Annotated in this window: 44 protein-coding genes, 1 tRNA gene and 2 pseudogenes (1 of these 47 cut by a window edge); 26 read left to right on the plus strand and 21 right to left on the minus strand. The window is 73.1% G+C overall.

The window, feature by feature from the left end; all coding sequences use genetic code 11:
* The 3 genes from ACGFZL_RS17875 to ACGFZL_RS17885 all read left to right on the plus strand — a co-directional run.
* Positions 1-127, plus strand: partial view of an alkaline phosphatase family protein gene (locus tag ACGFZL_RS17875; protein ID WP_393692714.1) — the 3' end only. The gene continues 1,271 nt to the left of window position 1, outside the view; only the last 127 of its 1,398 coding nucleotides appear in the window; its start codon lies off the left edge, out of view; the stop codon is at positions 125-127.
* A 112-nt stretch (positions 128-239) separates the two neighbouring features.
* Positions 240-1,439 carry a sugar phosphate isomerase/epimerase family protein gene (locus ACGFZL_RS17880; protein ID WP_393692957.1) on the plus strand — a complete coding sequence of 400 codons (1,200 nt, stop codon included), beginning with the start codon at positions 240-242 and terminating at the stop codon, positions 1,437-1,439.
* Positions 1,440-1,524: 85 nt separating this feature from the next.
* Positions 1,525-1,612 (plus strand) — tRNA-Leu (locus tag ACGFZL_RS17885).
* Between the two features lie 216 nt (positions 1,613-1,828).
* Here the strand turns inward: ACGFZL_RS17885 and ACGFZL_RS17890 are convergent.
* Together ACGFZL_RS17890 and ACGFZL_RS17895 are read right to left on the minus strand one after the other, a co-directional pair.
* Positions 1,829-5,785 (minus strand): SGNH/GDSL hydrolase family protein, encoded by a 3,957-nt coding sequence (locus tag ACGFZL_RS17890; protein WP_393692716.1) that lies wholly within the window; start codon positions 5,783-5,785, stop codon positions 1,829-1,831.
* Positions 5,786-6,275: 490 nt separating this feature from the next.
* A complete protein-coding gene (locus ACGFZL_RS17895; RefSeq protein WP_393692718.1) occupies positions 6,276-8,108 on the minus strand; it encodes a coagulation factor 5/8 type domain-containing protein in 1,833 nt (610 codons plus the stop codon).
* 262 nt (positions 8,109-8,370) lie between these two features.
* Between ACGFZL_RS17895 and ACGFZL_RS17900 the strand changes: the two genes are divergently transcribed.
* The 9 genes from ACGFZL_RS17900 to ACGFZL_RS17940 all read left to right on the plus strand — a co-directional run bounded on the left by ACGFZL_RS17900 (position 8,371) and on the right by ACGFZL_RS17940 (position 22,488).
* Positions 8,371-9,456 (plus strand): DUF1996 domain-containing protein, encoded by a 1,086-nt coding sequence (locus ACGFZL_RS17900; RefSeq protein WP_393692720.1) that lies wholly within the window; start codon positions 8,371-8,373, stop codon positions 9,454-9,456.
* A gap of 74 nt (positions 9,457-9,530) precedes the next feature.
* On the plus strand, positions 9,531-11,300 hold the full coding sequence (locus ACGFZL_RS17905) for a discoidin domain-containing protein (RefSeq protein ID WP_393692722.1): 1,770 nt from the start codon (positions 9,531-9,533) through the stop codon (positions 11,298-11,300).
* Positions 11,301-11,331: 31 nt separating this feature from the next.
* Entirely contained in the window at positions 11,332-13,785 is a 2,454-nt protein-coding gene (locus ACGFZL_RS17910; RefSeq protein ID WP_393692724.1) for a glycoside hydrolase family 3 C-terminal domain-containing protein, read from the plus strand.
* Positions 13,786-13,837: 52 nt separating this feature from the next.
* Positions 13,838-14,878 carry a LacI family DNA-binding transcriptional regulator gene (locus ACGFZL_RS17915; RefSeq protein WP_393692726.1) on the plus strand — a complete coding sequence of 347 codons (1,041 nt, stop codon included), beginning with the start codon at positions 13,838-13,840 and terminating at the stop codon, positions 14,876-14,878.
* A gap of 936 nt (positions 14,879-15,814) precedes the next feature.
* Positions 15,815-17,131 (plus strand): ABC transporter substrate-binding protein, encoded by a 1,317-nt coding sequence (locus tag ACGFZL_RS17920; RefSeq protein ID WP_393692728.1) that lies wholly within the window; start codon positions 15,815-15,817, stop codon positions 17,129-17,131.
* A 50-nt stretch (positions 17,132-17,181) separates the two neighbouring features.
* On the plus strand, positions 17,182-18,219 hold the full coding sequence (locus ACGFZL_RS17925; RefSeq protein WP_355170398.1) for a sugar ABC transporter permease: 1,038 nt from the start codon (positions 17,182-17,184) through the stop codon (positions 18,217-18,219).
* 10 nt (positions 18,220-18,229) lie between these two features.
* Positions 18,230-19,069: a carbohydrate ABC transporter permease gene (locus ACGFZL_RS17930; protein ID WP_355170584.1), complete on the plus strand. Its 840-nt coding sequence runs from the start codon at positions 18,230-18,232 to the stop codon at positions 19,067-19,069.
* Between the two features lie 47 nt (positions 19,070-19,116).
* Positions 19,117-20,481, plus strand: coding sequence for a GH1 family beta-glucosidase (locus tag ACGFZL_RS17935; RefSeq protein WP_393692731.1), 1,365 nt, complete (start codon positions 19,117-19,119; stop codon positions 20,479-20,481).
* Between the two features lie 126 nt (positions 20,482-20,607).
* Positions 20,608-22,488: a discoidin domain-containing protein gene (locus ACGFZL_RS17940; RefSeq protein ID WP_393692733.1), complete on the plus strand. Its 1,881-nt coding sequence runs from the start codon at positions 20,608-20,610 to the stop codon at positions 22,486-22,488.
* Positions 22,489-22,525: 37 nt separating this feature from the next.
* Here the strand turns inward: ACGFZL_RS17940 and ACGFZL_RS17945 are convergent.
* Positions 22,526-22,762, minus strand: a pseudogene (locus ACGFZL_RS17945) (MFS transporter); the annotation flags it as partial.
* Between the two features lie 66 nt (positions 22,763-22,828).
* Here ACGFZL_RS17945 and ACGFZL_RS17950 point away from each other — a divergent pair.
* Positions 22,829-23,632, plus strand: coding sequence for an NAD-dependent epimerase/dehydratase family protein (locus ACGFZL_RS17950; RefSeq protein WP_393692735.1), 804 nt, complete (start codon positions 22,829-22,831; stop codon positions 23,630-23,632).
* A gap of 4 nt (positions 23,633-23,636) precedes the next feature.
* Here the strand turns inward: ACGFZL_RS17950 and ACGFZL_RS17955 are convergent, their stop codons facing one another.
* Genes ACGFZL_RS17955 through ACGFZL_RS17980 form a run of 6 tightly spaced genes read right to left on the minus strand, consistent with a single transcriptional unit; the run spans position 23,637 to position 31,663 of the window.
* Positions 23,637-26,450, minus strand: coding sequence for a hypothetical protein (locus tag ACGFZL_RS17955; RefSeq protein WP_393692737.1), 2,814 nt, complete (start codon positions 26,448-26,450; stop codon positions 23,637-23,639).
* Complete coding sequence (locus ACGFZL_RS17960) at positions 26,447-27,568, minus strand: AAA family ATPase (RefSeq protein WP_355170408.1); 1,122 nt, start codon at positions 27,566-27,568, stop codon at positions 26,447-26,449. Before ACGFZL_RS17960 ends, ACGFZL_RS17955 begins: the two co-directional genes overlap by 4 nt.
* A gap of 14 nt (positions 27,569-27,582) precedes the next feature.
* Positions 27,583-28,962, minus strand: coding sequence for a VWA domain-containing protein (locus ACGFZL_RS17965; RefSeq protein ID WP_393692739.1), 1,380 nt, complete (start codon positions 28,960-28,962; stop codon positions 27,583-27,585).
* Positions 28,959-30,353, minus strand: coding sequence for a hypothetical protein (locus tag ACGFZL_RS17970; protein WP_393692741.1), 1,395 nt, complete (start codon positions 30,351-30,353; stop codon positions 28,959-28,961). The genes ACGFZL_RS17965 and ACGFZL_RS17970 overlap by 4 nt, the downstream gene beginning before the upstream one ends.
* Entirely contained in the window at positions 30,353-30,871 is a 519-nt protein-coding gene (locus tag ACGFZL_RS17975) for a hypothetical protein (RefSeq protein ID WP_355170414.1), read from the minus strand. Before ACGFZL_RS17975 ends, ACGFZL_RS17970 begins: the two co-directional genes overlap by 1 nt.
* 48 nt (positions 30,872-30,919) lie before the next feature.
* A complete protein-coding gene (locus ACGFZL_RS17980) occupies positions 30,920-31,663 on the minus strand; it encodes a CDP-alcohol phosphatidyltransferase family protein (protein WP_393692743.1) in 744 nt (247 codons plus the stop codon).
* 106 nt (positions 31,664-31,769) lie between these two features.
* Here ACGFZL_RS17980 and ACGFZL_RS17985 point away from each other — a divergent pair, with 106 nt between their 5' ends.
* The 5 genes and pseudogenes from ACGFZL_RS17985 to ACGFZL_RS18005 form a co-directional block, all read left to right on the plus strand.
* Positions 31,770-32,753 (plus strand): dehydrogenase, encoded by a 984-nt coding sequence (locus ACGFZL_RS17985; protein WP_393692745.1) that lies wholly within the window; start codon positions 31,770-31,772, stop codon positions 32,751-32,753.
* Between the two features lie 90 nt (positions 32,754-32,843).
* Positions 32,844-33,242: a 6-carboxytetrahydropterin synthase gene (locus ACGFZL_RS17990; RefSeq protein WP_355170420.1), complete on the plus strand. Its 399-nt coding sequence runs from the start codon at positions 32,844-32,846 to the stop codon at positions 33,240-33,242.
* Positions 33,243-33,307: 65 nt separating this feature from the next.
* Positions 33,308-34,414 carry a glycosyltransferase family 4 protein gene (locus ACGFZL_RS17995; RefSeq protein ID WP_393692959.1) on the plus strand — a complete coding sequence of 369 codons (1,107 nt, stop codon included), beginning with the start codon at positions 33,308-33,310 and terminating at the stop codon, positions 34,412-34,414.
* Complete coding sequence (locus tag ACGFZL_RS18000) at positions 34,333-35,241, plus strand: hypothetical protein (protein ID WP_393692961.1); 909 nt, start codon at positions 34,333-34,335, stop codon at positions 35,239-35,241. The genes ACGFZL_RS17995 and ACGFZL_RS18000 overlap by 82 nt, the downstream gene beginning before the upstream one ends.
* Positions 35,238-36,023, plus strand: a pseudogene (locus tag ACGFZL_RS18005) (lysylphosphatidylglycerol synthase transmembrane domain-containing protein); the annotation flags it as partial. The gene ACGFZL_RS18000 and the pseudogene ACGFZL_RS18005, both read left to right, overlap by 4 nt.
* 107 nt (positions 36,024-36,130) lie before the next feature.
* Here the strand turns inward: ACGFZL_RS18005 and ACGFZL_RS18010 are convergent.
* Positions 36,131-36,871: a creatininase family protein gene (locus ACGFZL_RS18010; protein WP_393692747.1), complete on the minus strand. Its 741-nt coding sequence runs from the start codon at positions 36,869-36,871 to the stop codon at positions 36,131-36,133.
* A 51-nt stretch (positions 36,872-36,922) separates the two neighbouring features.
* Here ACGFZL_RS18010 and ribA point away from each other — a divergent pair, with 51 nt between their 5' ends.
* Positions 36,923-37,579 carry a GTP cyclohydrolase II gene (gene ribA / locus ACGFZL_RS18015; protein WP_393692749.1) on the plus strand — a complete coding sequence of 219 codons (657 nt, stop codon included), beginning with the start codon at positions 36,923-36,925 and terminating at the stop codon, positions 37,577-37,579.
* Positions 37,580-37,581: 2 nt separating this feature from the next.
* On the opposite strand, the gene ACGFZL_RS18020 is transcribed toward ribA, so the two are convergent.
* The 6 genes from ACGFZL_RS18020 to ACGFZL_RS18045 all read right to left on the minus strand — a co-directional run bounded on the left by ACGFZL_RS18020 (position 37,582) and on the right by ACGFZL_RS18045 (position 44,877).
* Positions 37,582-39,045, minus strand: a complete 1,464-nt coding sequence (locus tag ACGFZL_RS18020) for a membrane-associated oxidoreductase (RefSeq protein WP_393692751.1) — start codon at positions 39,043-39,045, stop codon at positions 37,582-37,584.
* A gap of 90 nt (positions 39,046-39,135) precedes the next feature.
* A complete protein-coding gene (gene gnd / locus ACGFZL_RS18025) occupies positions 39,136-40,017 on the minus strand; it encodes a phosphogluconate dehydrogenase (NAD(+)-dependent, decarboxylating) (RefSeq protein ID WP_355170432.1) in 882 nt (293 codons plus the stop codon).
* Position 40,018: 1 nt separating this feature from the next.
* On the minus strand, positions 40,019-41,668 hold the full coding sequence (pgi, locus tag ACGFZL_RS18030) for a glucose-6-phosphate isomerase (RefSeq protein WP_393692753.1): 1,650 nt from the start codon (positions 41,666-41,668) through the stop codon (positions 40,019-40,021).
* The gene (gene opcA / locus ACGFZL_RS18035) at positions 41,661-42,596 is read right to left on the minus strand and encodes a glucose-6-phosphate dehydrogenase assembly protein OpcA (RefSeq protein WP_393692755.1); all 936 of its coding nucleotides are present in this window, start codon (positions 42,594-42,596) and stop codon (positions 41,661-41,663) included. Before opcA ends, pgi begins: the two co-directional genes overlap by 8 nt.
* Positions 42,593-44,380, minus strand: a complete 1,788-nt coding sequence (gene zwf / locus ACGFZL_RS18040) for a glucose-6-phosphate dehydrogenase (RefSeq protein WP_393692757.1) — start codon at positions 44,378-44,380, stop codon at positions 42,593-42,595. Before zwf ends, opcA begins: the two co-directional genes overlap by 4 nt.
* A complete protein-coding gene (locus ACGFZL_RS18045; RefSeq protein WP_393692759.1) occupies positions 44,377-44,877 on the minus strand; it encodes a transaldolase family protein in 501 nt (166 codons plus the stop codon). Before ACGFZL_RS18045 ends, zwf begins: the two co-directional genes overlap by 4 nt.
* Positions 44,878-45,036: 159 nt before the next feature.
* Between ACGFZL_RS18045 and ACGFZL_RS18050 the strand changes: the two genes are divergently transcribed.
* Positions 45,037-45,927, plus strand: coding sequence for a helix-turn-helix domain-containing protein (locus ACGFZL_RS18050; RefSeq protein ID WP_393692761.1), 891 nt, complete (start codon positions 45,037-45,039; stop codon positions 45,925-45,927).
* Between the two features lie 109 nt (positions 45,928-46,036).
* Here the strand turns inward: ACGFZL_RS18050 and ACGFZL_RS18055 are convergent, their stop codons facing one another.
* Positions 46,037-47,431 (minus strand): glycoside hydrolase family 16 protein, encoded by a 1,395-nt coding sequence (locus tag ACGFZL_RS18055; RefSeq protein ID WP_355170442.1) that lies wholly within the window; start codon positions 47,429-47,431, stop codon positions 46,037-46,039.
* 259 nt (positions 47,432-47,690) lie between these two features.
* Here ACGFZL_RS18055 and ACGFZL_RS18060 point away from each other — a divergent pair, with 259 nt between their 5' ends.
* The 3 genes from ACGFZL_RS18060 to ACGFZL_RS18070 all read left to right on the plus strand — a co-directional run bounded on the left by ACGFZL_RS18060 (position 47,691) and on the right by ACGFZL_RS18070 (position 50,652).
* Positions 47,691-49,028 (plus strand): 6-phospho-beta-glucosidase, encoded by a 1,338-nt coding sequence (locus ACGFZL_RS18060; RefSeq protein ID WP_393692763.1) that lies wholly within the window; start codon positions 47,691-47,693, stop codon positions 49,026-49,028.
* 86 nt (positions 49,029-49,114) lie between these two features.
* Entirely contained in the window at positions 49,115-49,975 is an 861-nt protein-coding gene (locus tag ACGFZL_RS18065) for a metallophosphoesterase (RefSeq protein WP_355170446.1), read from the plus strand.
* The gene (locus tag ACGFZL_RS18070) at positions 49,972-50,652 is read left to right on the plus strand and encodes a 4'-phosphopantetheinyl transferase (protein ID WP_393692765.1); all 681 of its coding nucleotides are present in this window, start codon (positions 49,972-49,974) and stop codon (positions 50,650-50,652) included. The genes ACGFZL_RS18065 and ACGFZL_RS18070 overlap by 4 nt, the downstream gene beginning before the upstream one ends.
* 21 nt (positions 50,653-50,673) lie before the next feature.
* On the opposite strand, the gene ACGFZL_RS18075 is transcribed toward ACGFZL_RS18070, so the two are convergent.
* A complete protein-coding gene (locus ACGFZL_RS18075) occupies positions 50,674-50,916 on the minus strand; it encodes a hypothetical protein (RefSeq protein WP_355170450.1) in 243 nt (80 codons plus the stop codon).
* Positions 50,917-51,033: 117 nt separating this feature from the next.
* Positions 51,034-51,687 carry a helix-turn-helix domain-containing protein gene (locus ACGFZL_RS18080; protein WP_393692768.1) on the minus strand — a complete coding sequence of 218 codons (654 nt, stop codon included), beginning with the start codon at positions 51,685-51,687 and terminating at the stop codon, positions 51,034-51,036.
* Positions 51,688-51,942: 255 nt separating this feature from the next.
* Between ACGFZL_RS18080 and ACGFZL_RS18085 the strand changes: the two genes are divergently transcribed.
* The 3 genes from ACGFZL_RS18085 to ACGFZL_RS18095 all read left to right on the plus strand — a co-directional run bounded on the left by ACGFZL_RS18085 (position 51,943) and on the right by ACGFZL_RS18095 (position 55,917).
* Entirely contained in the window at positions 51,943-52,581 is a 639-nt protein-coding gene (locus ACGFZL_RS18085; RefSeq protein WP_393692770.1) for a hypothetical protein, read from the plus strand.
* A 39-nt stretch (positions 52,582-52,620) separates the two neighbouring features.
* Positions 52,621-53,616, plus strand: coding sequence for a LacI family DNA-binding transcriptional regulator (locus tag ACGFZL_RS18090; protein WP_355170456.1), 996 nt, complete (start codon positions 52,621-52,623; stop codon positions 53,614-53,616).
* 249 nt (positions 53,617-53,865) lie between these two features.
* The gene (locus ACGFZL_RS18095; RefSeq protein WP_393692772.1) at positions 53,866-55,917 is read left to right on the plus strand and encodes a phosphocholine-specific phospholipase C; all 2,052 of its coding nucleotides are present in this window, start codon (positions 53,866-53,868) and stop codon (positions 55,915-55,917) included.
* Between the two features lie 5 nt (positions 55,918-55,922).
* On the opposite strand, the gene ACGFZL_RS18100 is transcribed toward ACGFZL_RS18095, so the two are convergent.
* Together ACGFZL_RS18100 and ACGFZL_RS18105 are read right to left on the minus strand one after the other, a co-directional pair.
* Positions 55,923-56,831, minus strand: a complete 909-nt coding sequence (locus ACGFZL_RS18100) for a hypothetical protein (RefSeq protein WP_393692774.1) — start codon at positions 56,829-56,831, stop codon at positions 55,923-55,925.
* Positions 56,828-57,643, minus strand: a complete 816-nt coding sequence (locus ACGFZL_RS18105; protein WP_393692776.1) for a phosphatase PAP2 family protein — start codon at positions 57,641-57,643, stop codon at positions 56,828-56,830. Before ACGFZL_RS18105 ends, ACGFZL_RS18100 begins: the two co-directional genes overlap by 4 nt.
* Between the last annotated feature and the right edge of the window lie 28 nt (positions 57,644-57,671).

Raw genomic sequence — 57,671 nt, forward strand, 5'->3', positions numbered from 1 at the left:
CGGCCGCCTCCCGGCGAGCGACGACGACGGTCCGCTCCTCATCTGCTCCACCCCCCGCGCTGTCGGCGACCGCGTAGCGGCCACCGACGTCAAGCAACTCCTGCTCGGACTGGCCGGACTCGGCTGACACGCTCCGCTGTTTCCCGACCACCGAAAGTGAACCACGCGGCACTGACAACGGCCCGCCCCGCCCGCATCGGCGCAGGCCACGACCCAGAAAGCAGGCACCCGTGACCCTGATGTCCCCCGACCCCGCCCGCACCCCCGCCGACGGCCCGGACGAGGCCCTGCGCCGCACCCTCGGCGTCGGCCGCCGCCGCTTCCTCAGCACCTGCACGGCGGTCGCGGCCGGCGCGATCGCCGCCCCCGTCCTCGGCGCGTCCCCGGCCCTGGCCGGCGACCACCACGGCGGCCACGACCACGACCACGATCACGACCACGACCACGGCCATGGCAACGATGTCCTGGTCCCGGCCCGCAAGCGCGGCATCATCCTCTACACCGTCCGCGACGCCACCGGCCGCGACCCCCTCTCCACCGACCTGCCCTCCGGCTTCCGCGAGGTCTTCAAGCAGCTCGCCCGCTACGGGTACCGCCAGGTGGAGTTCGCCGGCTACGGCCAGCACGCCAACGCCCCCGGCGGCGCGAACCTCGAGTCCGTCGAGGGCGCCAAGCTGCTGCGCCGCTGGCTGGACGAGTACGGCCTGCGCGCCCAGGGCAACCACGGCTTCATCCCGTCCTCCTGGCCGCTGACCACCCCTGACCTGGACACCTTCAAGAAGCACCTGGAGATCGCCAACATCCTCGGCATGGACCACATGGGCACCGGCGGCGACCCCACCGGCAGCTCCTACCGGGCCGACTGGGACGTGGCGGCCGACAAGTGGAACGTGCTGGGCCGCATCGCCCGCCGCGAGGGCATCAAGCTCTACACCCACAACCACGACGCCGCCTACGGCTTCCTGCTCGACGCCGGCCCCCTGGACGACCAGGGCCGCCCGACCCGCAGCTCCGGCATCCGCAAGCTGGAGTACTTCCTGAAGATCACCGACCCGGCGCTGGTCTGGCTGGAGATGGACATCTTCTGGGCGCACGTCGCGCAGTACAAGTTCCACACCTACACCGCCCCCGACGGCACCACCCGCGAGCAGGTCTTCGACCCGGCGGCCGTCGTCACCCGCTACAACCACCGCTACCCGCTCTTCCACGCCAAGGACGGCGTGGTGAGCACCACCAACGGCCAGGGCTACGAGATGGTCCCCTTCGGCACCGGCGTCATCGACTACCGCACCTTCTTCACCCGCGTCGGCAACACCGACTACCGCAACCCGATGATCGAGGACGACAACGCCCCGAGCGCCACCGACCTCGGACAGTCACTGCGCTACGCCAAGATCAGCTACGACAACCTGGCCGCCCTGCGCAGGCGCCGCCACTGACAAGAAACGCAGGTGAAGGGCGCTCCCAAAGCTTGGTATGGTTGTCGTGTCGCCCCGGGGACCACCCCACGGCGACAGACACCTGGTCCGGGTGGCGGAATGGCAGACGCGCTAGCTTGAGGTGCTAGTGCCCTTTATCGGGCGTGGGGGTTCAAGTCCCCCCTCGGACACCAGTGAGAAGAGAGAGCCCCGGCTTCGGCCGGGGCTCTCCTGTTTCTCGGATCTCACCAGGAGAAGGCGTCCGATCTCTGGAGGGAGATCAGAAACCAGGCGGCCAGGGGGACGAGAACGAGGAGGATCACGGCGGCCAGGGCCTTTGCCCACGGCGCCGAGTGGCCATGGTTCTCCACCGGCTCTCTCGGCCTCCCTCGGTTCTCAGGCATGGCGGCTCACAGCTTGTTCACGGCACGTGTGAAGGCGCGGGCGTAGGCGGTGGTGCCGACGCTGTTGGGATGGTAGCTCTCGCGGCTGATGCACCAGCTTCCCCCCAGCTCGCATCGGAAGTCCCCGTCTCCCGCGGGGGCCTTCACGATCTTGTTGATCCCTTCCGGATCGTCACAGGCGCGGCGGCCCTCGAAATCACTGTCGGGAGACTCGTAGGTGACGGGAAGACCTGCCTCGTGCAGGGATGTGACCAGTTGCTCCTGCTTGTCCGCCATGGTTCGAGCCATGAGGTTGACGCGGATCATGCCCGCCCCGCCGACGCCGCTCACGCAGGTGAGCGAGTCCTCGTTGAAGAGCTGCGGATACCCCATGAGGATGATCTTGGCATCGGGTGCCTGGGTGTGAATCTCCCGGAGCACCTTCTCGATCTTCGGGATGGTGTCGTCGATGTCGCCGCTGACGTCGTCCTCGGACGGGCACCCGGTGGTGGCGCACATCTGCATCACGCTCGGGAAGCCCGCGTCGTTCCCGCCCACGGTCAGGGCGACGAGGGTCGTGTCCCTGCTGAGGACACCGGATTTGATCTGTCCCATCTCGTGGAACTGGCCGTCCGTCCTGGCGTACTTGCTCCGGTCGTCCCACGACACGGGCCACGTGTCGTAGTCGTTGCCCTGATCATCGGTGCTCTTGCCGCGGACGTTCCATGTGAAGGCGCCGGAGCAGGCGACGTCGAGGAAGTCGACCGAGGACGCGTGCGCGTCGCTCAGTGCTCCGATGGTGGATGTGGCGCCGGGCAGTGTCGCTTTGCGGGCCCAGGAGTTGTCGCTGCGCCGGCAGGCGTTCCAGGTCTCCTCGTCGTGGTCCCGGTCGGACTCGGGCGAGTAGGTCCCGGCGCCCTCGCCGGAGGAGTAGGAATCGCCCATGACGACGACCATGTCCTTCGGCTTGCCGGGCAGTTCCTGGAAAGCGATGGAGGTGAAGGCGATGTCGTCGTCGGCGCTGCCGTCGTCCGTGGTGTTCGAAAGCTCCACGCGTGGTGTGCCGGTGAAGTGGTAGACGCCGAGCTCCACCCACGTGCTCTCGCCGTAGTGGGTGTTGACGTAGCGGTCACGATCGCCGCCGTCCACACCCTTGATCACATAGTGGGCCTGTTGGGTGTGGGCCCCGGTGTCGGGCAGGTGCACGAAGACGCGGGACCAGGCGAGACTCTGGCCGAGCGTCCAGGTTCCGGTGACGGTCAGGGGGCCGGCGACGCCGCCGAGATGCGCATCGTCACGGGCATGGGCATACCAGAAGTGGCCGCCGTAGCCACCACCGATCTGATGCAGGTCGGCTTTGGCCTCGTACTGGTTGTCGGAATCGGGGTTGAAGGCGAACTGGAAGCTGCCGGACGATGTGATCTGGCCGCAGTCGCTCCATGATTCGGTTCCGTTGGGGACGGGGGCGACGACGTGGGATCCGGCCGGGGCACCGGAGCAGACAGGTTCACCGTTCTTGAGTCGGTAGCCACGGCCCGGTTCGGATCTGAGCGTCTCGTACTTGATGTGTTCGTGGCCGCAGGTGGTGGCGCAGTCGTCCTTCCATGTCGCGTTGGGTGCGTGCCACCAGTACTGGGAGTAGCAAGCCTCGGTCGTGCAATCGGGCGGGATGACGGAGTCGCAGTCGTTGTAGCTGTTGCAGAAGACGGTCAGGTCCGGGGAGACCTGGCTGCGCTCGGTGTCGTTGATCCACCAGGCCGGGTAGAAGCCGGCCGAGGAGAATCCGGACTCGCCCTGCCAGTCCTGCCGGCCGTCGGTGCCGTAGGAGTAGCCGGTGTCGATGGACCAGGCGGACCAGCCCATCACTTTCTCCTCGTAGGGCCAGTCCTGCGGGTGCGCCGCATCGTGGTTCGCGTCGGGATCGAAGCTGGTGTCCATGAAGGGGTGGCCCCAGCTCTTCTTGTAGATAGGGTTGGCGGGGTTGTTGTACCAGCCGAGCCCCCACGGCCCGTTGCTGTGCGGGGTGGGAGGGTTGAATCCGAGGTTGTAGTTCCACACCGCGGTGAACCAGTTCTCCACCTTCGAGGGGTCGTCGTCGTTGACGGTGACCTCCTGCCCATCGGTGTGGACCTCGTTCCACTTGTCCGCGAGGATCTGGACAGAGGCGGCGATGTTGGTCGCGTAGTCGACCGCCACCGCTTTCTGCTTGGCCGCGGGCAGACTGGTCTCGCCCGGCTTCTCGTGCCCGGCCAGGCGCATGCCGTCGGTGATCTGGCCGACGCCGTAGCCGCAGTCCGAATCGTCCCAGCGGATCTTCCAGTAGTCGGCGGTCGAGCCGCCGGTCTGGTGGCCGTAGTAGCCGTCCACAGCCGCAAGCGGGCTGCCCGTCTGGCCGGGGATCGCGCCGGACTCCGCCTGCCACAGGTTCGATTCCTGCGCCAGCACACCCAGCAGAACGTTGGCGGGGATCCGGCCGCCGCCCTTCAGCGTCGGGACGGGGAAGAGCCCCTGCGGGTCGACTGTGCTCATCCCGGTCTGGTTGCGGTACCCGCCCTGTTTGAGCCAGCCGGCGGTCAGGTCGCCGCGCACGGCCATGTCGACCGCCCACTCGACCTGGTTGGGGGTCGGCTGCAACGCCTGCGCGTTCACGTCGTTGCGCGAGATCGAGCACCAGCGGTCGGTGTCGACCGGGGTCGTGGACGCGCTGCTCGCCGCCGCGGTCCGCGTCGGCTGGGCCGCTGCCTCGGTGGTGGCGGCGGCGGTGAGCGCGGGCGACATCGCGGACGCGGGGGCGCCGGAGTCGGCAGGCTGGACGCGCTGCGTCAGCTCCATGCCGGTGGTGGTCGCCGTCGAGGTCACTGTCGTCGGCTCGGACGACGCCTGCTGCTGGGGCGACTGCGCGGCACGCTGCTGACCGGTGGCGCTCTCCTTGCTGAAACCGCGGCCCGCGTCCTTGACCCTCGCCAGACCTGCCTGCACACCGGGAGTGAGGACCGCCACGACTGCCAAGCGGCCATGGCTCGATATGTCCGTGTCGGCGGGCGCCTCGATCCTGGTGACGCCGGTTGCCTCGGTGCGCACGCCGCCGGTGGGATGGCCGGTGAGGAACACTCGACCTGCCGCGCCCGACATCAGGTCGAGGTCACCGAGCCTGCCGGACGCGAGGACGGCGGGCTCACCGTTTCCCGTGAACAGCTTGGCCCGCGCCGTCGAGGCGCCCTTGCGGTCGGCGAAAGCGATCTGCCCGCTCGCGGTGGGGCGGATGTCGAACGGCGTACTGTCCGCGGCGGCGAGCCTCTTCACCGTTCCCGATCGGTCGATGTGGACCAGATCGTGCCCGCGTCCGGCGACGGTGCCGTCCTCGACCGGGACCGCGCTGGTGACCTCACCGGACAGGGTGGCCGTGCGCGTCGTCTTCCCGGCCGTGTCGACGGTCAGCACACGGGTCTTCATGCCGCGGAGTTCGTTCATACCGCGGAAGGCGGTGAACGCCGCCGTGTGCGTCCGAGTGTTGCAGGACGGATCGAAGTAGGCGAGCGAGGCGGTGAACGGCAGCTTGGTCACCGCGCCGGTCTTGATGTCGACGACGGCGGCGAACGCACCGCCCTGCATCAGATCCGGCTTGTTGGTGAACGAGCGGGGAGCGTAGACGGCCGCGATGTGATCGGCGTCCATGACGCACTGATTACCGACCCAGGAGTCGGCAGGCATGCCCGGCTCGGACAGCGTGGCCGCGCTCTTCCACACATACGCCTTCGTGCTGTCCGCGACCAGGACATGCAGGCCGTCGGTGTCGGCCGCAGCGGTCACCGCCCGGTCCGGAGAGGTCTGCCAGCCCTTCCCCAGCTTTGTGTCGGGATCCGCTACCCGTCCGGACGACCGCGGCACAGGAGGACCGGGCTCAGGTTCCGCCTTCGGCACGGCGGTGGCGGGAACGGCCTGGAACAGGCCGCCGACCAGCACGGCGCCGACCGCCGCGGCCACCACGGGTCTGTACCTTCTTCTTCTGGACCCCACGGGAGATTCCCTTGCTTCCTTCAACGGAGAACCCGTGACCGGTCGGTGCACGGGCCTGGCCCGGCGGCCTCAGGCCGCGCCGCACCGCTGGCCTGGCTGGGCCGTCGAGAGAGAGGACGCGGGCGTCGCCTGCTGGTCGCGGGCCACCGCCCGATCGAGAAGTGGTCTGGTCCACTCCTCCGGGCGCCGGTGAGCATAAGGGTTACATGTATGGGGCACGCAAAGGTTCGGCAATTCATGGCTGGAAAGCGCCGGCACCCTCAAGGCCTCGAAGCCGGTCCGTCACGGATGCCTCCGCATGCGAAGTGCTTGAGCGGGTGCTGTGGGCGAAGCGCGGTGCGGCTTGATCTGATTGGCCGATTTCGATCTGCCCGGGGTGGCGGGAGACCCGGGTGCTCCGCCGCCTGGCGTGACGACGCCGGCCCTCCCGCCTCGGGAGGGCCGGCGCCGGAGCCGGTCAGGGGTAGGACACCACCGTCGACGGCACGGTGGACGTCCCCGACGTGGGCGCGCCCGTGTCGTTGATGACCCGCTCGTACTGCCCGTTGCCGCCCAGCGACACCACCAGGAGGTCGTGGAAGCGCACCCCCGAGCGGTTGGGGGCGGCGAAGCCGTGGTGCTGCACGATGGACGGGTTCACGTTGTAGTAGCAGTAGCTGCCCAGGCCCCACGCCTCGTGCGCGGTGACCGAGTCGGCGACCTTGTAGGCGGCGTAGCCCTTGATCGAGCCGTTCTGGATCGCGGCCTGGTTCGGGGCGTCGTACGCCTTCTCGTTCTGGAAGAAGATCGTGCGGCCCCGCTGGCCGTTCCACTGCACGTCGTACTTGTTGAAGTGCTCCACGAACAGGCCGGTGATCAGCACGTCGTCGCCGTTGACCACCACGCCGTAGTCGGCCCGGTTGGTCTCCCAGCCGACGCCCGTGCCGTGGTCGGCGCGCCAGACCCAGGTGTGGTCCACGATGGTGTGCCGGTTGTTGATCACCATGCTGGTGGTCGCCTTGCCCGCCCCCGCGCCGCCGATCCGCACGAACACGTCCTGCACGGTGGTCGGGTTGGCCGAGTGGTCCCGGGACGCGCCCTGCGGTCCGACCTCCAGCAGGGTCGGGGAGTTGACCGGTCCGGCGTCGAGGAGGAAGCCGGCCAGGCGGACGCCGTCGACGTCGGCGACCTTCAGCGCGGTGACGCCGTTGTCGGGGATGAGCGTGGCGTAGCCGAGGCCGAGGACGACCGTGTTCGCCCGGTTCACCGTCAGCGCGCGGTCCAGGTGGTAGATGCCCGGCGTCAGCAGGAGGTTGAGACCCTGTGCGAGGGCCTCGTTGAGGGTGGCGGCCGAGACGCCGGGCTTCGCGACGTAGAACTGGCTCAGCGGCAACGACGTGCCGCGCGGGGTGCCGTTGCCCCAGGAGACGCCGCGGGCGGCCGTGCGCTTCTCGGGCAGGAAGACGCGGTACTCGGTGCCGTTGAGGTAGAGGAAGGGCTTCTCGCGGGATATCGGCGTGGTGTCCAGGGTGGTGTACGGCGGGTTGGGGAAGCTCTGCGCGGGGGCGCCCTGCACACCCGAGAAGACCATGTTCCAGACGGCGTTGACCCAGCCGCCCACCGAGCTGTCCCGGGTGTACCACTGCTGCTGCGAGTACGGCCCGACCTGGCCGTCGATCCGGCTGTCGGCGATGTAGCCGCCGCTCGCCCAGCCGTAGCCGTCGGGCGCGAGGTTGAGGCCGCCGCGCACGTGCATCCGGCGGAAGGGCGCCGCCTGCGCGACCGCCCAGCGGTTGGTGCCGTTGACCGGCACCAGGGCGAGGTTCTCCGCCGAACGCCAGAAGTTCTGCGTGGCGTTGCCGCCGAACCAGCCGGCGTCGACCGTCACGTCCCCGTTGATCGTGGTGTCGTCGGGGGAGAGGCCGAGGCCGGCGATGGAGGTGTAGAAGCCGAGCTGGGCGTTGAGGCCGCGGTAGGTGCCCGGCTTGAACAGCAGCGCGTAGCGGCCGGTGCCGAACTGCGCCGACTCCTGGCGGCGGAAGACGTCGTCGAGGCGGGCCTGGATGTTCGGCGTGGCCGGGTCGAAGACGATGACGTTCGGGCCCAGGTCGCCGCCGCCGGGCAGCGCGCGGGGGCCGGCCGCCGAAGCGGGGGACGCGGGCGCGGCGGACGCCGTCCCGGGCACCGAGGCGAGGGCCGCCGCCGCGGAGGCCGCCGCGGCCGTGCCGAGGACGGTGCGCCTGCGCAGGGCGGCGGGTTCGGGCGCGGAAGGGCCGGCGGGGGAGGGGGGCGTGGGCGTGGAGGAGGACATGGGGGCGGCTCTCCTGTTCGGGAAGTGAACATCGTGGGGGTTGGGGGAGCGCTCTCTGAGCGAGCATGTTTCAGCCGAGTGAACGACGCGTCAAGACCTGCGACCGATTCCGCCCACTGCTTTCAACAAGTGTGCGCAGGGCCGCCGTTGAATCCGTGCCGGATCCCTTGACACCCTCCGCCGCGCGCCCAACACTCCGACTCGGGAGAGCGCTCTCCCAACCCCCCGTTCAGAGACTCGACGACGAGCTCAGGAGGTCTCCATGCCACGGAGATCGAGATACCTCTCCGGCACCCTGATCGCGAGCGCCCTGCTGCTGACCTCGGTCGGACTCGGCACGGTCGCCGCGAACGCCGGCCCCACCGAAACCGCCGACGCCACCGGCCCGGCCGTCCACGCCGGGCACACCATGGCCGTCTCCACCAAGTCCTCCCCTGAGGACCCGGACGGCGACGGCTACATCCCCGCCAACCCGCCGGTCACCGGCGTGAGTCCGTCCACCAAAGAGCCCCCGCACCGCTACTTCCACGAGTTCCAGGCCAACTGCTCGGTCACCCACACCGCCCCCGACGACCCGATCGTCTACGCGCAGCAGCCCGGCAAGTCCCACGACCACACCTTCATGGGCAACCGGACGACCAACGCCTACAGCACCACCGCCTCGCTCGACGCCGGCACCACGACCTGTCTGGCGCCCGGCGACAGGTCGGGCTACTGGATGCCGACCATGTACAACGGCGACAAGCCGGTGCTGCCCGTCGGCCCGCAGGTCATCTACTACAAGGCCGGCGTCACCGACTACACCAGCGTCCGGCCCTTCCCGAAGGGGCTGCGCTACGTCGTCGGCAACCCGATGCAGAGCGCGACGGAGTTCCGCAACCACAAGGGCTTCGTCGAGGGCTGGGAGTGCGGCGACAGCTTCTTCAACGTCGACTTCCCCAAGAACTGCCCGAGCCGGCCGGACGTCCAGGTCAACATCCGCTGGCAGGCGCCGAGTTGCTGGGACGGCAGGAACCTCGACACGCCGGACCACAAGAGCCACATGGCCTACCCCGTGGTCAACCCCGGCACCAACAACAACATCTGCCCGGCCGACCACCCGGTCGCCCTGCCGATGATCGAGTTCAAGATGGCCTTCCCGGTCAACGGCGACCTCTCCAAGCTCCGGCTCGCCAGCGGCCCCAGCTACTCGTTCCACTACGACTTCTTCAACGCCTGGGACGACCGCACCCTCAAGGCCATGGTCGACCACTGCATCGTCGGCGGCCTGCAGTGCGACGCCCGCGGCTACGACCAGACCCACCCCGAGGCCGGCGCGGCGCTCAACGACCGCTACGAACTCCCCTGACCGAACCCTTCCCCCCACGGCGGCTCCCCGGGACGAGGAGCCGCCCCCGGCCCGACTCCCCGGAGAAACCCCACATGAGCCGACCCCGCACCGCCCACCCGACGCGCACGCCCGCCCGCAGACTCGCCGCCCCCGCTGCCGCCGCCCTGCTCGCCGCCGGTCTCCTCACCGCACTGCCCGCCGGGCAGGCGCACGCCGCCGGCAGCGTCGTCAAGGTCACCGGCAGCCAGGGCAACTGGCAGCTGACCGTCGACGGGAGCCCGTACCAGATCAAGGGCCTGACCTGGGGCCCGTCCCCGACCGACGCGCCCCGCTACCTGCCCGACGTGAAGTCCATGGGCGCCAACACCATCCGCACCTGGGGCACCGACGCCAGCAGCAAGCCCCTCCTGGACGCCGCCGCCGCGAACGGCATCAAGGTCATCGCCGGCTTCTGGCTGCAGCCCGGCGGCGGCCCCGGCAGCGGCGGTTGCGTCAACTACGTGACCGACACGACGTACAAGAACAACATGCTCGCCGAGTTCCCGCGCTGGGTGCAGGAGTACAAGGACCACCCAGGCGTGCTGATGTGGAACGTCGGCAACGAGTCGGTGCTCGGCCTGCAGAACTGCTACAGCGGTACCGAGCTGGAGCGTCAGCGCGACGCCTACACGACCTTCGTGAACGACGTCACCAAGAAGATCCACGCCGTCGACCCGAACCACCCGGTCACCTCGACCGACGCCTGGGTGGGCGCGTGGCCGTACTACAAGAAGAACGCCCCCGACCTCGACCTGTACGCCGTCAACTCCTACAACGCGGTCTGCGACGTCAAGGCGGCCTGGCAGCAGGGCGGTTACACCAAGCCGTACATCGTCACCGAGACCGGCCCGGCCGGCGAGTGGGAGGTGCCGGACGACGCCAACGGGGTACCGCTGGAGCCCACCGACCAGGCCAAGGCCGACGGGTACACCAAGGCGTGGAACTGCGTCACCGGGCACCGGGGCGTCGCCCTGGGCGCGACCCTCTTCCACTACGGCACCGAGTACGACTTCGGCGGCATCTGGTTCAACCTGCTGCCCGCCGGCGAGAAGCGGCTGTCGTACTACGCCGTGAAGCGGGCCTACGGCGGCGACACCTCCCGCGACAACACCCCGCCGGTCCTCACGCCGCTCGGCGTGGAGGGCGACGCGGGCAAGGTGCAGGCCGGCAAGGACCTGGTGCTGACCACGAAGGCGACCGACCCCAACGGCGACGCGCTCTCCTACCAGGTGCTGACCAACAGCAACTACATCGACCAGGGCAAGCAGCTCACCCCGGTGCCCTTCACCGACCTCGGCGGCGGCCGGTTCCGCATCACCGCGCCGGACCGGCCCGGCGTCTGGAAGGTGTACGTCAAGGCCACCGACGGCCACGGCAACGTCGGCGTCGAGACCCGCTCGGTGCGCGTCGTGCCGCCGGCGGTGAACGGCACCAACGTCTCCCAGGGCAGGCCCGCCACCGCCTCGTCCTTCCAGGCGAGCTACGGCGACTGCCCCTGCACCGCGGCCAACGCGGTCGACGGCAACGGCAGCACCCGCTGGGCCAGCGACTGGAGCGACCCGCAGTGGCTCCGCGTCGACCTCGGCACCCGCACCGCGATCAAGCACGTGCAGCTGTACTGGGAGGCGTCGTACGCCAGGGCCTACACGATCCAGGTCTCGGACGACGGCACCAACTGGCAGACCGTGCGCACCGTGACCGACGGCAACGGCGGCGTGGACGACCTCGACGTCTCCGGCACCGGCCGCTACGTGCGGGTCAACGGCACGGCACGCGGCACCGGGTACGGCTACTCGCTGTACGAGTTCGGCGTCTACAAGTAGCGGCAGAGGAACGACATGGGGGGAGTCCCGGGTGGAGACGAGTGACGAAGAGATCGACCGGCTGCTCGGCAAACTGACCGTCGAGGCCCGCGTGTCGCTGCTCAGCGGCGCCACCACCTGGCGGACCCGGGCCGAACCGGCCGTCGGACTGCGGGAGATGGTGCTGTCCGACGGCCCCGCCGGGGTCCGCGGCCAGGCGTGGGACGAGCGCAGCACCTCCGTCCTGCTGCCCTCGGCCTCCGCGCTCGCCGCCACCTGGGACGAACCGCTGGTCGAACGGATCGGCGGACTGCTCGCCGCCGAGGCCCGCCGCAAGGGCGTGGACGTGCTCCTCGCCCCCACCCTCAACCTGCACCGCAGCCCGCTGGGCGGCCGGCACTTCGAGTGCCTCTCCGAGGACCCGGAGCTGACCGGCCGCATCGGCGCCGCGCTGATCCGCGGCGTCCAGGCGCACGGCGTGGCGGCCACCGCCAAGCACTACGTCGCCAACGACTCCGAGACCGACCGGCTCACCGTCGACGTGCGCGTCGGCGAACGGGCGCTGCGCGAGGTCTACCTCGCTCCCTTCGAGGCGGCCGTCGCGGCCGGCGTCCGCCTGGTGATGGCCGGGTACAACGCGGTCGGCGGCACCACCATGACCGCCAACCGGCTGCTCACCGACCCGCTGAAGAGCGAGTGGGGCTTCGACGGCGTCGTGGTCTCCGACTGGGGCGCGGTGCGCACCACGCTGGAGACCGCGCGGGCCGGCCTCGACCTGGCCATGCCAGGACCCGAAGGGCCCTGGGGCGAGGCGCTCGCCCGGGCGGTGGCCGACGGCGAGGTGTCCGAGGAGGCCGTCGAGGACAAGGCGCGGCGCCTGCTGCGCCTGGCCGCGCGGCTCGGCGCGCTCGGCGACACCCGGCCGCCCGCCCCGGTCCGTCTCCGCACCCGCGAGGTACGGGCGCTGGCCCGCCGGGCGGTCGCCGCCGGCGCCGTCCTGCTGGCCAACCGGGACGTCCTGCCGCTCGACCCCGGCCGGCTCACCACCGTGGCCGTCGTCGGCGCGCACGCCGCCCGCACCCGCACCCAGGGCGGCGGCAGCGCCGGCGTCTTCCCGCAGGACGAGGTGTCCGTCCTGGACGGCGTCCGCGCCGCCCTGCGTGGCCGGGCCCGCGTCCTGCACGTGCCGGGCCCCCGCCCGGACGGCCCCGCACCCGCCCTGGACCAGGCCGAGTGCACCGACCCGCGCTCCGGGCGGCCCGGCGTGCTGCTGCGGATGCTGGACGCCGACGGCGCCGAGCTGTACGCCGAACGGCGCGGCGGCGGGCGCCTGCTGGAACCCCGCCTGGTGCCCGGCGCGCACACCGTCGAGGTCAGCGCCCGCCTGAGGCCGCGCACCGCCGGTACCTGGACGCTGGGCGTGGCCGGCTTCGGCCGGATGAGCCTCGCCCTGGACGGACGGACCCTGCTCGACGGCGACTTCCCGCCCGAGACCGACGACCCCGCGGTCATCCACGTCGACCCGCCCGCCCGGTGTGCGGAGGCCGAACTGGGTGTCGGCCAGGACGCCTTGCTGGTCGCCCGGCGCGAACTCGCCCCGGGCACCGGGCGGGCCGTCGTGGTCAGCGCCGCCCCGCCCGCCCCCGACGTGGCCGCGTCCGTCGCCGAGGCGGCCCGCGCGGCCGGTGCCGCCGACGCGGCGATCGTGGTCGTCGGCACCACCGAGTACGGCGAGTGCGAGGGGCGCGACCGCACCGGCCTCGGGCTGGGCGCGACGCAGGACGCGCTGGTCCGCGCGGTCGCCGCGGCCAACCCGCGCACGGTGGCGGTGGTCAACAGCGGCGGGCCGGTCGAACTGCCCTGGCGGGACGCGGTGGGCGCGCTGCTCCTCGCCTGGTTCCCGGGCCAGGAGGGCGGCGGCGGGCTCGCCGACGTGCTCTTCGGCCGGGCCGAGCCGGGCGGGCGGCTGCCCACCACGTGGCCGGCCGCGCTCGCCGACGCCCCCGTGACCCGGGTCCGCCCGGACGACGCCGGCCGCCTCGACTACGCCGAGGGGCTGCACGTCGGCCACCGCGGCTGGCTGCGCGAACGCCGGGAGCCCGCCTACTGGTTCGGGCACGGGCTCGGCTACACCTCGTGGGCGTACGAGGGGTTGGCGGTCGCGCCGGTGGTGCTGTCGGGGGAGGACCTGCTCGTCCGCGTGCGGGTGCGCAACAGCGGGGTGCGGGCCGGGCGGGAGGTCGTACAGGTCTACCTGGCCCGTCCTGACTCGGCGTTGGAGCGTCCGGAGCGGTGGCTGGCCGGGTACGCGGCCGTGCGCGCGGAGCCGGGGGAGGCGGTGACGGCCGAGGTACGGGTGCCGGCCCGGGCGCTGCGCCACTGGTCGCCCGAGGAGCACGGCTGGCGGACCGAGCCGGGGCCCTGCCGGGTGCTGGCCGGCCGCTCGGCGGGCGAGCTGCCGCTGGCGGCGGAGGTGGAGGTGTCGGCGGCCGACGGGACCTCTTGAGCGCAGGAGAGCGCTCTACCACGGGGGGAGGTCCCGTCGGTAAGGTGCGGGGATGAGCAGACAGGCCCCGACCTTGGAAGACGTGGCCCGGGAGGCAGGCGTGTCCCGGGCCACCGTCTCGCGGGTGGTCAACGGCGTCCGCAATGTGGACCCGGCGATCCAGGACCTGGTACGCCGGGCCATCGAGCGGACGGGCTACGCCCCCAACCAGGCCGCGCGGCAGCTGGTGACCCGGCGCACGACGACGGTGGCGCTGGTCGTCTCCGGCGCGGGCGACGCCTCGGAGACGGAGCAGGACGCCTTCGCCACGCGGGTGTTCGCCGACCCCTTCTTCGGCCGGGTGGTCGGCGGCGTCGTCGGGCACCTGCGGCCCCGCTCGATGCATCCGGTGCTGATGTTCGCCGAGACGCCCGAGGCCCGGCAGGAGGTCGTACGGTTCCTGCGGCAGGGCGGCGCCGACGGCGCGCTCGTCGTCTCCACGCACCCCGACGACCCGCTGCCCGCGCTGCTCGCCGACGCCGGGCTGCCGGCGGTGCTCTTCGCCCGGCCGGGGCGGCCCGTGCCGCTCAGCTACGTCGACCTCGCGCACCGCGCGGGCGGGGCGCTGGCCGCCGGGCACCTGCTGGGCCGGGGCTGCCGGCGGGTCGCCACCGTCACCGGGCCGCTGGCCGTCGCCGCGAGCCAGGAGCGGCTGGCCGGCTTCCGGGACACCCTGGCCCGGCACGGGCACGCGCACGTCCCGGTGGCCGAGGGCGGCTTCACGGTCGACAGCGGCATGGCGGCGATGACGGCCCTCCTCGAGCAGCACCCCGACCTGGACGGCGTGTTCACCGCCAACGACCTGATGGCGCAGGGCTCCGTGCAGGTCCTGCGCGACCACGGGCGCCGGGTGCCCGAGGACGTGGCCGTCATCGGCTTCGACGACTCCAGCGTGGCCGTCACCTGCCGGCCCCGCCTGACCACCGTCCGCCAGCCGGTGGAGGAGATGGCGGCCAGGATGTCGGCCCTCCTCGACGACCACATCCGGGGCACCCGCACGGAACCGACGTCGGTGCTCTTCGACCCGCGACTGGTGGTCCGGGACTCGGCCTGACTCCCCCCTGGTGGCCCGGTTCGGGGCGTAGCTGGGCGCGGCGCGCGAAGCACCTCGCGGACGCGCGCAGGACCGCACCGGAGCCCCGTCGCTGTTGCTCTCCTGCGCCTCGGGGGATGGCCCGCACCGGGGCCCGTCGCTGTCGCTCTCCTACGCCGCAGGGAAGACCGCCCCGCCGCTCCGGCTCGGCTCTGCGGCGGCCGGGAGCGCCGTACCCTAGCGTCGCGACCCACCGGTGTGCTCGACGCGGCCGGCCGGGTTGCCCTCGGTGGGCCTGTCCGTGCCGCCGTGCCGGCAGCGTCCGCCGTCCCGGCGCCGGGCGCGCGGTGCGGTGAGGGCAACCGGTGCCGTAGCCCCCGGCCGGGGCGGGTGCGCGCAGGGCCGCACGGTCCCCTCTGCGGCGCCCTGGAGCGTCGTACCGGAGCGTCGCGGCCCGCCGGGTTGCCTTCGGTGGGCCTGTCCGTGCCGCCGTGCCGGCAGCGTCCCCCGTCCCGGCGCCGGGCGCGCGGTGCCGGCAGCCGACCGTCGGCGCCTCCGGCCGGGGCCACGTGGCCGTCCCCCGGCTCGGGGTCGGCCGGTCCTCCGTCGCTCGGGGCCGGCCGGTCCGCCGTCGCCGTGATCCGAACTCGAGACCCGCGCCCGGCCCCGCGTCGGGCGGCGCGCCGGGGCGTCGATACCCAACCGTTGCAGAACGCCGACGCGGCGCTCCCGTCGCAGGTCATGGCGGGTGTGGCCGCCCGTAGCAGGCGTCAGGGCCCCGCTCCGGCCGCTTCCGCCGTCCGACCGGTCGTGCGCGATGCCTTGACGGGGCTTTCTCTTGAGGTTTAACTCACGTCCTAAATTAAGCCATGAGGGGCTTCGGGAAGCGAACGGGGTGTCGCTGCTCCCGCAAGTCGTCCTCGGACTTCTCGCCTCCCGGAAAGGGACCCAGAAGCCATGCGCAGCATCCGAGCCGCGGCCGTAGGCGCCGTCACCATGTCTCTCGCACTCGCCGCCTCGGCCTGCGGAGGGGGCTCCTCCTCGGGCGGCGGATCGAACGACTCGCCCAAGACGCTGACCTACTGGGCCTCGAACCAGGGTGCCAGCATCGAGGTCGACAAGAAGGTCCTCCAGCCGGAGCTGGACAAGTTCGAGAAGCAGACCGGCATCAAGGTGAAGCTGGAGGTCGTGCCCTGGTCCGACCTCCTGAACCGCATCCTCACCGCCACCACCTCGGGCCAGGGCCCCGACATCCTCAACATCGGCAACACCTGGAGCGCCTCCCTCCAGGCCACCGGCGCCCTGCTGCCCTGGAACGCCGAGAACTTCGGCAAGATCGGCGGCAAGGACCGCTTCGTCGACTCCGCCCTCGGCTCCACCGGCGTCCAGGGCCAGGACCCGGCCGCCGTGCCGCTGTACTCGATGTCGTACGCGCTCTACTACAACAAGAAGATGTTCGCCGACGCGGGCATCACCAAGCCGCCGGCCACCTGGGACGAGCTGGTCGCGACCGGCAAGAAGATAGCCAAGGGCGGCAAGTGGGGCCTGGGCGCCGAGGGTTCCAACCTCTCGAACAACATCCACCAGATCTTCGTCCTCGGCAAACAGCACGGCGCCGACTTCTTCACCGCCGACGGCAAGCCCGACTTCACCTCCGACGGCGCGGTCGCGGCCGTCAAGCAGTACGTCGACCTGATGGCCGCCGACAAGATCATCGCCCCCGGTAACGCCGAGTACGCGCAGAACCAGTCCCTGAGCGACTTCGTCAAGGGCAAGACCTCGATGGTGCTGTGGCAGACCGCCTCGGCCACCTTCAAGTCGATGGGCATGAAGGACGACGAGTACGGCGTCGCCCCCGCCCCCGTCGCCTCCGGCACCCCCGGCACGGCCCAGGCCACCAACTCCATGGTCGCCGGCATCAACATCTCGGTGTTCAAGAACACCGACAACCTCGACGGCGCCGCCAAGTTCGTGAAGTTCATGACCAGCGACGACGAGCAGAAGATCCTCAACAAGGCGTACGGCTCCATCCCGCCGGTCAAGACCGCCCAGACCGACCCGGCGTTCAACAGCCCCACCACCTCCGTGCTGCGCGACACCCTCGCCAAGAGCGCCTCCGCGCTGCCCCAGGTGGCGGACGAGTCGCAGTTCGAGACCGCCGTCGGCACCGCCGTCAAGGAGCTGTTCGCCGACGCCGCCGCCGGCCGCCCGGTGACCACCGAGTCGGTGAAGGCCAAGCTCACCAAGGCCCAGCAGCAGATGCCGAAGAAGTGAGCACCGGAACCCACCCGGACCCCCTGACCGCTACGGACTCGGACCGACCCATGACGACCACCACCGCCTCGGCGCAGCCCGGCGAGCGGACGGTCGGCAAGATCTCCCCCGGTGCGGCGCGCGGCCCCCGCCGCCGCACCGGGCGGATCCGCCGCATCGGACTGCCCTACCTGCTGCTCCTGCCGGCTCTGCTCCTCGAACTCCTCGTCCACCTGGTGCCGATGGTCATCGGCATCGCGATGAGCTTCAAAGAGCTGACGCAGTTCTTCATCCGCGACTGGACCAACGCTCCCTGGAGCGGGTTCGACAACTACCAGATGTCGGTGGACTTCGACGCCCCGGTCGGCGAGGCGCTGCTCCACTCCTTCCTGGTCACCGTCGGCTTCACCCTGCTGTCGGTCGGCCTGTGCTGGCTGCTCGGCACCGCCGCGGCGATCTGCATGCAGGACGCCTTCCGCGGGCGCGGCATCCTGCGCGCCATCTTCCTGGTGCCGTACGCCCTGCCGGTCTACGCGGCCGTCATCACCTGGGCGTTCATGTTCCAGCACGACAACGGCCTGGTGAACCACGTCCTGCACGACCAGCTCGGCCTCACCGACCAGCCCTCCTTCTGGCTGATCGGCGACAACGCCTTCTGGGCGCTGCTGACCGTCTCGGTGTGGAAGGGCTGGCCGTTCGCCTTCCTCATCGTGATGGCCGGCCTGCAGAACATCCCCGGCGAGCTGTACGAGGCCGCCGCCCTGGACGGCGCCGGCGTCTGGCAGCAGATCCGCCGGATCACGCTGCCGTCGCTGCGCCCGGTCAACCAGGTCCTGGTCCTGGTGCTGTTCCTGTGGACCTTCAACGACTTCAACACGCCCTTCGTGCTGTTCGGGAAGTCCGCCCCGGAGTCCGCCGACCTGATCTCCATCCACATCTACCAGTCGTCGTTCGTCAACTGGAACTTCGGCACCGGCTCCGCGATGTCCGTGCTGCTGTTGCTCTTCCTGCTCGTGGTGACCGGCGTGTACCTGTTCGTGACGTCCCGGGCCACCCGCACGCCGAAGGCGCGCAAGGCCCGCCGGGAGAGGAGGCCGGCCGATGTCTAGGGCCGCCGCCATGGCCGCCCCGCGTTCCTTCGTCTGGACGCGGCGCGTCTTCCTGACCCTGCTCACCGGCTTCGTGCTGCTGCCGGTGTACGTGATGGTCTCCAGCTCGCTCAAGCCGCTGGAGGACGTCTCCGGCAAGTTCCACTGGCTGCCCAGCGGCCTCACGATCGACCCGTACATCGACATCTGGTCGACGGTCCCGCTCGCCAAGTACTTCACCAACTCGCTGATCGTGGCGGGCACGGCGACGGTCTGCTCGGTGGTCGTCGCGGTCTTCGCCGCGTACGCCGTCAGCCGCTACGAGTTCCGCGGCAAGCGGCTCTTCTCGGTGACCGTGCTGTCCACCCAGATGTTCCCGGGCATCCTCTTCCTGCTGCCGCTGTTCCTCATCTACGTGAACATCGGCAACGCCACCGGCGTCGCGCTCTTCGGCTCCCGGATCGGCCTGATCATCACGTACCTCACCTTCTCGCTGCCGTTCTCCATCTGGATGCTGATCGGCTACTTCGACTCGGTGCCGCGCGACCTGGACGAGGCGGCGCTGGTGGACGGCTGCGGCCCGCTGCGCGCCCTCTTCCAGGTCGTGGTGCCGGCCGCCGTCCCCGGCATCGTCGCGGTCGCCGTCTACGCCTTCATGACCGCCTGGGGCGAAGTGCTCTTCGCCTCGGTGATGACCAACGACACCACCCGCACCCTGGGCGTCGGCCTCCAGGCCTACTCCACGCTGAACGACGTGTACTGGAACCAGATCATGGCCGCCTCCCTGGTCGTGAGCGTCCCCGTGGTGGCCGGCTTCCTGCTGCTCCAGCGCTACCTCGTCGCCGGCCTGACGGCGGGAGCCGTCAAGTGACCGGCCCGCACCCGAGGACCGGCGCACCCGACCCCGAGAGGACCCCCGTGACCATCGACCTCGCCGCACTCCCGCACGACTTCCTGTGGGGCACGGCCACTTCGGCGTACCAGATCGAGGGAGCCGTCGCGGAGGACGGCCGAGCGCCGTCGATCTGGGACACCTTCTCGCACACCCCGGGCAAGATCGACAACGACGACCACGGCGACACCGCCTGCGACCACTACCACCGCTGGCGCGAGGACATCGACCTGATGCGGCGCCTGGGCACCAACGCCTACCGGCTGTCCGTCGCCTGGCCGCGGATCCTGCCGGGTGGCGACGGCCCGGTCAACGCCAAGGGCCTCGCCTTCTACGACCGGCTGATCGACGGCCTGTTGGAGGCCGGCATCACCCCGTCCGTCACCCTCTACCACTGGGACCTGCCGCAGGCGCTCCAGGACCGCGGCGGCTGGCCCGAGCGGGCGACCGCCGAGCACTTCGCGGCGTACGCCTCCGTCGTCGCCGAGCGGCTCGGCGACCGGGTCACGCACTGGGCCACCCTCAACGAGCCCCTGTGCTCGGCCTGGATCGGCCACCTGGACGGGGTGATGGCCCCGGGCTGGACGGACCTCACGGCCGCCGTGCGGGCCTCCTACCACCTGCTCCTCGCCCACGGCCTCGGCATGCGGGCGATCAAGGCGGCGGTTCCCGGCGCCCAGGTCGGCATCGTCAACAACCTGTCCACCGTCCACGCGGCGAGCGACAGCGAGGAGGACCTCGCGGCGGCCCGCCGGATGGACGGGCACACCAACCGCTGGTGGCTCGACCCGGTGCACGGCCGCGGTTTCCCGGCCGACATGCGCGAGATGTACGGCGTCGAACTCCCCGAGCAGCCGGGCGACATGGAGCTGATCGGCGCCCCGCTGGACTGGCTGGGCCTGAACTACTACTTCCCGCAGACGGTCGCAGCCGATCCGTCCGCCCCCGCCCCGCACGTCCGCGACGTCCGCCGCGAGGGTGTCCCGCGGACCGGCATGGACTGGGAGATCGACGCCAGCGGCATCGAGGACCTGCTGCTGCGGCTGACCGAGGAGTACGGGCCGCGCAGCATCTACGTCACCGAGAACGGCTCGTCCTTCCCGGACGTGGTCCGCCCCGACGGCACGATCGACGACCCCGAGCGCCAGGACTACCTCGCCGGCCACCTGGCCGCCTGCGCCTCGGCGGCCCGCAAGGGCGCCCCGCTGGCCGGGTACTTCGCCTGGTCGCTGCTCGACAACTTCGAGTGGGCCTACGGCTACGACAAGCGCTTCGGCCTGGTCCACGTCGACTACGCCACCCAGGTCCGCACCATCAAGGGCAGCGGGCGGCGGTACACCGAGATCATCGCCGAGCACGGTCGGCGGGCGGGGCGGCGCGAGGCCGCCTGACCCAAGCCCGTGGGGAGGCGCGGATGCGGGAGTCCGCGCCTCTCGGACTCGGCCCCGGAAATGTCAGGTGCATGACACATCTGAGGTGCGTGACCGAGACGCACCAGCCGCTCGAAGGAGAGCCGCATGCCATCCCGTACCCCCCGCACCCTGCTCACCGCGCTGGCCGCGCTGACCCTGCTCACCGCGGGCCAGGCGCTCACCGCCCCCGCCTCCGCCGCGCCGGCCGCCGCGGCGGCGACCTGGGACACCGACCGCGCCGCCGGGGCCTACGCCGCGTCCCCGGCCGCCGTCACCGCCTCCGGCAGCGAGAACGCCGGAACGGCGCCAGGGCTGGCCTTCGACGGCGACGCGGGCACCCGCTGGTCCAGCGACTTCAGCGACACCGCCTGGATCCGCGTCGACCTCGGCGCCACCCTCCGCGTCGACCGGGTCGTCCTCGACTGGGAGGCCGCCTACGGCAAGCGCTACGTCCTGGAGGCGTCGCGCAACGGCAGCGACTGGACGCCGTTCTACACCGAGACGGCCGGCACCGGCGGCTCGGTCACCGCGCACACCTACCCGCAGGAGGTGACCGCGCGCTACGTCCGGATGCGCGGCGTCGAACGGGCCACCCCCTGGGGCTACTCCCTCTACTCCTTCAAGGTCTACGGCGGCGAACCCGCCCCCGCCTCCACCACGCGTACGAACCTGGCCCTGAACCACCCCGCCTACTCCAACGTCTACCAGCACGCGGGCAACTCCCCGGCCTTCGTGACCGACGGCGGCTGGCCCGACTCCCTCAAGGGCGACGCCACCCGCTGGGCCAGCGACTGGAACGCCGACCGCTGGGTCTCCGTCGACCTCGGCGCCCGCTCCACCATCGACACGGTCGACCTGTACTGGGAGGCGGCCTACGCCGTCGACTACGAACTCCAGGTCTCCGACGACAACCGCACCTGGCGCACGGTCTACCGCCCGTCGGCCGCCGAAGTCTCGGCCCGCCGCGCCGACATCAAGGCCCCCGGCGACGCGGCCGGCCGCCACGACACGGTCCGCCTCCCGCAGCCGGCCACCGGACGCTACGTCCGCATGCTCGGCAAGGAGCGCCGCTCCTTCTACAACCCGGCACCCGCCACCGCCCAGTTCGGCTACTCCCTCTACGAGTTCCAGGTCTGGGGCACCGGCGGCAGCGCGGCGGCGGCCTACCCGGCCCTGCCCGGCGAGCAGTCCGGTGCCTACCGCACCACGTTCTTCGACGACTTCACCTCCGCCGCCCTGGACCGCGCCAAGTGGCGGGTGGTGCGCACCGGCACCGAGATGGGCTCGGTCAACGGCGAGTCCCAGGCGTACGTCGACTCGACGGACAACATCCGCCAGGAGAACGGCGCGTTGGTGCTGCGCGCCAAGTACTGCAAGGGCTGCACGCGGGCCGGCGGCGGCACCTACGACTTCACCTCCGGGCGCATCGACACCAACACCAAGTTCGACTTCACCTACGGCAAGGTCAGCGCCCGCATGAAGCTGCCCGTCGGCGACGGCTTCTGGCCCGCCTTCTGGCTCCTGGGCAGCAATGTCGACGACCCCTCCGTCTCCTGGCCCGCCTCCGGCGAGACCGACATCATGGAGAACATCGGCTACGCCGACTGGACGAGCACCGCCCTGCACGGCCCCGGCTACTCCGCCGACGGCAACATCGGCGCCCGCCAGACCTACCCGGCCGGCGGCCGGTCCGACCAGTGGCACACCTACGCGGTGGAGTGGACCCCGACCGCCATGCGCTTCTCCGTCGACGACCGCCTCGTCCAGGAGACGACCCGCAACAAGCTGGAGTCCACCCGCGGCGCCTGGGTCTTCGACCACAACCAGTACGTCATCCTCAACCTCGCCCTCGGCGGCGCCTACCCGGCCGGCTGGAACAAGGTCACCACCCCCTACTGGGGCCTGCCCCAGTCCAGCGTCGACCGCGTCGCGGGCGGGGGAGTGCAGGCGGAGGTGGACTGGGTGCGGGTGGAGCAGAAGGGGTGAGACGCCGGTAGGACCCTGCGGGCGTCCTTCGCCGCCCTCAGTGCCCCGCCCCTTCCGGCGCGGCCAGCCGGTCGGGCGGTGTGTCGTCGGCCGGCCGGGCCGGGAGGAGGGACCCGGCGGTGAGGGCGGCGACGGCGCAGCAGGCGACCGGGAGGAAGAAGGCCGTGTTGAGGGGGATGTAGCGGGTGAGCCAGCCGATGACGGCCGGGCCCGCGAGCATGCCCAGGTAGCCGAGGCCGGCGACGCGGGAGACGTTGGCCGCCGCGGCGGCCGGGGTCCGGGTGCGTACGGTGTGAACACGGATGCCGGCGGCAGTCGCCGACAGCGGGAGGGAGACGTCATGCGGTGGGGCACAGTGGCGATCACGGGTGCCGCGGGCACCATCGGAGCCGTGGTCAGGCGGGCCCTGCGCCCCGAGGCCGAGCGTCTGCTCCTCGTCGACCGAGCACCGCTGCGGCCCGAGGCCGGCAATGAGGAGGTCCGCCCGGCCGACCTCCGGGACGAGGCCGCCGTGCGCTCCGCCCTCGCCGGCGCCGACCGCGTCCTCCATCTCGGCGGCATCCCCGACGAGGCCCCCCTGCCCGATCTCCTCGGCGCCAACGTGCTCGGTACCCACCACGTCCTGGAAGCCGCCCGGCGAGCCGGCATCGGGCGCGTGGTGCTGGCGAGCAGCAACCGGGTGACCGGCTTCCACCCCGCCGGCCATCGCACCGCCCCCGACGAACCGGTGCGCCCCGACGGCCTGTACGGGGTCAGCAAGGCGGCCGTCGAGGCGCTGGGACGGCTCTACGCCGACAAGTTCGGCCTCTCCGTGATCTGCCTGCGCATCGGCAGCTTCGAACCCGAGCCCACCGAACCCCGGCACCTCGCCACCTGGCTGAGCCCCCGCGACACCGTCGGCTACGTCCGGGCGGCGCTGACGGCACCGGAGACCACGCGCTTCGCCACCGTCTACGCCGTCTCCGCCAACACCCGCCGCTTCTGGGAGCTGCCCGACCCGGCGGTCCTGGACTACGCCCCCCTCGACGACGCCGAGGTCCACGCCGGCGGCATCCCCGGCGCCGACCTCCCGCCCGACCCCGCCGCACCCCAGGCCGGCCCCTACGCCGCGCCCGAGTTCACCCTTCCCCACCTCGCGCCCTGAGCCCTCACCCGACGCCCGCCCCACCGGGCAGCAGGGCCGCCAGCGCCTCGGCCGTCGCCGAGTGCGCGGCCAGGAGCGCCGTGCCCGACGCGGCAGGGGCCGCGGGATCCGACCAGCCGTCCGCGCAGCCCAGCAGCGACGCGACCGCGTCGCACGTGGCCGGGTGGGCGCGGAACAGGACGGCACCCCGGCGACCGCCGGGATCCGCGCGCCGGGTGGGCGCCGGGGTCGCGGGCGCCCGCCACGGCGGCGTCCACGCGTCCAGGTCGGCCGGCCGGTCCGGGAAGGTCCGGCCGGCCTCGCGGACCAGGCGCGGCGCGAGGTCGGCGGCACCGGACCGCAACGTCGTGATCAGCAGCGGCAGCCACGGCAGCAGCACCGTGTCCGGCAGCCGCGCGAAGGCGTTGGACACCGCCTCCACCACCACGTCCGCGAGGCCCGGCACCGGTTCCAGGGCGTGCACGAAGCCGCTGAGGTAGCGCGGGTAGGCCGGCACCGCCAGCGGGTCGGCGAGCAACGCCGCGCACCGCGAACGCAGTTCCTCCCGGGGCAGCACCCCGAGATGCGTCTGCGCCGCCCAGAGCAGGGCCGTCCGCGCCTGGTCCCGCGGGTGCGACTGGGCGACCGCCAGCTCCAGTTGGGCCCGGTCGCAGCCGAGCGACAGCGCCAGGCCCTCCATGCCGAACAGGAAGCCCAGCATCGCCGCGACCTGCCCCACCGTCGCGTCCTCGTCCCGGAACGCCGTCGGCAGCAGCGTGCAGTAGTGCGCGTACCCGGCCTTCACGAAGGACTCGATCCACGCCGGCAGCACCGGTTCGGCGGTGCGGTAGTACGCCAGCAGCCCGCGCACCCGGCGCAGCACCTCCGGCGCGCCCGCCACCCCGCGCTCGGCGCCCAGCACCTTCAGCGCGTGGGCGCCCAGCTCGTCCGCGAGGCGACGGCTGCCCAGGTACAGCACGGCGTCCTCGACGGCGGCCAGCACCCGCGCCGCCGTCGCCTGCTCCCCGTACGCCTCCCGGCGCAGCCGCTGCTCCAGGACCTGCTCGACGCTGACGCCCTCGTAGCCCAGTTCGATCAGGGCCCGCTGGTGGGTGCCGAGCGCGAGGTCCCAGGACTCCTGGATCGACCGTTCGCCGAGGCGCAGCTCGCCCATGATCGGGCGCGCCGCGCCGGCCGGCATGAGGCGCCGCAGCATCCAGAGCAGGTCGGAGCAGGGCCGCAGCTCCGGCCGTCCCGCCATGTCCAGCAACGCCCGCCGCACACCCCGCTGCTGGAGCTGCATGCCCAGCGGCGCGAGGCGGTCGTGCACGTCCCGGGCGAGCGGCGGCAGCGCCTCGTAGCCGACCTTGCCGACCCGGTCGCCGCCCATCATGATCTCGACCAGGCGTCGCACGTCCCGCCGCCCGGGCACGCTGTCCTTCTCGATGCAGGTGACCGCCGCGTCCTGGAAGTCGTACGGCGTCGGTTTGACCCGGTCGCGCATGCCGGCCAGCAGGATCGACGTCTCGAAGACGGCGATCGCGTCGGCGGTGGAGGCCAAGTAGCCGGCTCGGCGGGCGGCGCGCACGATGTCCACGGACCAGCCGAGCAACTCGGCCTCGTCCAGGGCGTCGAGCACGGGTGGCCGGCTCAGGAAGCCCGACAGCCGGTCCGAGGCGGGTGCCCCGGCCGCCACCGGCGCCGGTGGCGCCTTCCTGGCCGCGCTCTTCCTCACCCCCGCCTGCCCCGCAAGCCGGTACGGCCGCACCTTCGTGCGCTTCAGGCTCTTCGCCCACTCCGTCGCCGCGATCGACACCGAGCCCGGGGCCAGCGAGAACTGCGCCTCGATCGCCGCGTGGCTGGACGGGATCAGCCCGTACTGCCAGGTCGTGGCCGTGCGCGGGGAGACCGCGTACGTGTCGCTGCCGTGCACCCCGAACTCCGCGACCCGGCTGGCCGCGTGGAACGCCCCGCACACATACAGGCAGTCCGCCGGGTCGGTGCCGGTCGCCCGCAGGTGCTCGCGCATCCGCGTCCACATGTAGCGCTCGCGCTCCTCGTCCACCCGGACCCGGTCGCCTGCCCCGGGGGCGAGGCGCCGGAACAGGCTGCCGACGAGGAACATCACCTGCCGGTAGGCGTCGTGGCCGCTGTCGCCGAGGGGCACCTCCACGTACTGGTGCCACCACTCCGACCAGTGCCGCACCTTGCCGTGCCGCAGCAGGTGCTCCTCCAGCTCCGCGAAACGCGGTCGCAGGTCGCCGATCTCCACGCCGACGGCCTCACCGTGCAACCCGGCCTCGTCCGTGGCCCGTTCGGAGTCGTCCGGGGCGGCCTCCGGCTCCTGACCGCGGCTGTCCCACTGGAAGACGTGGTCCGCGGAGCGGTCCACGAGGACCAGCTCCACGCCCGGGGTGTCCAGGGCGTACGCGATGGCCTGGTACTCGGCGGACGCCTCGGTGACCGGCGCGACCACCGACAGCGGCGCCCACTCGGCGGGGAAGCCGTCGACGTCGCCCGCGAAGGCCTGCACCGCCACCGGGAGCCGGCAGTTGCGCAGCTCGGTGAGGAGCGGGGCCAGGTCCTCGCACAGCTCCAGGTAGACGACCTTGGGCTGCTTCTCGCGCAGCCGCCGGGCCATGGCCGTCGCCGAGGCCGGCGAGTGGTGGCAGACGGGGAAGATCTCCAAGGGCTCGCGCACCGCCCGGTCGACGTCGTCGACCATGCCGAGCAGGATGCCCTCCAGGGCGTCGGGACCGCCCGCGAACTCGGCCGCCGCCTGCTGGAGCTGCCCGCGCAGCGCGGCGAACGCGCCGCCGCTCTCCGGGGAGGCGGTCACGACAGGGTGGCGATCGCGTCGCGCCCGCCCTCGAGGAACTCCGGCCAGGCGCCGCCCACTTCCTTGCCGCGCGGCTCGACCACCCCGTGCAGGTACTTGTTGAGGATCGCCAGGTCCTCCGGCTCACGGCGGGCCAGCGAGCCGACCAGCGAGGAGGCGAGGGTGCGCGCCGTCAGCGCGCGCTCGCCGAAGAAGGTGCTGTGCAGGACCGCGTCCTCCAGCACGCCGATCTGCTCGGCCGTGGACAGGGCCGACTCCAGCCTCTCGTCGTCGCTGCCGGCCGCGGCGGCGGAGGCGCGCAGGTCGGCGAAGCTCTGCAGCAGCACGTCGAGCAGGGTCGGCGGGACCTCCAGGTCGAGGGAGTGCCGGCGCAGCAGCTCCTCGGTGCGGAAGCGGACGATCTCCGCCTCGCTCTTCTTGTTCGTCACCACCGGGATGCGGACGAAGTTGAAGCGGCGCTTGAGCGCGGACGACAGGTCGTTCACGCCCCGGTCGCGGCTGTTGGCCGTGGCGATGACCGAGAACCCCGGTTTGGCGAAGACGATGTTGTCGCTGCCGCCGCTCTCCAGCTCGGGCACCGAGATGTACTTCTCGGACAGGATGGAGATCAGCGCGTCCTGGACGTCGCTGGTGGACCGGGTCAGCTCCTCGAAGCGGCCGATGGCGCCGGCCTCCATCGCGGTCATGAGGGGGGAGGGGATCATCGACTCCCGCGACTGGCCCTTGGCGATGACCATGGACACGTTCCACGAGTACTTGATGTGGTCCTCGGTGGTGCCGGCCGTGCCCTGCACCACCAGCGTGGAGTTGCGGCTGATCGCGGCGGACAGCAACTCGGCCAGCCAGCTCTTGCCGGTACCGGGGTCGCCGATGAGCAGCAGGCCGCGGTCGGAGGCGAGGGTCACGATGGAGCGCTCCACGAAGCTCCGGTCGCCGAACCACTTCGGGGCGATGTCCCGCTCCAGGCCGTCGGCGCGCTCGGAGCCGAGGACGAACAGGCGGACCATCTTGGGGGAGAGGCGCCAGGAGAACGGCTTGGGACCGTCGTCCACCGACTCCAGCCAGTCCAGCTCCTCGGCGTACTTGATCTCGGCGGGGGCGCGCAGCAGGTCGGACATGTCAGGGCCTTTCGTCAGCCGAGGAAGGTCTTCAGCTCGTGCACGAGCTTCTTGATGTGGCCGGAGATCACCGGCGTGCCCAGGTCCTTGAACCGCTCGCGGAACCACGGGTTGACGCTGCCGCGCCCGGAGCTGGTCACCGACCCGACCGGGATGAACTTCGCGCCCGAGCGGTGGACGGCGGCCATGGACTCGAACAGCTCCTGGCTCCGCCACTCGTAGAAGTCGGAGATCCAGACGACGACCGTGTCGCGCGGCTCGGCGATCTTGGGCTGGGCCAGCGCCATCGCCACGGTGCCGTCGGTGCCGCCGCCGAGCTTGGTGCGCAGCAGCGTCTCGAAGGGGTCCTGCGCCCAGGGCGTGAGGTCGAGCGCCTGCGTGTCGTAGGCGATCAGGTGGACGTCGACCTTGGGCAGGCCGGCGAAGATGGACGCCAGGATGGTGCAGTTGACCATCGAGTCGACCATGGAGCCGGACTGGTCGACCACCACGATCAGCCGCTGCGGCGTCGTCTTGCGCCCGGTGTGCCGGTAGTAGAGGCGGTCGACGTAGAGCCGCTCCTCCGCCGGGCTGTAGTTGGTGAGGTTCTTCCAGATGGTGCGGTCGAGGTCGAGATTGCGGAAGACCCGCTTGGGCGGCACCGAGCGGTCCAGCTCGCCGGCGCTCGCCTTCTCCACCTGGGTGCGCAGCACCTCGGTGAGCTGCTCGACGTAACGCCGGATCAGCGCCTTGGCGTTGGCGAGGGCGACGCCGGAGAGGTTGTCCTTGTCCCGCAGCAACTGCTCGATCAGGGACATGCTCGGGGTGAGCCGGGCGGCCAGGTGCGGGTCGGCCAGCACCTCGCGCAGGTGCATGCGGTGGACGAGGTCGCCCTCGATGGCGGCCAGCTCCGGGCCGATCTCCCGGCTGATCTCCTGGCCGGTCTCCGGTCCGCCGCCGGCTCGGCCGCCGCGCAGCTCACCCGGGCGGCAGCCGAGCGCTCTCTCCAGCCGGTCCGCGTCGGACTGCCAGCGGGACAGCTGCCCGGCGGTGACCGTGCCGGGGCGGGCCGCGAAGACGTTCAGCAGCACTTTCGAGGCGAGCGCGGCGCGCCGCACCTCGGCGGCCCGGTCGCGGACGCCGTCCTCCTCGGGCTCGGGCACCATCAGGCCGTCGAACTCGGCCGCCAGCTCCGGGTGCCGCTGCACGACGGAGTCGACCGAGGCGTCCGGGTCGAGCAGCGCGGGCGGCAGGCCGAGGTCCTCGACCACCGCGAGGCTCACCGACTCCAGGCCGGCCTGCTCCTCGTGGTCGAAGATCCGGGCCAGCAGCCGCCAGTAGAGGACCTGGCGCCGGTTGTCGAGCGCGTCGGACGCTTCGTGTCCGGACGCTTCGTGTGACGTCTCGTCGGTCATTTCCGCAGCAGCTTCCCGGCCCGCTCGCGCAGCACCGTCACGGCGTCGGCGGCGGCCTTCTCGGCGCGTACGCCGGCCTTGTCGGTGGTGCCCCCGGCCCACGCCCCGGCGTGCACGGCGACGCCCTTCCCCCGCACCGTCCGCTCCACGGCTAGCGGCTGGAGGCGGAACTCCCCGGCGTCCCAACGCAGCAGCCCGACACAGGCGCCGGACGCGGCGAGGGCCTCGCGGGTGAGCGGCCCCGCGGCCGGCACCCGGCCGGCGTCGACGGCCAGCCGGTGCCCGGCGAGCAGGAACACCATGCCGTCCGCCCCGTCCTCCACGGCGTACCCCTCCAGGAGGGCGGGCGCCGCGATGCGCGCCGGGTGCCGGTCGAGGGGCGCGACCGGGAACGCCGCGGCGGCGGGCAGCGCCACTCGAGCGGTGGCGAGGGCCTCGGCGGGCTCGCCCGTGCGGGCCCGGTCCTCGTCCCAGACCAGGTCGCCCTCGGCGGTGACCGGCATGGCGTCGAGGTCCACGGCCCGGCCCTCGCCGGCCGCCGCCAGCAGGGACATGTGCGGCCGGAGCAGCTGCCACAGGCCGGCCCCGACCACCGTGTCCGGCTTCGCGGCGGACACCGAGGCCCGCACCAGCCGGGCCGTGCCGCCGTCCGCCGGCTCGAACACGGCGTGCACCTGCGCCTGCACGGCGGTGGCGTGCTCCTGGAGGTCGACGCCGAGCGGCAGAAGCCGGCCGGTCACCGCGCCCACGACCGGCGTACGGGCCGCACCCGGCAGGGTCAGCAGCAGCCCCCGCGACCACAGGTCGGCCCAGCGGCGCGCCGGCACCCGCTCCAGGGCCGACCCGGGGCAGGACGCGGCGAGTTCGGCGGCGAAGCCGTCGAGCAGCACCGCGAGCCGGCGCAGCGCCGGGTCGGGCAGCAACGCGGCGACCACGGGCGCGGCCCCGGCGACGGTGTCGTGGTCGAGGCCCCGCCAGCCGGCCCGGGCCAGCTCGCACAGCCAGCCGCGGGCGGCGGCGAGCAGGTTGCCCGCGGGCCCGGCGCCCGAGGGGCCGGGCTCCCCCGCGGGGGCCTCGACGGGCCGCCCCAGCATCTCCGCCACCCGTTCCGCCAGCGCGTCGTGCACCGAGCCGAGCAGGGCGCAGCGGGCGGCGGCGAGCGCGACGAAGTGGTCCTCGCCCGCGGCAGCGGCGGCCGTCTTCTCGGCGGCCTCGGCGACGCGCGCGGCCAGCGGCGACCCGGCGACGGCGTCCGCCAGCCCCGCGAGGCCGGCCGCTTGTCCGGGCCCGGGTCGCAACAGGCCGCCGGTCAGCGCTTCGTCGAAGCCGTCCACGGCCGCGAGGGCCTCGTCGAGCCCGGCGAGGGGCGCGGTGAGCAGGTCGGCGCGCATCAGGCCACCGCCCGCGTGGTCGGGAACCACTGCATCTCGGCCAAGGGCAAGGTGGAGGCGGGCAGTTCGAGATAGGCGAGCTGGCGCAGGAAGCGGCTGAACACCTGCGCCGCCGCCGAACCGTCGTCCTGCGCGGGCCGGGTGGCCGTCATCGCGCCGATGACCGTCTGCGCGTCGGCCTCCGCCGCGCCGGGGTCCACCTTCAGATAGCGGGCGACGCGCTCACCGCCGTACTGGAGCACCGCCTCGGCCACCAGCGCCCGCAGGTGATTGCAGTACGTGCCGCGCGCGCCACCGCAGGGGCGGTTGTTGTTCGTGCTGCACGCGAAGGCGTACGTCCCCGCAGCCACCGACGACACGTAGACCCGCCCGATGTCCGACCCGCTGGACACCACGCCCTGCAACCGGCCGTCGGCCAGCTCCACGAACGGCACCTTGGCCAGCTTCCGCGCCCGCGCCACCGGCACCACGCGTGCCGTGCTCGACCTCTCCCACACCGACAACGCACCATCTCCCATGCATGCGAAGGGGATTGCTCACGCCACCTCGGCGGAACGAGATCGAACCTAGTGGCACCCACTGACAACGCCGCGGCGCGGGCCGCCGGCTCGCCACAGTCCCGTCACGTCCCGGCCGAACGACCATGTCAGCAGGGCCAGGGCGAGCAGCACCACCCCGGTGTTCCACGGGCGCGGCAGGATCTCGGTGCCCGCCGTCAGCAGCAGCACCCCCTGCAGGGCGGCCACGGTCTTGCGGGCCGTGCTCCGCGGCAGCGGCGCGGTGAGCCAGGGCCAGATCCGCGCCGCGGCGACGAAGGCGTACCGCATCGCGCCGATCAGCAGCACCCAGGCGCCCAGGTCCAGGGCGACGTGCACGCTCAGGACCAGGATGAGGAAGGCGTCCACCTCCATGTCGAAGCGCGCCCCCAGCGGGGAGCAGGTGCCCGTGCGCCGGGCGACCCGGCCGTCCACGCCGTCCAGGACCAGCGCCACCGCCGTCAGGCCGACCAGCGGCGGCACCGGGGACCCGCCGGGCAAGGAGTCCGCCACCAGCGCGGTGACCCCGCCGACCAGGACCGCCCGGCCCAGCGTCACCCGGTTGGCCGGGCCGAAGGAGCGCAGTCCGGACCGGCGCAGCGCCCGCGCGAGCACCGCCCACGTCGCGCACGCGAACGCCAGCCCGGTCAGCCAGCCGGCCGCGCCCAGGCCGAGCGGGGTGCGGAGCAGCATCAGGAGGAGCAGTTGCGCGCCCATCCCGACGGCCGCCTCCTGCTGGACGGAACCCGCCCGGTACGTGTGGTTCAGGGCCACGGAACATCCTCCGGCCGTGTGACAGAGTCGATCGACGCCGCCGCCCGAGGGGGCGCGGCCTGCCCTCGGTACGCGGGCGGCTTCCCGACCGTTCAGGAGGAGTGCGATGACACGGACGGCCCGCGCGTTCTGGCTCGACGCCCCCGGCCGGGGCGCCATCCGCGACGTCGACCTGCCCGCGCCCGGACCCGACGAGGTCCTGGTACGCACGCGGTACAGCGCCGTCAGCCGGGGCACCGAGACCCTCGTCTTCGACGGCCGGGTGCCCGAGAGCCAGCACGCGGTGATGCGCGCCCCGTTCCAGGACGGCGACTTCCCCGCACCGGTGAAGTACGGCTACCTCAGCGTCGGCGTGGTCGAGGAGGGCCCGGCCGCGCTCACCGGCCGCACCGTCTTCTGCCTCTACCCGCACCAGACCCGCTACGTGGTCCCCGCCTCCGCCGTCACCCCCGTACCCGCGTCCGTGCCGCCCGCCCGCGCCGTCCTGGCCGGCACCGTGGAGACCGCCGTCAACGCGGTGTGGGACGCGGCGCCGCTGCTCGGCGACCGGGTCACCGTGGTTGGCGGCGGCATGGTCGGCTGCTCGGTCGCCGCGCTCCTCGCCCGCTTCCCCGGCGTCAGCGTGCAGCTCGTGGACACCGACCCGGCCCGCGCCGCGACCGCCGAGGCGCTCGGCGCCGGCTTCGCCACGCCCGCCGACGCCCTGACCGGCCGCGACCTCGTCGTGCACGCCAGCGCCACCGAGCGGGGCCTCGCCCGGTCCCTGGAGCTGCTGCGCCCTGAGGGCACCGTCGTGGAGCTGAGCTGGTACGGGGACCGGCCCGTCGCGCTGCCGCTCGGCGAGACCTTCCACTCCCGGCGGCTCACCCTGCGCGCCAGCCAGGTCGGCACCGTCTCCCCGGCGCGCGCGGCGACCCGCACCCACGCCGACCGGCTCGCCCTCGCCCTCGACCTGCTCGCCGACCCCGCCCTCGATACGCTGATCACCGGCGAGTCCGCGTTCGCCGACCTGCCGGACGTGCTCCCCGCGCTGGCCGCCGGACGGCTGCCGGCCCTGTGCCACCGCATCCGATACGACGCCGCCGACTGAACACCACACGGGACCCGGCCGTACTGGACGGCAACCGGACCGCCCGGCGGCGGCCCGGACGGACAGAAGCGCCACACCTGGAGGACGCCGTTGTTCAGCATCACCGTCCGCGACCACCTGATGATCGCCCACAGCTTCCGCGGCGAGGTCTTCGGGCCCGCCCAGCGGCTGCACGGAGCGACGTTCCTGGTCGACGCCACCTTCCGGCGCGAGCAGCTGGACGAGGACAACATCGTGGTCGACATCGGCCTGGCCACCCGGGAGCTGGGCGCGATCGTCGGCGAGTTGAACTACCGCAACCTGGACGACGAGCCGGCCTTCGCGGGCGTGAACACCTCCACGGAGTACCTGGCCAAGGTCGTCGCCGACCGGCTCGCCGAGCGCGTCCACGACGGCGCGCTCGGCGAGGGCGCCCGGGGCCTCACCGGCCTCGGCGTCACGCTGCACGAGTCGCACGTCGCCTGGGCGAGCTACGAGCGTGCGCTGTGACGCCCGCCCCGACCCGCGCCGCCCCGAAGACCGCGAGCGGCACCGACACCCACCCCGGACCGCCCATGTCCCTGCGCGATGTGCACTTCGTCATGCCGGGCGGCGTGGACGACCCGGCCGCGCCGAGCGGCGGCAACGCCTACGACCGGCGCGTCACCCTCGACCTGCCCGGCTTCGGCTGGCGGGTGCGCCGCCTCCCGGTGACCGGCGACTGGCCCGGGCCCGACGCCGCCGCGCGCGCCGAACTCGCCGAGCGCCTCGGCCGGCTGCCGGACGGCGCGGTCGTCCTCCTCGACGGGCTGGTGGCCTGCGGTGTGCCCGAGGTCGTCGTCCCGCAGGCGCGGAGGCTGCGCACCGCCGTGCTCGTCCACCTCCCGCTCGGCGACGAGACCGGCCTCGACCCGGCCACGGCCGCCGAACTCGACGCCCGGGAGCGCGAGGTGCTCCGCGCCGTCCCGGCCGTCGTCGCCACCAGCGACTGGGCGGTCCGCCGCCTGATCGCACACCACGGCCTCGACCCCGGCCGGGTCCACGAGGCCGCCCCCGGCGCGGACATCGCGCCCCTCGCGCCCGGCACCGACGGCGTCTCCCGGCTGCTGTGCGTCGCCGCGGTCACCCCGCGCAAGGGACAGCACCGGCTGGTGGAGGCCCTGGCCGCGGCTCCGCACCTGCCCTGGACCTGCGTTTGCGTCGGCGCGCTCACCCAGGACCCCGGCTACGTCGCCGAGCTGCGCGCCCTGATCGCCCGGCACGGCCTCACCGACCGGCTGGTCCTTGCCGGCCCGAAGTCCGGCGCCGACCTGGACGCCGAGTTCGCCGCCGCCGACCTGATGGTCCTCACCTCCTACGCCGAGACCTACGGCATGGCGGTGACCGAGGCCCTCGCCCGCGGCATCCCGGTGCTGGCCACGGACGTCGGCGGCCTGCCCGAGGCGCTCGGCCGCGCCCCCGACGGCGGGGTGCCCGGCATCCTCGTGCCACCGGAGGACCCCGCCGCGCTCGCCGCCGAACTGCGCGGCTGGTTCGGCGAACCCGACGTGCGGCGCCGCCTGAGGGCCGCCGCCCGCGCCCGTCGAGCCGCCCTCACCGGCTGGGCGGCCACCGCGCGGAGCCTCGCGGCCGTCCTGGCCGGCCTGCCGGCCCCCACCGGCGGAACGGCGGCGATGACATGAGACCGGCAACCGAACCGGCCGACCTTCCCCGCTACGCCCCCGACTGGCTCCGCCTGCGCGAACCCGCCGACGCCGCCGCCCGCGCCCGCGAACCCCTGGACGCCCTGCGCGAGCGCCTCACCGGCCCCCGGCTCACCGTGCACGACCTCGGCAGCGGCACCGGCTCCATGGGCCGCTGGCTCGCCCCGCGGCTCCCCGGCCCCCAGCACTGGGTCCTGCACGACCGCGACCCCCACCTGCTGGGCCTCGCCGCGGCCTCCGCGCCCCGCACCGCCGCCGACGGCGCCCCCGTCACCATCGAGACCCGGCGGGGCGACCTGGCCCGCCTCACCCCCGACGCGCTGGCCGGCGCCTCCCTCGTGACCGCCTCCGCGCTCCTCGACGTCCTCACCGCCGAGGACGTCGGCGCCCTCGCCCGCGCCTGCGCCGGGGCGGGCTGCCCGGCGCTGCTGACCCTCTCCGTCGCCGGCCGCGTCGACCTGACACCGGCCGACCCGCTGGACGGGCAGCTCGCCGCCGCGTTCAACGCCCACCAGCGGCGCGGCGGACTGCTGGGCCCGGACGCGGTCGCCGTCGCGGCGGACGCCTTCGCCGGGTACGGCGCCACCGTGCGGGTGCACGCCAGCCCCTGGCGGCTGGGCCCGGACCAGGCCGCGCTCACCGAGGAGTGGCTGCGCGGCTGGGTCGGCGCCGCCGTCGAGCAGCGCCCCGAGCTGGCCGGCCGGGCGGAGGACTACCTCCGGGACCGCCTCGCCGCCTGCCGCGCCGGTGCGCTGCGGGTCGTCGTCCACCACAGCGACCTGCTGGCCCGGGGCGGCGCCACATGAGCGCCGCCCCACGCCTGCGCCGCCGCCTCGGCACCCTCGCCGGCGCGGCCCTGCTCGGCGTCCTGGTGTGGCGGCTGGGGACCGGCGCGCTGCTCGACGGGGTGCGCGGCCTCGACGCGGTCACGCTGGCGGCGGCGCTGGGCATCGGCCTGGTCACCACGGTGTGCAGCGCGTGGCGGTGGGCCCTGGTCGCCCGGGGCCTCGGCATCCGGCTGCCGCTCGGCGCGGCCGTCGCCGCCTACTACCGCGCCCTGTTCCTGAACGCGGCCCTGCCCGGCGGCGTCCTCGGCGACGTGCACCGCGCGGTGCGGCACGGCAGGGACGCGGGGGACCTGGGCCGGGCCGTACGGGCCGTGGTCCTCGAACGGGCGGCGGGCCAACTCGCGCTGCTCGTCGTCGGCGCCGGGGTGCTGCTCACCCTGCCGTCCCCGGTGCCGGCCACCGCCCGGCACCTCGCGCCGTGGGCCGGGGCGGCCGTCCTGGGCGCGCTCGCCGTCGTCCTGCTCCTGAGAAGGCGCGCGGGCGCGGCGCGGGAGGCGCTGGGAGCCGTCCGCCGGGACTGGCCGGGGATCGCGGCGGCCTCGGTCGTCGTCCTGGCCGGCCACCTCGCCACCTTCGCCCTCGCCGCGCGGGCCGCCGGCAGCACCGCCTCCCCGGCCGTGCTGGCGCCGCCCGCCGTCCTCGCCCTGCTCGCCATGGCGCTGCCGCTCAGCGTCGGCGGCTGGGGCCCGCGCGAGACCGTCACCGCCTGGGCGTTCGGCGCTGCCGGGCTCGGCGCGGCCAACGGGCTCGGGGTGTCCGTGGCGTACGGGGTGCTCGGGCTCGTGGCGAGCCTGCCGGGCGCCGCCGTCCTGCTCGCTGGCCGGCGCGCCGGCGCGGGCGTGCCGCGTCAGGGGCGCCCCGCCTCGCCGGTCAGCAGCGCGAAGTACCCGGCGAAGGACTCCGCGAGGCTCGCGAGCAGCGCCGCGCCCTTCTCCGCCGTGCCGAGGGAAGGACGCCCGATGACGCCGGAGTCGGTGTAGGCCGCCATGCCGAGGGAGAGCAGATGACGCCGGTCGTCCGCGACGTGGTCGGCCGCCTCGTAGCCGGGGCGGACCTGGTCCGGGTGCGCGTGCAGCAGTACGGAGGTCTCGATCTCCCCGGCGTGCATGTCGGTGAGCAGCGAGGTCGCCAGCCCCGCCCGCTGCCGCGCCGCCTCCCAGTCCTCCGGCGCCGGGAAGAGCGCCATGCGCTCACCGCGCGCGGTGGCCTCCTGGACGACGTTGCCGAGCACGTAGTTGCCGCCGTGCCCGCCCACCACCACGAGCGCCGCCACGCCCGAGCGGCGCAGCGAGTCGGCCACGTCCCGGACCACGGCGTACAGGGTGGGCGCGGAGACGCTGACGGTGCCCGGCCAGTCCGCGTGCTCGTGCGAGCAGCCGATCGTCACCGGCGGCAGCGGGTGCACCGGATACGCGGCGGCGATCTCCCGGGCCACCGCGCACGCCACCAGCGTGTCGGTGGCGAGCGGCAGATACGGGCCGTGCTGCTCGAAGCTTCCCACCGGCAGCACCGCCACCTGCCGTGCCGCCCCGGCGCCCCGCCGGCGCACGTCCTCCGTGGTGTCCGACGGCAGCAGCGCACCATCCATGTCCGCACGGCCCTTCGTCTCAGGTCGTCCCAGGTGAGGAACGCGAGCATCATGACAGACACCTCCGGCATCCTCGGCGGAAACGCGGCTCGGCGCACGGACGTGGAGCGCGTCGTGGAGGCGCCGCTGCCCACCGCGCACGGGCCGTTCCGCGCCGTCGGCTACTTCGACCACGAACGCGGCATCGAGCAGGTCGCCCTGGTGCACGGCGACCTCGCGGCCGAGAACGCGCTCGTGCGGCTGCACTCGGAGTGCCTGACCGGGGACGCCTTCGGCTCCCGGCACTGCGAGTGCGGCGACCAACTCGCCGCCGCCCTCGGTGCGGTGGCCGCCGAGGGCGCCGGCGCGGTGGTGTACCTGCGCGGCCACGAGGGACGCGGCATCGGCCTGCTCGCCAAGCTGCGCGCGATGGCCCTCCAGGCGGACGGCCTGGACACGGTGGAGGCCAACCTCGCCCAGGGGCTGCCGGTGGACGCCCGGGACTACGGCGTGGCCGCCCGCATCCTGGCCGACCTGGGCGTCCGGTCGGTGCGCCTGATGTCCAACAACCCGCGCAAGGCGGAGGCGTTGGAGCGGCACGGCATCCGGGTCGCCGAGCGGGTGCCGCTGCTGATCGCGCCCTGCGAGAGCAACATCACCTACCTGCGCACCAAGCGCGAACGCCTCGACCACGTCCTGCCCCACCTGGACGCGGTCGCGGACATGTAGTCCTAGCCGCGGCTCACCGTCCGCGTGAGGCCGGCGATCACGGTGGTCGCCAGGATCCAGCCCGTGACGATCAGGACGTAGGACAGCGTCCGGTACCAGCCGAGCGGCGCGAAGGCGCCCTCCTGCCCGAAGGAGATCACCGGCAGCAGCAGGTCCAGGGTGTAGAAGACCGGGTCGAACTCCGGGGCCTCGGCGGGCTTCAGGGGCGGCGGCGGATGCACCCGGTACACCGCCGAGCCGACCGCGAGCAGCGACAGCAGCCAGATCCCGGCCCGCAGCGGGCGGAAGCCGTAGCCGACCGTGGCGTCCTGGAGGTACCCCCACAGACGGGCGTACCACGGCAGGGTGCGCCGGTGCCGTCGCTGCTTGGCCAGCTGCACCCGGCGGGCCGCGTCCTCGTCGCCGATCCGGCGGTAGGCGGCGGTCAACTGCTCGTAGGTGAAGGGCAGGTACGGGTCGGGGCCGCGCTCCAGCATCGGCAGCCGGCGCGCGGCGGGCTCGTGCGGGAGGAGGGAGGTGTAGGTCAGGTCGTTGACGTACACCTCGTCCGGCAGCACCTCCGGCTCCACGAACAGCACGTCGAGGCGGGTGCGCCGCAGGTTGAGGGATCCCTTCACCACCGGGCCCTGGCGCAGCCAGAGTTCGCCGATCTCGGAGCTGCTCGCCCGAAGGGCGATGCCGCCGGGGTTGCTCAGCAGGGCGTGGGACAGATCGAGCCGCCCCGCTATCCGCGCCCCGCGCAGCTCGCACCGCCCCCGCAGCTCCGCCCGCCGCAGCAGCACGTCGGCGTCGGCGGTCAGCGTCTCGGCGTACAGAGCCGAACCACCGGCGTGGTCGAGGACCGCCTCGGCGAGGTTGACCGTCCCGGTGACCCGGATCCCGGTCAGCCGTGCCTCCCCGCGCACCCGCAGCCCCGGCGCCCACAGGTCGGCGCCGAGCACGGCCTGGTTCAGCTGGAGCGCCGGCACCGTCTCGTCCGGCGCGTCCACGCGCACGCTCTCCAGGTACAGGCTGCCGCTCACCTCCGCCCCGCCGAGCCGCACCGGTCCGTGGCAGCGGGCCCTGGTCAGGCGCAGTGCGCCGTCCACCCGGGCCGCGTGCGCGACCAGACCCGGCAGCACCGACTCGCTCAGGTTGACCTCGCGCAGGCGGCCGGCGTACAGCCGGGGCGGCTCCTCGAAGTGGCAGTGCCGCAGCCGCACCGGGTCCTCGACACTCGCGTACGACAGGTCGAGGCGGCCGCTGATCCGCGCACCGGCCACGTCGAGCGCCGGGATCTCCCCGTCCTGGCGCGGCCCGTCGAGCAGCAGCGCCCGCAGCACGGCGGCGCGCACGCTGCGTCCGGCGCCCCAGCCGGCGCCGTCGGCCGCGTCCTCGTCGTCGGCGGTGCGGAAGTCCACGTGCGCGCCGGTGGCGTAGGCCCGCCACACCCGCGTCTCGGCCGGTGTCAGATCGGTGATCTCCATCAGCGAAGGACTCTGTCCCGCCCCCGGGCGGTACGTCAACGCCCCCGCCCGGCACGGCCGGACGGGGGCGCGGACGCCGAACCAGGGGCGTTACTTCTTGGCCGCCTCCACCGCGTGGCCGCCGAACTGGTTGCGCAGCGCGGCGATCATCTTCATCTGCGGGGAGTCGTCCTGCCGGGAGGCGAAGCGGGCGAACAGCGAGGCCGTGATGGCCGGCAGCGGCACCGCGTTGTCGATGGCCGCCTCGACCGTCCAGCGGCCCTCGCCGGAGTCCTCCGCGTAGCCGCGCAACTTGTCCAGCTGCGGGTCCTCGTCCAGGGCGTTGACCGCGAGGTCGAGCAGCCAGGAGCGGATGACGGTGCCCTCCTGCCAGGAGCGGAAGACCTCGCGGACGTTGTCCACGGAGTCGACCTTCTCGAGCAGCTCCCAGCCCTCGGCGTACGCCTGCATCATGGCGTACTCGATGCCGTTGTGGACCATCTTGGAGAAGTGCCCGGCGCCGACCTTGCCCGCGTGGACGTAGCCGTAGGGGCCCTCGGGCTTGAGGGCGTCGAAGATGGGCTTGAGGGAGGTGACCGTCTCCTCCTCGCCGCCCACCATCAGCGCGTAGCCGTTCTTCAGGCCCCACACGCCGCCGGAGACGCCGGCGTCCACGAAGTTGACGCCGCGCGCGGCCAGCTCCTTGGCGTGCTTCTCGTCGTCCGTCCAGCGGGAGTTGCCGCCGTCGATGACCGTGTCGCCGTGCTTGAGCAGGGCGCCCAGCTGGTCGATGACGTTCTGCGTGGCGGCGCCCGCCGGGACCATCACCCACACCGCACGCGGCCGTTCCAGCTGGTCGACCAGCTCGACCAGGCTCTCGACGTCGGCCTTCTCCGGGTTGGTGTCGTAACCGACGACGGTGTGACCGGCGTTGCGCAGGCGGTCGCGCATGTTGGCGCCCATCCTGCCCAGGCCGACAAGACCGATCTGCATGTCAGTGCTCTCCCTTGAGTTCGCGGTAGGCGGCCACCAGCGCGGCCGTTGAGGGGTCGAGGCCGGGGACGTCCGCGCCCTCGCTGAGGGCGGGCTCGACGCGCTTGGCGAGGACCTTGCCCAGTTCGACGCCCCACTGGTCGAAGGAGTCGATGTTCCACACGGCGCCCTGCACGAACACCTTGTGCTCGTACAGCGCGATCAGCTGGCCGAGGACCGAGGGGGTCAGCTCGCGGGCGAGGATCGTGGTCGTCGGGTGGTTGCCGTGGAAGGTCTTGTGCGGGACCAGTTCCTCGGGCACGCCCTCGCCGCGGACCTCGTCGGGCGTCTTGCCGAAGGCGAGGGCCTGGGTCTGGGCGAAGAAGTTGGCCATCAGCAGGTCGTGCTGGCCCTTGAGCCCCTCGCTCAGCTCCTCGACCGGGCGGGCGAAGCCGATGAAGTCGGCCGGGATCAGCTTGGTGCCCTGGTGGATGAGCTGGTAGTAGGCGTGCTGCCCGTTGGTGCCGGGCGTGCCCCACACCACCGGCCCCGTCTCCCACTCCACCGGGCGCCCGTCGCGCTGCGTGGACTTGCCGTTGGACTCCATGTCGAGCTGCTGGAGGTAGGCGGTGAACTTCGACAGGTAGTGCGAGTACGGCAGCACCGCGTGCGTCTGCGCGTCGAAGAAGTTGCCGTACCAGATGCCCAGCAGGCCGAGCAGCAGCGGGGCGTTGGCCTCCGGCTCGGCGTTCCGGAAGTGCTCGTCGACGATGCGGAAGCCGTCGAGCATCTCCCGGAAGCGGTCCGGGCCGATGGCGATCATCAGGGAGAGGCCGATCGCCGAGTCGTAGGAGTAGCGCCCGCCGACCCAGTCCCAGAACTCGAACATGTTCTCGGTGTCGATGCCGAAGTCGGTGACCTTCTCCGTGTTGGTCGACAGCGCCACGAAGTGCTTGGCGACGGCCGCGTCGTCCTTGAGCCCGTCAAGGAGCCAGGTGCGGGCCGAGGTGGCGTTGGTGATCGTCTCGATGGTGGTGAAGGTCTTGGACGCCACGATGAACAGCGTCTCCGCCGGATCCAGGTCCCGGACCGCCTCGTGCAGGTCCGCGCCGTCCACGTTGGAGACGAAGCGGAAGACCATCTCGCGGTCGGTGTAGGAGCGCAGCACCTCGTAGGCCATCGCCGGGCCGAGGTCGGAGCCGCCGATGCCGATGTTGACGACGTTGTGGATGCGCCGGCCGGTGTAGCCGGTCCAGTCGCCGGAGCGCACGCGGTCCGCGAAGCCGGCCATCTTGTCGAGCACGGCGTGCACCTTGGGCACCACGTTCTCGCCGTCGACCTCGACCACCGCGTCCCGGGGCGCGCGCAGCGCGGTGTGCAGCACCGCCCGGTCCTCGGTCAGGTTGATCTTCTCGCCGCGGAACATCGCGTCCCGCAGCCCGGCGACGCCGGTGGCGGCGGCCAGCTCCTGGAGCCGGGCCAGCGTCTCGTCGGTGATCAGGTGCTTGGAGTAGTCGATGCGCAGGTCGCCGACGCGCACCACGTACCGCTCGGCGCGGCCGGGGTCCTCGGCGAACAGCTCGCGCAGGCTCGGCCGCTGGAGCGCCTCGGCGCGGTGGTCCTCAAGCGCGGCCCACTCCGGGCGCCGGGTCAGCTCGGGGGTGTCAGACATGGACAGGGGTCTCCTCGGTGGCCTCGCCGCGCAGGGCGACGGCGTACATCTCGTCGGCGTCGAGGCGCCGCAGCTCCTCGGCGATCAATTCTGAGGTGGTGCGGACCTTCAGCGCGAGCGACCGCGGCGGCTGCCCGGGCAGGGTCAGCGTGGCCAGCGGGCCCTCCGGCCGGTCGATGACGATCTCACCGCCGGCGGTGCCCAGGCGTACGGCGGTGACCACCGGGCCCTCGGTGACCACCCGGTCGACGCTCACCCTGAGGCGGGCCTCCAGCCAGCGGGCCAGCAGCTCCGCGGCCGGGTTGTCCGCCTCGGCCTCGACGGCCGCCGAGGTCACCGGCACCCGGGCCTGGTCCAGGGCCGCCGCCAGCATCGAGCGCCACAGGGTCAGCCGGGTCCAGGCCAGGTCGGTGTCGCCGGGCGCGTAGGTGCGCACCCGGCGGGCGAGCACCTCCATCGGGCGGTCCACCGCGTACAGGTCGGTGATCCGGCGCTGGGCCAGCGCGCCCAGCGGGTCCTTGGCCGGGTCGTCCGGGGCGTCCACCGGCCACCAGACCACCACCGGGGCGTCGGGGAGCAGCAGCGGCAGCACGACCGAGTCGGCGTGCTCGGAGACCTCGCCGTACATGCGCAGCACCACCGTCTCGCCGGTGCCCGCCTCCGAGCCGACCCGCACCTCGGCGTCCAGGTGGGAGCGGGTGCGCTCGCGCAGGTTGCGGGTCTGCCGCTTGATGACGACCAGGGTCCGCGAGGGGTGCTCGTGCGAGGCCTCCTCGGCGGCCTTTATGGCGTCGTAGGCGTTCTCCTCGTCCGTGACGATCACCATCGTCAGGACCATGCCCACCGCGGGCGTGCCGATGGCGCGGCGGCCCTGCACCAACGCCTTGTTGACCTTGCTTGCCGTGGTGTCGGTCAGGTCGATCCTCATGGCCTGCGCCAGCTCCGTCCGTCTCGTGCGAGCATCTCGTCGGCTTCCTTCGGACCCCAGCCGCCCGAGTCGTACTGCGCGGGCCGGCCGTGCGTGGCCCAGTACTCCTCGACCGGATCGAGGATCCGCCAGGACTCCTCGACCTCCTGGTGGCGCGGGAAGAGGTTCGCGTCGCCGAGCAGCACGTCCAGGATGAGCCGTTCGTACGCCTCCGGGCTGGACTCGGTGAACGACTCGCCGTAGGCGAAGTCCATCGAGACGTCCCGGATCTCCATCGACGTGCCCGGCACCTTGGAGCCGAACCGCACCGTCATGCCCTCGTCCGGCTGGACGCGGATCACGATGGCGTTCTCGCCCAGCTCCTCGGTCGCCGTGGAGTCGAAGGGGGAGTGCGGGGCGCGCTGGAAGACCACCGCGATCTCCGTCACCCGGCGGCCGAGCCGCTTGCCGGTGCGCAGGTAGAAGGGCACGCCCGCCCAGCGCCGGTTGTCGATGCCGAGCTTCACGGCGGCGTAGGTGTCGGTGCTGGAGGACGGGTCGATGCCCTCCTCCTCCAGGTACCCCGGCACCTGCTCGCCGCCCTGCCAGCCGGCCGCGTACTGGCCACGCACGGTGTGCTCGCCGAGGCCGTCCGGCAGCCGCACCGCCTTCAGCACCTTCAGCTTCTCGGTCAGCAGCGAGGCCGCGTCGAAGGAGGCGGGCTCCTCCATCGCGGTCAGCGCGAGCAGCTGGAGGAGGTGGTTCTGGATGACGTCGCGGGCGGCGCCGATGCCGTCGTAGTAGCCGGCCCGGCCGCCGATGCCGATGTCCTCGGCCATGGTGATCTGCACGTGGTCGACGTAGGACCGGTTCCAGATCGGCTCGTACATCTGGTTGGCGAAGCGCAGCGCCAGGATGTTCTGGACGGTCTCCTTGCCCAGGTAGTGGTCGATGCGGAAGACCTGCTCGGGGTCGAAGACCTCGTGCACCAGCGCGTTCAGCTCCCGGGCGCTGGCCAGGTCGCGGCCGAACGGCTTCTCGATCACCGCGCGGCGCCAGGAGCCCTCCGGGGCGTCCGCCAGGCCGTGCTTCTTGAGCTGCCGGACGACCTTCGGGAAGAACTTCGGCGGCACCGAGAGGTAGAAGGCGTAGTTGCCGCTGGTGCCACGGGAGGCGTCCAGCTCCTCGACCGCGTCGTGCAGCGCCTTGAAGGCGGTGTCGTCGTCGAAGTCGCCCGGGATGAAGCGCATGCCCTCGGAGAGCTGCTGCCACACCTCCTCGCGGAAGGTGGTGCGCGCGTGCTCCTTGACCGCGTCGTGCACCACCTGCGCGAAGTCCTGGTCCTCCCAGTCCCGGCGGGCGAAGCCCACCAGGGAGAAGCCCGGCGGCAGCAGACCCCGGTTGGCGAGGTCGTACACGGCCGGCATCAGCTTCTTGCGGGACAGGTCGCCGGTGACGCCGAAGATGACCAGCCCGGAGGGGCCCGCGATGTGCGGCAGCCGGCGGTCGTCCGGGTCGCGCAGCGGATTGCTCCAGTCGAGCGGCGTGGCGGCTTCGTCGGCGGCCTTCTCCTTCTTCGCCGCGGCCGTGTCCTTGCCGGCCGGCTTCGCCGTGCGGGCCCGGCCGCGGGCCGGCGCCTTGCCTCCCTCGGCCTTGCCCGCGCCCCGGGCGGCGGCGGACTTCTCCGCCCGCTCGGCCTGCTCGGTGTGCTGCGTCCCGGCGGCCTCCTCGGCCGCCCGCGCCTCCTTGGCCTCCTTCGTCGCCTTCGTCTCACGACCCGCCGTGGCGGGCTGCTCCTCACTCATTCCCCGTCAACTCCCTTGTCGTCCAGCGACTTCGTCACCGCGTCGAGCAGGTCCTGCCACGCCTGTTCGAACTTGGCCACGCCCTCCTGCTCCAACTGCTCCACCACCTCGCCGTAGGAGACACCGAGCCGCTCCACCGCCGCCAGGTCCGCCCTTGCCTGGGCGTACCCACCGGTGACCGTGTCACCCCGGACCACGCCGCGCTCGGCGGTGGCGGCCAGGGTGGCCTCCGGCATCGTGTTCACGGTGCCGGGAGCGACCAGCTCCTCCACGTACAGGGTGTCCCGATATGCGGGGTCCTTCACACCGGTGGACGCCCACAGGGGGCGCCGGCGGTGCGCGCCCGTCCCGGCGAGGGCGGTGAAGCGGTCCCCGCCGAAGGCTTCCTCGTACGCCTCGTACGCCTCGTGCACCGGGCGCAGCACGTCGGCGGCGGCACGCACGTCGGCGGTGGTCATCATCCGCGCGGTCGTGGGTGCTCGGTTCACAGTGCTCATCTTCTTCAAGAAATCCTCGATGCGGGCGTCGTACCCGGTCTGACATGTTCAAACTTAAAAGTCTGACTTTTGAGGATGAAGGTCGGGGTGTGCCAGCCTGTGGTGAAAGTGGGACACCACCGGGCGCGGACGCGCCCGGCCGCACGGCGCGAGAAGGACATGGCGGACGAACACGAACAAGACGACGGCGGGATCAGAACCTTCCCCTTCCCGGTCGATCGCAGCCTCCTCGGTGTCGGCATGCAGGTGGGCCCGATGAGCGGTGGCCGCGCCTGGCACACGCATGCCCCGCTGCGCGGGGTGCACCGTATCGACTTCCACATCGTGATGCTCTTCACCGGCGGCCCGGTCCGGCACATGATCGACTTCACCGAGTACGAGGCGCGCGCCGGCGACCTGCTCTGGATCCGGCCCGGGCAGGTGCACCGCTTCTCCCCGGACGGCGCGTACCGCGGCACCGCGCTCACCATGCAGCCCGGCTTCCTGCCCCGCGCCACCGTCGAGGCCGCAGGCCTCTACCGCTACGACCTGCCGCCGCTGCTCCGCCCCGACCCGGCCCGGCTTGCCGCGCTCACCGCGGCCCTCGACCAGCTGCGCCGCGAGTACGAGGACGCCACCACGCTGCCGCTCAGCCTGCACACCGCGGTGCTGCGGCACACGCTCTCCGCGTTCCTGCTGCGCCTCGCCCACCTCGCCGCGAGCTCGGCCGAGGCGGCGCGGGGGAGGCGGTCGGACACCGCCTTCACCCTGTTCAGGGACGCGGTGGAGCGGGACTTCGCCACGAATCACAGCGTCAGCGCGTATGCGGACGCGCTCGGGTACTCCCGGCGGACGCTGGTCCGGGTGGTGCGGGCCGCGACCGGGTCGACCCCCAAGGGGTTCATCGACCACCGGGTCGTGCTGGAGGCCAAGCGGCTCCTGGCCCACACGGATCTGCCCATCGCGCGGGTCGGTGCGGCGATCGGCTTTCCCGACCCGGCCAACTTCTCCAAGTTCTTCCACCAGCACACGGCGCATACGCCTGCGGCGTTCCGGGCGGAACTCCGGTGACGGGGGTGGCGGTGCTTCGTCGGGTGCGGGTGCGTCGTGGTTGCTCGCGCAGTTCCCCGCGCCCCTGAAAAGCCTCTGGGGTGCGGGGAACTGCGCGGAACCACCCGTGTCAGTGGGCGAAGGTGAACCAGTTGACGTTCACGAAGTCCGACGGCTGGCCGCTGGTGAAGGTCAGGTAGACGTCGTGGGTGCCCGTCACGCCGGAGATGTTGGCCGGCACCGTGCGCCAGTTCTGCCAGCCACCCGTGTTGCCGACCGCGAAGCTGCCGACGGGGGCGTTGGAGCGGCTGTCGAGGCGGACCTCGACCAGGCCGCTGACGCCGCCGCCCGCGCCGCTCGCGACCCGCGCGCTGAACTGCCGGGCCGCGCTGGAGCCGAAGTTGACGCCCTTGTACTGGACCCAGTCGCCGTTCGCCAGCGCGCCCAGGTTCTTGCCGCCGCCGGTGTCCGTGGTGGTCTCCGTCATCGTGCCGGCCTGGGCGTCGTAGGACTCGGCCTGGAGGGTGCCGTAGGCGTCGCGGTTGCCGGTCGGCGGGGGAGTGGTGCCGCCGCCCCCGGAGGTGAGCACCTGGACGTAGTCCACCAGCATCGGGTGCCCCGGCACGGTCGCGCCGTCCGGGCCGCCGCCGTAGGCGCCCGGGAAGCCGCCGCCCATCGCGACGTTCAGGATGACGTAGTAGCCGTGGTTGGTGGCGTTCGCCCAGGTCGTCGCGTCGACCTGATTGGCGCGCACGGTGTGGTAGTTGACCCCGTCGACGTAGAAGCGCAGCTCCTCGACGGCCGTCGAGCGGTCCCACTCCACCCGGTAGGTGTGGAAGCCGGCCTGGCAGGTGGTGCCGGGGCAGGGGGTGTTGCCGCCGATGCCGGTGGTCTCGTTGCAGGGGCCGCCGGGCGAGGTGCCGCAATGGAGCGTGGCCCAGACGGTGTTGAGACCCTGGACGTTCTCCATGATGTCGATCTCGCCGACGCTCGGCCAGTTCCAGTAGTTGCCCCGGTAGGGGCCGCCCAGCATCCAGAACGCCGGCCAGTAGCCGCGCGCCGCGGCGCCCGTGACGTTCGGCATCTGGACGCGCGCCTCCACGCGCAGCTTGCCGCCGGCCGGGGGCTGGAAGTCGGTGCGTCTGGTCTCGATCCGGCCCGAGGTCCAGTTGCCGGCGCCGTCGCGCCGGGGCGTGATGCGCAGGTTGCCGCCGCCGTCGAGGGAGACGTTGTCCGTGCTGGTGGTCATCGTCTCGATCTCCCCTGTGCCCCAGTTGGCGGCGCCGCCGGGGTAGGAGGTGCCGGTCGCGTACTGCCAGTTGGCCGTGTTCACGCCGGAGCCGGCCGCGCCGTCGAAGTCGTCGGCGAAGACCTGCGTCCAGCCGGACGGGGGCGGGGGAGCGGCGGCGCCGGCGGACGGGCCGGTGACGGCGGCGGCAGCGGCGAGGGTGAGCGCGCCGACGGCGGCGAGCAGGGCCCGGCGCAGCGGGCGTGAGCGGGCAGGGGTGCGGGTGGTCTCGGTCATGTGGGGCTTGCCTCTCCGGTGCGGGTGGGGGTGCGCGACGCGTTGAGAGCGCTCTCAGACGGGACTGCGGTCAATGTGCTCCCGGCGCGACGGGCCGTCAAGACGTGAAGCCGAGAAAGCGGCGACCGGGCCCCCGAGTTCATCCCGTGAAAGCCGCGAACGGGCCGCGAACATGCCGAACCGGACGGTCCCGCGCCGGACGCGTGTCATGATCGGCGGAAGCCGACAGTGCTGGTGCCCGACCGGAGAGGACGCGGACGTGAGGCTGACGATTCTGGGCGGCGGCGGATTCCGCGTGCCGCTGGTGTACGGGGCGCTCCTCGCCGACCGCGGCGCGGGCCGGGTGACCCGCGTCGTCCTGCACGACGTCGACGCCGCCCGCCTCGACGCGATGACCCGGGTGCTCGCCGAGCAGGCCGCCGGCGTACCGGACGCCCCCGAGGTCGCCGCCACCACCGACCTGGACGAGGCGCTCACCGGCGCCGGCTTCGTCTTCTCCGCGATCCGCGTCGGCGGCCTGGCCGGCCGCGCCGAGGACGAGCGGGTGGCGCTCGCCGAGGGCGTCCTCGGCCAGGAGACCGTCGGCGCCGGCGGCATCGCCTACGGCCTGCGCACCGTCCCCGTCGCCGAGGACATCGCGCGCCGGGTGGCCCGCCTCGCCCCCGACGCCTGGGTCATCAACTTCACCAACCCGGCAGGGCTGGTCACCGAGGCCATGTCACGCCACCTCGGCGACCGCGTCATCGGCATCTGCGACTCCCCGGTCGGCCTCGGGCGCCGCGTCGCCCGGGCGCTCGGCGCCGACCCGGACCGGGCCCAGGTCGACTACGTCGGCCTCAACCACCTCGGCTGGGTCCGCGCCCTGCGCGTCGACGGCCGCGACCAGCTGCCCCGGCTCCTTGCCGACCCCGCGCTGCTCGGCTCCTTCGAGGAGGGCCGCCTCTTCGGCGCCGACTGGCTGGCCGCGCTGGGCGCGATCCCCAACGAGTACCTGCACTACTACTACTTCGACCGCGAGGCCGTCCGCGCCTACCGGGAGGCCGACCGCACCCGCGGCGCCTTCCTGCGCGACCAGCAGCACGGCTTCTACGCGGCGATGCGCGACCCGGCCGCCCCCGCCCTCGCCACCTGGGACCGCACCCGCGCCGAGCGCGAGGCCACCTACATGGCGGAGAACCGCGAGACGGCCGGCGCCGGCGAGCGCGAGCCGGAGGACCTCTCCGGCGGCTACGAGAAGATCGCCCTCGCCCTGATGCGGGCCGTCGCCCGCGACGAGCGCACCACCCTGGTCCTCAACGTCCGCAACCGCGGCACCCTCGCCGCCCTCGACGCCGACGCCGTGATCGAGGTGCCCTGCCTGGTCGACGCCAACGGCGCCCACCCCCTCGCCGCCGATCCGCTGCCCGCGCACGCCGCCGGCCTGGTCACCGCCGTCAAGGCGGTCGAGCGCGAGGTGCTCGAAGCGGCCCGCACCGGCTCCCGCGCCGCCGCGCTGCGCGCCTTCGCCCTGCACCCGCTGGTCGACTCCGTCACGGTCGCCCGCCGCCTCCTCGACGGCTACGCCCGTGCCCACCCCGGCCTGGCCCACCTGCGCTGAGTGGCCCTTGTGGGGTGGCGCCGGGGTGTGATCTCGTGACCTCGGACGGCCACGGCCCACGGGGGTCCGGCCGGGAGGGGCGGGGGATGGCACCGACGGGCAGCGGCCGGGGACAGCTCTGGGCCGTCAGCGACCTGCACATCGGCTACGCGGAGAACCGCGCGCTGGTCGAGAAGATGATCCCCGAGTCCGACGACGACTGGCTCCTGGTGGCCGGCGACGTCGCCGAGACCGTGGCGGACGTCCGCTGGGCCCTGGCCACCCTGGCCGGCCGCTTCGCCCGCGTCCTGTGGACCCCGGGCAACCACGAGCTGTGGACCCACCCCAAGGACACCGTCACGCTGCGCGGCGCCGCCCGCTACGCGCACCTGGTCGCGATGTGCCGGGAGCTGGGCGTCACCACGCCCGAGGACCCCTACCCCGTCTGGGAGGGCGCCGGCGGCCCGGCGGTCGTCGCACCGCTGTTCCTGCTCTACGACTACTCCTTCCTGCCGCCCGGCTGCGCCACCCAGGAGGAGGGCCTGGCCTACGCCCACCGCACCGGCGTGGTCTGCAACGACGAGTACCTGCTGCACCCCGACCCGCACCCCAGCCGCGAGGCGTGGTGCCGCGAGCGGGTGGCGGCGACGGAGGCCCGCCTCGCGGAACTGCCCGAGGATCTGCCCACCGTCCTGGTCAACCACTATCCGCTGGACCGGCACCCCACCGAGGTGCTGTGGTACCCCGAGTTCGCCATGTGGTGCGGCACCCGGCTGACCGCCGACTGGCACCGCAGGTTCCGCGTCGACACCATGGTCTACGGACACCTCCACATCCCGCGGACCACCTGGCACGAGGGCGTCCGCTTCGAGGAGGTGTCGGTGGGCTACCCGCGCGAGTGGCGGAAGCGCACCGAGCCGCCGGGGCGGCTGCGCCGCATCCTGCCGAGGAAGGACCCCGACCGGTGATCGAGGAGCTGCTGCCGGAGTGCGTGGTGACCGTGGAGGCCCACGGGCAGGACGAGACCGGCCACACCCCGCTGTTCCCCGAGGAGGAGGCGGCGGTGGCCCGCGCGGTCGCCAAGCGCCGCCGCGAGTTCACCGTCGTACGGTCCTGCGCGCGGCGCGCCATGGCGAAGCTCGGCGTGCCCCCGCAGGCCGTGCTGCCCGGCGAACGCGGCGCGCCCGTCTGGCCGGACGGCCTGGCCGGCAGCATGACCCACTGCGACGGCTACTGCGCCGCCGCCCTGGTCCGCGCCGCCGACCTCGCCTCGCTCGGCATCGACGCCGAACCCGACGGCCCGCTGCCCGAGGGCGTCCTCGCCGCGGTGGCGCTGCCCGCCGAGGCGGAGCGGCTGGCCCGGCTGGCCGCGGACCACCCCGGCGTGCACTGGGACCGGCTGCTGTTCAGCGCCAAGGAGTCGGTCTACAAGGCGTGGTTCCCGCTGACCGGGCGGTGGCTGGACTTCTCGGAGGCCGACATCCGCATCGCGGTGGACCCCGCCGACCCCCGCCGGGGCACGCTGCTCGCCACCCTCCTCGTGCCCGGGCCCCTGGTGGGCGGCCGTCCCGTCACCGCCTTCGCGGGCCGCTGGAACGCCCGGCGGGGCCTGGTGGCCTCCGCGGTCACGGTCCCGCACGGCTGACCCGCGGGGCGGCCGCACGGATCAGGGCCGCGGGCACCAGCCGCCGACCAGCCGCAGGAAGCCCTCCTCGTTCCCCGCCAGGCCCGCCGCCGCCAGCGCCTCGTCGGCCTCGGCCAGCACGGACGGGGGAACGGCCAGGGGGCCGCACGGGGCCCCGGCGGCGCCACCCGCGCGGTCGAGGCCCGCCCGGACGGTGTGCAGCAGGCGCAGATACGCCTGCACGGCGGTGCGTTCACGGTCGGTCGGGACAGCGGTGGTCGTCATCGGTCGGCTCCCCGTGGCGGCGTCGGCGGCAGCGGGCCCCCCGCACCGCGGCGGCCCGACACCAGCTTGCCGCCCGCCACTGACAACGGGGCCTGACGACCCGTCGCGGGCGGGTGGTCAGCTCTCGGGCCGCTTGACGCTCTCCAGGAGCATGTCCAGCCACTCGGCGACCTTGTCCCGGTGCTGGTCGGTGGGGAGCTGGGCGGCCCGCCAGGCGATCCCGCGCACCCCGTGGTCGAGGAGCAGCCGCTCCAGCGGGTCCTCCGGACCGGCCGCCGCCCGCTCCCGGTCGGCCAGTTGCTGGAGCAGCTCCTGCTCGGTGTGGCGCAGCGCGCCGGCCAGCGCCTCGGGGTCCTCGGCGGTCAGGAAGCCGGCGTGCACCCGGAAGAAGCGCTGGATGGCGTCGCAGTGCTCCATGGTGGGCCGCCGGTCGCCGTTGATGAGGGCGCCCGCCTGCTGCCGGGACATCCCGGCCCCGTCGGCGATCTCCTGCTGGGTGTGGCGGCGGCCGTTGGGCTTCAGGCGGGTGCGGCGCAGCAGGTCGAGGCGTTGCAGGAACCGGGCCTGCACGTCGGGTTCGCCCGCCGGGCGGCCCCGCAGCAGGCTCGCCGCCACGGCCTCGGGCACGCCGCAGGCGGCGGAGAGCCGGCCCACGTCGAAGACCGCCGCGTGCGGCACGCCGAGCCGGTCCGCGAGCGCGGTGACGCGGGCGACGACGGCGGGCAGCGTGGCCGCCGGCTGGGCATCCTGACCCTCGAAGCCACCGCTCACCGACAGGTCTCCTACATCTCTCACAGCCTCACCGGCTTCTCACAAGCAGGCTTCTCACACTTCTCACACGCGGTTGCCATGAACTCCCGGGAGATTAGCGCCCTGCTCGAACTCACATCCAGGTCTCGCCACAACTGTGGCCTATTTCAGCCGTCAACAGGCAGGAAATGCCACGATAGTTGACACCTCATGCGTCGGGGCCCCAGGATCGGGAAGCCGCGAGAAGGCCGCAGAGGCAAGAGGGGTGACCTCCCGATGGCATTTCAGGCAGGAGGGCGGCGGCCGGCACCGCGGCCCGCTCCCGCGACCCCCGAGACCCTGGCCTACCTGCAGGACTACGCCGCACTGATGGAGGCCGTCCCCCACCCGTCCGTCCTCGTCGACCACCGCTGGGACGTGGTCCTCGCCAACGGCGCCTTCCGGACACTCTTCCGGGGCGCGGGACCGCATCCGACGGCCATGCCGGACGACAACTTCCTCCGGTTCGTCCTCTTCCACCCCGACGCCCCGGCCGTCCTCGCCGAGCACGAGGCGAGCTGGTGCCTGCCGATGCTGGCGCACTTCGCCGCCGCCCTGGAGCGGCACGGCCACGACCACGCCCTGCAGACCGTCCGCCGCGACATCGCGCAGGACCCGCTGATGGAGGCCGCCTACCGCCAGGGCCTGCCGCACTGGGTCCGGGCCGTCGGCCGCGCGGCGGTCGAACACGACGGCGCCGTCCGGCCGTTGCACGACCCCGATCCGCGCCGGAACGCCACCGAGTGCCGCGTCGTGGTCGAGACCCCGGGCTCGCTCGCGGAACTGGAGTACCGTCGGCTCACCCTGGTCCTGCGGGAGACCCGTCGGCCGAGGCGGGCCGGATCGCACCTGAGGGTCGTGCCCGCGGCGGACTGACCGCAAATGATTTGCAGCCCTTGCGCTACTCTTGCGCCCATGACGCGACGACTTGCTGAGGTGGCGAAGAAGGTCGGGGTCAGCGAGGCCACGGTCAGCCGGGTGCTGAACAACAAACCCGGCGTGTCCGAGGCCACCCGGCAGTCGGTGCTCTCCGCCCTCGACGTCCTCGGCTACGAGCGGCCCACCCAGCTGCGCGGCGAGCGCGCCCGGCTGGTCGGCCTGGTCCTGCCGGAGCTGCAGAACCCGATCTTCCCGGCGTTCGCCGAGGTCATCGGCGGGTCGCTGGCCCAGCTCGGCCTCACCCCGGTGCTCTGCACGCAGACCAAGGGCGGGGTCTCGGAGGCCGAGTACGTGGATCTGCTGCTCCAGCAGCAGGTCTCCGGCGTGGTCTTCGCGGGCGGGCTCTACGCCCAGGCGGACGCCCCGCACGAGCACTACGAGCGCCTCGCCGAGCGCAACATCCCCGTGGTGCTGGTCAACGCCGCCATAGCCCACCTGGGCTTCCCCGGGGTCTCCTGCGACGACGCGGTGGCCGTCGAACAGGCCTGGCGGCACCTGGCCTCACTCGGGCACGAGCGGATCGGCCTGGTCCTCGGTCCCGGCGACCACATGCCCTCGCAGCGCAAGCTGGCCGCCGCGCGGAGCTTCGCCGAGGTGCCCGAGGAGCACGTGGCCCGCGCCATGTTCTCCATCGAGGGCGGCCACGCCGCCGCCTCCCGCCTCATCGACCGCGGCGTCACCGGCTTCATCTGCGCCAGCGACCCCCTCGCCCTCGGCGTGGTGCGGGCCGCCCGGCGCAAGGGCCTGGACGTGCCGTCCCGGATCTCCGTCGTCGGCTACGACGACTCGGCGCTGATGAACTGCACCGAGCCGCCGCTCACCACCGTCCGGCAGCCCATCGAGGCCATGGGCCGGGCCGTCGTGGAGCTGCTGAACGCGCAGATCAACGGCAGCTCCGTGGCCGCCGAGGAGCTGCTGTTCGAGCCGGAGCTGGTGGTGCGGGGCTCGACGGCGCAGGCGCCGCGCTCCTGAGCCCCGCCGGGTCGGCTGTCGGGGAATTGCCGACCTCGCGCACGATCTTGCGCTCCGAGGCGCGGAATAAGCGCGCTGATCCGCCTGGCCGCCACCCCCGGTCGTAGCCACGACTTCACGCAGCCGCCACCGAACCCTTCCCTGACGTTTGGTGCTCCTGAAACACTCCTTTCGCGCGACTTCCGTCACCACCGGCACCCGTCCGGCCGGCCGACCCCGCACATCCCCCACGCGAGAGGCCCCACACCCATGCCCGAAGTCAACAGGCGTCGCTTCCTCCAGCTCGCGGGTGCCACCGCGGCGTTCAGCGCGCTCTCGGCGAGCATCGAGCGCGCCGCCGCCCTGCCGGCGAACCACGCCGCCGGGTCGATCGAGGACGTCGAGCACATCGTCGTCCTGATGCAGGAGAACCGTTCCTTCGACCACTACTTCGGCACCATGAAGGGTGTCCGAGGCTTCGGCGACCCGCACCCGGTCACCCTGGACTCCGGCAAGTCGGTGTTCCACCAGACCAAGAACGGCACCGAGGTGCTGCCCTTCCATCCGCAGGCCGACGACCTCGGCATGCAGTTCCTGGAAGGGCTGCCGCACGGCTGGCCGGACGGCCAGGCCGCCTTCCACAACGGCAAGTACGACGCCTGGCTGCCCAACAAGGGCACCACCACCATGGCGTACCTGACCCGTGAGGACATCCCGTTCCACTACGCGCTCGCCGACGCCTTCACGATCTGTGACGCGTACCACTGCTCCTTCATCGGCTCCACCGACCCGAACCGCTACTACCTGTGGTCCGGCCACGTCGGCAACGACGGCAAGGGCGGCGGCCCGGTGCTCGGCAACGACGAGCGCGGCTACGACTGGACGACCTACCCCGAGCGCCTCCAGCAGGCCGGCGTCTCCTGGAAGGTCTACCAGGACGTGGGCGACGGCCTCGACGCCGCCGGCTCCTGGGGCTGGATCGACGACGCCTACCGGGGCAACTACGGCGACAACTCGCTGCTGTACTTCAACAAGTACCGCAACGCGAAGCCCGGCGACCCGCTCTACGACAAGGCCCGCACAGGCACCGACGCCCGCAAGGGCGAGGGCTACTTCGACCGGCTGCGCGCCGACGTCAAGGCGGGCACGTTGCCGAAGGTCTCCTGGGTCGCCGCCCCGGAGGCGTTCTCCGAGCACGGCAACTGGCCGTCCAACTACGGCGCCTGGTACGTCTCCCAGGTCCTCGACGCGCTCACCTCCAACCCGGCGGTGTGGGCGAAGACGGCGCTGTTCATCACGTACGACGAGAACGACGGCTTCTTCGACCACGTGGTGCCGCCGCTGCCGCCGAAGTCCGCCGCCATGGGCCTGTCGACCGTCGACGTCTCCCTCGACGTCTTCAAGGGCGACGCCGGGCACGTGGAGGGCTTCTACGGGCTCGGCCCGCGGGTGCCGATGCTGGTCGTCTCCCCCTGGAGCAAGGGCGGCTTCGTCTGCTCCGAGACCTTCGACCACACCTCGGTCATCCGCTTCATCGAGCGCCGCTTCGGCGTCAAGGAACCCAACATCTCCCCCTGGCGCCGCGCCATCTGCGGCGACCTCACCGCAGCCTTCGACTTCGCCCGCCCCGACAGCCGCCCGGCCGGCCTTCCGGACACGGCCGACTACCAGCCGCCGGACCGCGTCCGCCACCCGAACTACCACCCGACGCCGCCCGCCGACCCGGCCCTGCCCCGCCAGGAGCGCGGCCAGCGCCCGGCCCGCCCGCTGCGGTACGCGCCGTACGTGGACGGGGCGGCGTCGGTGGCGGACGGCAAGTTCAAGCTGACCTTCGCCTCCGGGCCCTCCGCCGGCGCCGCCTTCCTGGTGACCTCCGGCAGCCGGACCGACGGTCCCTGGCCGTACACCACCGAGGCGGGCAAGACCATCGCCGACAGCTGGAACACCGTGTACTCGGCGGGCAACGTCGACCTCACGGTGCACGGCCCCAACGGCTTCCTGCGGGTCTTCAAGGGCCCCGGCAAGAAGGCCGGACCCGAGGTCACCGCCCGGCACAGCGGCGGCAACGTCCAGCTGACCCTCACCAACGCCGGTACCGGGACGGTCGGTCTCAAGCTGACCGGCGGCTACGGGCTGCCGGGGAAGACCTTCAGCGTCCGCCCCGGTGCCACCGTGCAGTACACCGTCGACCTCGCCGCGAGCGCGCGCTGGTACGACCTCAGCGTCACCTCCGCGGCCGACCCGGGCTTCCTGCGGCGCTTCGCCGGACACGTGGAGACCGGCCTGCCGGGGGTGAGCGACCCGGCGATCGCCACGGTGTAGCGGGATCAGCGGCGGGTCAGGTGGCGCGCCCCGCGCTGACGGGGCACCAGGCCCGCCGCTGCCGCGGTCTCCGCTGCGCCCGCGCCCTCCGGCCCCCGGGGCGTGGCCCGGCTCAGCTGGACCACGCCCCAGCCGGCCAGCGCCGCGCCGCACAGGGCGAGCAGCACCCCGCCGGCCCCGCCCCGCAGCCGCTCGCCGAGCAGGGTGACGCCGATCGCCGCGGCGGCCACCGGGTTGGCCAGGGTGACCACCGCGAGCGGGGCGCCCAGGCCGCCCCGGTAGGCGGTCTGCGACAGCAGCAGCCCGCCCGCCGCGAAGGCCGCCACCAGCACCGCCACCCCGACCACCTGGAGGCTCAGCAGCGGACCCGACCGGTCGGTGACCGCCACCGTGACGGTCTGGGTGAGGGCCGAGGCGACCCCCGAGGCGAGGCCGGAGGCCGTCGCGTGGCGCAGCCCGGGGCGCGCGCCCGGCCGGGACAACAGGCCGATCAGCGCTGCCGTCGCGCCGGAGACGGTGAGCGCCTCGGGCACGGTCAGCACGTCGTCGGGCGCCGGCCCGGACGCGGTGAGCAGCAGCGCGCCCAGGCCGAGCAGGGTCAGCCCGGTGCCGCGCCACTCCACGGCGCTCACCCGGCGCCCGGCGAGGCGCGCCCCCAGCGGCACCGCCGCGACCAGGGTGAGCGCGCCGAGCGGCTGGACCACGGTCAGCGGGCCGTACTTCAGAGCCACGACGTGCAGCAGCGCGGCGCCCGCGTTGAGCGCGACCGACCACCACCAGGCGCCGCTCGCCAGCATGCCGAGCGCGCCCCCGGCGGGGCGCCGGGCGGCCAGCCGGGACTGGGCCACCGCGGCGGCGGCGTAGGCGACGGCGGAGACGAGGGACAGCAGCACGGCCGCCAGGGCAGCGGTCACCGGGACACCCCGGCCGGCTCGTGCCGCCGCAGCGGACGCCGGTGCGGCGCGGGGCCGCCGCGGGCCACGGTGAGGGTGTGCCCGACCGGTCGCGGCGGCCGGATCACCGCGAGCGCCAGGCCGAGCAGGGCGGCGGCCACCAGCACGTCGAGCCAGTAGTGGTTCGCGGTGCCCACGACCACCAGCAGGGTGAGCAGCGGGTGCAGCAGCCACAGCCAGCGCCAGCGCGAGCGGGTCGCCACGATCAGGCCGACCGCCACCATCAGCGCCCAGCCGAAGTGCAGCGAGGGCATCGCCGCGAACTGGTTGGACAGCTCGTCGGTGCGCGGCGGCCCGTACACCGAGGGTCCGTAGACCCGGGCGGTGTCGATCAGGCCGGTCGCGGCCAGCATCCTGGGCGGGGCGAGCGGGAAGGCCAGGTGCAGCACGAGGGCGGCGGCGGTGACCGCGGCCAGGACGCGGCGGGTCCAGACGTAGTGCGCGGGGCGCCGCAGGTAGAGCCAGACCAGCAGGGCCACCGTGGCCGGGAAGTGGATCGTCGCGTAGTAGGTGTTCGCGACGTGGACCAGGGTGTCGCCGTGCAGCAGCAGGGACTGCACCGCGCCCTCGCCGGGCAGCCGCAGGGTCCGTTCGAGGTCCCACACGTGGTGCGCGTTCCGGAATGCCTCGGCGGTGTGGCCCGTGGCCAGCTGCCGGCCGAGCTTGTAGACGAGGAAGAGCCCCGCCACGAGCAGCAGCTCGCGGACGAGTGGCGGGCGCGGGCGCGCGGACGCGTCCTGCCCGGCGGGCGCAGGCTCGGTGCGGGCATTCATCCGGTCTCCATCGATACGACCTCGTTCC

Source organism: Streptomyces sp. NPDC048182, assembly GCF_043202555.1.
GTDB lineage: Bacteria > Actinomycetota > Actinomycetes > Streptomycetales > Streptomycetaceae > Streptomyces.

Coding starts and splice junctions, on each gene's coding strand:
- ACGFZL_RS17930 (WP_355170584.1), top strand. CDS start 18,230: ATGGCCGCCCCGCGTTCCTTCGTCTGGACGCGGCGCGTCTTCCTGACC.
- ACGFZL_RS18095 (WP_393692772.1), top strand. CDS start 53,866: ATGCCCGAAGTCAACAGGCGTCGCTTCCTCCAGCTCGCGGGTGCCACC.
- ACGFZL_RS18065 (WP_355170446.1), top strand. CDS start 49,115: ATGGCACCGACGGGCAGCGGCCGGGGACAGCTCTGGGCCGTCAGCGAC.
- ACGFZL_RS18055 (WP_355170442.1), bottom strand. CDS start 47,431: ATGACCGAGACCACCCGCACCCCTGCCCGCTCACGCCCGCTGCGCCGG.
- ACGFZL_RS17950 (WP_393692735.1), top strand. CDS start 22,829: ATGCGGTGGGGCACAGTGGCGATCACGGGTGCCGCGGGCACCATCGGA.
- ACGFZL_RS18085 (WP_393692770.1), top strand. CDS start 51,943: ATGGCATTTCAGGCAGGAGGGCGGCGGCCGGCACCGCGGCCCGCTCCC.
- opcA (WP_393692755.1), bottom strand. CDS start 42,596: ATGAGGATCGACCTGACCGACACCACGGCAAGCAAGGTCAACAAGGCG.
- ACGFZL_RS17915 (WP_393692726.1), top strand. CDS start 13,838: ATGAGCAGACAGGCCCCGACCTTGGAAGACGTGGCCCGGGAGGCAGGC.
- ACGFZL_RS17900 (WP_393692720.1), top strand. CDS start 8,371: ATGCCACGGAGATCGAGATACCTCTCCGGCACCCTGATCGCGAGCGCC.
- ACGFZL_RS17905 (WP_393692722.1), top strand. CDS start 9,531: ATGAGCCGACCCCGCACCGCCCACCCGACGCGCACGCCCGCCCGCAGA.
- ACGFZL_RS17965 (WP_393692739.1), bottom strand. CDS start 28,962: ATGACCGACGAGACGTCACACGAAGCGTCCGGACACGAAGCGTCCGAC.
- ACGFZL_RS18090 (WP_355170456.1), top strand. CDS start 52,621: ATGACGCGACGACTTGCTGAGGTGGCGAAGAAGGTCGGGGTCAGCGAG.
- ACGFZL_RS17985 (WP_393692745.1), top strand. CDS start 31,770: ATGACACGGACGGCCCGCGCGTTCTGGCTCGACGCCCCCGGCCGGGGC.
- ACGFZL_RS18050 (WP_393692761.1), top strand. CDS start 45,037: ATGGCGGACGAACACGAACAAGACGACGGCGGGATCAGAACCTTCCCC.
- ACGFZL_RS18010 (WP_393692747.1), bottom strand. CDS start 36,871: ATGGATGGTGCGCTGCTGCCGTCGGACACCACGGAGGACGTGCGCCGG.
- ACGFZL_RS18020 (WP_393692751.1), bottom strand. CDS start 39,045: ATGGAGATCACCGATCTGACACCGGCCGAGACGCGGGTGTGGCGGGCC.
- ACGFZL_RS17970 (WP_393692741.1), bottom strand. CDS start 30,353: ATGCGCGCCGACCTGCTCACCGCGCCCCTCGCCGGGCTCGACGAGGCC.
- ACGFZL_RS17995 (WP_393692959.1), top strand. CDS start 33,308: ATGTCCCTGCGCGATGTGCACTTCGTCATGCCGGGCGGCGTGGACGAC.
- ACGFZL_RS18045 (WP_393692759.1), bottom strand. CDS start 44,877: ATGAGCACTGTGAACCGAGCACCCACGACCGCGCGGATGATGACCACC.
- ACGFZL_RS17940 (WP_393692733.1), top strand. CDS start 20,608: ATGCCATCCCGTACCCCCCGCACCCTGCTCACCGCGCTGGCCGCGCTG.
- ACGFZL_RS17960 (WP_355170408.1), bottom strand. CDS start 27,568: ATGTCCGACCTGCTGCGCGCCCCCGCCGAGATCAAGTACGCCGAGGAG.
- ACGFZL_RS17975 (WP_355170414.1), bottom strand. CDS start 30,871: ATGGGAGATGGTGCGTTGTCGGTGTGGGAGAGGTCGAGCACGGCACGC.
- ACGFZL_RS18105 (WP_393692776.1), bottom strand. CDS start 57,643: ATGAATGCCCGCACCGAGCCTGCGCCCGCCGGGCAGGACGCGTCCGCG.
- ACGFZL_RS17880 (WP_393692957.1), top strand. CDS start 240: ATGTCCCCCGACCCCGCCCGCACCCCCGCCGACGGCCCGGACGAGGCC.
- ACGFZL_RS17920 (WP_393692728.1), top strand. CDS start 15,815: ATGCGCAGCATCCGAGCCGCGGCCGTAGGCGCCGTCACCATGTCTCTC.
- ACGFZL_RS18075 (WP_355170450.1), bottom strand. CDS start 50,916: ATGACGACCACCGCTGTCCCGACCGACCGTGAACGCACCGCCGTGCAG.
- ACGFZL_RS17925 (WP_355170398.1), top strand. CDS start 17,182: ATGACGACCACCACCGCCTCGGCGCAGCCCGGCGAGCGGACGGTCGGC.
- gnd (WP_355170432.1), bottom strand. CDS start 40,017: ATGCAGATCGGTCTTGTCGGCCTGGGCAGGATGGGCGCCAACATGCGC.
- ribA (WP_393692749.1), top strand. CDS start 36,923: ATGACAGACACCTCCGGCATCCTCGGCGGAAACGCGGCTCGGCGCACG.
- zwf (WP_393692757.1), bottom strand. CDS start 44,380: ATGAGTGAGGAGCAGCCCGCCACGGCGGGTCGTGAGACGAAGGCGACG.
- ACGFZL_RS17895 (WP_393692718.1), bottom strand. CDS start 8,108: ATGTCCTCCTCCACGCCCACGCCCCCCTCCCCCGCCGGCCCTTCCGCG.
- pgi (WP_393692753.1), bottom strand. CDS start 41,668: ATGTCTGACACCCCCGAGCTGACCCGGCGCCCGGAGTGGGCCGCGCTT.